Source organism: Scytonema hofmannii PCC 7110 (assembly GCF_000346485.2).
GTDB lineage: Bacteria > Cyanobacteriota > Cyanobacteriia > Cyanobacteriales > Nostocaceae > Scytonema > Scytonema hofmannii.
Genome location: NZ_KQ976354.1, coordinates 7,421,954 through 7,479,624 on the forward strand (window position 1 = coordinate 7,421,954; position 57,671 = coordinate 7,479,624).

The following is a 57,671-nucleotide window of genomic DNA, read 5'->3' on the forward strand; positions in this document are numbered from 1 at the left end:
ACAAAGATTTGAAAGACTACGATCGCGCCATTGCTGACTATAACCAAGCCCTCAAACTTGACCCTAACTATACCAAAGCTTACAACAATCGAGGAATTGCTTACAGCGATTTGAAAGACTACGAACGCGCCATCGCTGACTATAACCAAGCCCTCAAACTTGACCCTAACTATGCCATAGCTTACAACAACCGAGGAATTGCTTACAAAAATTTGAAAGACTACGAACGCGCCATTGCTGACTACAACCAAGCCCTCAAACTTGACCCTAACTACATCGATGCTTACAACAACCGAGGAATTGCTTACAAAAATTTGAAAGACTACGAACGCGCCATTGCTGACTACAACCAAGTCCTCAAACTTGATCCTAACTATGCTATAGCTTACAACAATCGAGGAATTGCTTACAACGATTTGAAAGACTACGAGCGTGCCATTGCTGACTACAACCAAGCCCTCCAATTTGACCCTAACTACACCGATGCTTACAACAACCGAGGGTGGGCTTACAGCAATTTAAAGGACTACGATCGCGCCATTGCTGACTACAACCAAGCCCTCAAACTTGACCCTAACCATACCAAAGCTGACAAAAACCGAAAGATAGCTTATAAAAATAAGGTATCTCCTCAATAATTCACTACGGTATACACTTGACAAAAATTCTCTACTCTGTATCCTCAGCGCCTAGTAAGGTTCAAACAAACCAAACTCTTGGTACACAACCACCACGAGTTAACACAGATTGACGCAACAATTGCCACGCACTCGTAAACCAGTTTCTCACCTCCGTTGTTCCAGAACCACGGTATCGACACAATAGTCCACATGACAGACGAGTCACACCTACTGAGGGAGTGGGGAGTAGGGAGTGGGGAGTGGGGGATAAGAAAAGGGTACGTGCTTTGTGTACCAATTCTTGTGAAACTTCTTGCCCAATATATACCAGACTACCAGTCACTGGTTGCCCTGCCAAGCCATGAGGGCTGTGAAAAACATCTTCACTACCCGGTAACCATTGCCTGTCAATCCATAAAGGAACTCCCATCTGCCAAACTTCCGTATGCGATCGCCACTCTCCAAGGCAAAATTTTTCTCCTCTAGCACTCCTTCCAAATCGCGTGATTTCCCAGCCTATCCAATTAGCTCCCGTAGCTAATTCTACCCGCAAATCTTGTCGATATATTGCACCGTTAAAAACGATTGTTTCTTGAGGTAGCCACTCCAAAGAAGCACCTGCATCCACTTGAATATCAATATTTTGCCTTGCTTGTGCGCCGTTACTGCGATAAATTTTACTAGCTGCTGCTGTTGTGATAAGTGCTTGGGCTTTGGGTTGGAGATGGACTTTGTAAGAGAGGCGATCGCCACCTACAACACCCCCAGCCGTATGTAAGATTACACTGTGACAAATTTCTTGTCCTTCTGGATAAAATGGGCGTTGCACCTTCAGTGGTGCTATGTTTTGATTGTGAATGAGTGTTGTTTTACCTTGACACTGAGCATACACTAAGTCAAGTTTGCCATGCCACCCATTTACAGATTGTGCCATGGTTTGATAATTAGGTTGATTCACCAATGATTTCTGCTTTTTTTGCCAAGATAATATAATCATCTAATACATAATGTGATTCATACTTCTGATCAAAATACTGCCGAAGTAGCGAACTCATATGCATTTGTTTGGGTAATTTTTCTTTAGCATAGAGCCTCTTGGCGTCAATCTCCTCTTTGTAAGCCATAAGATGTCCAAAAGGATACTTACCAATCAAACTGAACTACTTAGTTGTTCATTTGTTATTAGATGCAAAGCCATAGATGCAGCCTCTACAACATTTGTCCATTTAGAAGAATTGATGTACTCTTCGTCTGACATTTCTGTTCCATGTGCCTCAAAAACTTGCTTTATAGCAGTACAAACTGCTGCAATCAAACGAGCTTCTTTGTCGTTTTCAAGTATCACTCCAATTGCTGCATTTGGGTTTTCTGCCAAAATCGTATCATCAAAGAGAAAATGTACTACTTCATCAAAGCTATCGTAAAGAACTCCTGCTGGATAATTATGGTTAATCCAGGCTTTCTGTTGGTATTCCCTACTTGCTAAACTGCGAAGAGTTTCTAATAATTCTCCTCTCATCTTAGGATATTGCACCATAAAAAATCTCCTATTCTACGGTTCATACCAGGTTTTCCATTGTAGCCATTCATTGAGAGGAATATGAGCTTCTGTAGGATTAGTTTTGATACTTCCTGCAATTGGCTGTCCATTTCTCCCGATAACTTGACCATTTCTTCTGACAACTACATGGTCAACTTGTTGTGATAAATGGCTGTTATTTGGATTTCCTTCATCAATTCTGACACCATTCCCTTGATTTGTTGGATCTTGCCAGCGCCATCCTGGTTTCTTTTTATTGGCTTGTCCCGATCCCCAATATTTAGGTATTTTATTACACGCCATCTCTGGCACAGTCCAATCTTCTCCTGAAACCACCCACTCCTCTATTTTCCTTATTATTTAAATATGCTAGTATTATATGAAATTTTTACTCCACAAATGCCTACCCGTGCTCAGTTAGAAAGTTTATATCGGCTTGGCTATTACCTCACATATTTTACATTACAGCCTATTTACTTAATTTGTATTGATAGGCGAACTGGTAATCTTTTCATTTTGGCAGGACACAATGAAGAAATTGAAATTACTCAAGAAGGAGAGGTGTTTTAATGAGCCAAGTTAATTATGCTGCTATGTCCGATCGCGAACTGAAACGGTACTTCCTTGAGCACCGTGAGGATGAAGCTGCATTCCAAGCATATTTAGAGCGGCGTAGAAGGGGTGCTAGGGTTATTGCGAAACTAGGAGATCCTGATTTCGACGCAAAAATTGAGGCTGCTATTCATCAGAAGCTACAAAACAAGCAAGATTAAAGCGCTTTTGGGGATTTAGCGGGACTAAGTACCCTAGCTGAAGCAGAACGATTCGCAGGATTGTTGGCGAAGCGATCGCACGTCGTATGGCAACCAAAGTAAGCTGTGTGGGAGTCTGTTTAGTACTAACTACGATTGACAATGTAAAAGCTTCTAGAACTTAATTTCTTGAGTCCGCGCAGGCGGACGAGCGTTTGTATAGTAGCGAATTCTATTTGCCCCATACTTTTAAAACATCCTCTCCTCTTCCTCTGTGTTCTCTGTGCCTCTGCGGTTCATAAAGAAATAAAAAATGGTGGGCAATGCCCACCCTACAAAAATCTTTATTGGCGAAGACAGCGCAACTACGAACCTTTTTCTTAGTAATCGAAGTCGCCACCGCCCATACCAGCGCCAGCGCCAGCAGGAGCACCATCTTTAGGTTCGGGCTTATCAACTACGATACACTCGGTGGTCAACACCATACCAGCAATAGATGCAGCGTTTTGTAGCGCAGAACGAGTTACCTTAGCTGGGTCAACGATACCAGCATCTAACAAGTTGACAAACTCGTTTCTAGCAGCATCGTAACCGATGTTGAAATCTTTCTCTTTCACTCGCTCAGCAATAACAGCACCATTCTGACCCGCGTTTTCAGCAATGCGCTTTAGAGGAGCTGTCAAAGCACGAGAAACAATTAACGCACCAGTCAACTCTTCACCCTTGAGGTTACCATTTGCCCATTCTTCAAGTTGAGGAGCAAGGTGAGCGAGTGTTGTACCACCGCCAGGAACAATACCTTCTTCAACAGCAGCTTTGGTCGCGTTGATAGCGTCTTCCAAGCGCAGTTTCTTGTCCTTCATTTCGGTTTCGGTAGCAGCGCCTACTTTTATAACGGCAACGCCACCTGCTAACTTAGCTAAACGCTCTTGCAGTTTCTCTTTGTCGTAGGAAGATTCGGTTTCTTCGATTTGACGGCGAATCTGATCGATACGAGCTTTGACTGCAGCTTCGTTACCTTCAGCAACTATGGTGGTGTTGTCTTTGGTGATGGTGATGCGGCGTGCTTTACCTAAAGCATCCAGTTTGGTGTTGTCTAACTTCAAACCAGCGTCTTCGGTAATCACTTGACCATCAGTGAGGATGGCGATATCTTCTAACATGGATTTACGGCGATCGCCAAATCCAGGTGCTTTAACTGCTGCTACGTTGAGTACACCACGCAGGCGGTTAACAACCAAGGTTGCTAATGCTTCTTTCTCAATGTCTTCGGCGATGATGACCAACGGACGACCTGCACGCGCAACTTGCTCTAGAACGGGTACTAGGTCTTGTACTAAAGCAATTTTCTTGTCGGTTAACAGGATGAAAGGCTCATCGAATACTGCTTCCATCCGTTCTGGATCGGTTGCGAAGTAAGGAGAGATGTAGCCTTTGTCAAAGCGCATCCCTTCGGTGATTTCCAATTCGGTGGTCATGGATTTTCCTTCTTCCAAGGAAATCACGCCTTCTTTACCAACTTTGTCCATTGCTGCGGCAATCATCTGACCGACTTCTTCGTCGTTACCAGCAGAGATTGAACCAACTTGAGCAATAGCTTTGGAATCTTCTACGGGACGAGCGTGTTCTTTGATTTTATCGACTAGAAAGCTAGTTGCTTTATCAATACCACGCTTGAGCAGAATGGCGTTTGCACCTGCAGCAACGTTACGCAAGCCTTCTTTAACAATTGCGTGAGCTAGAACGGTCGCAGTCGTTGTGCCGTCACCTGCAGCGTCGTTGGTTTTGGATGCTGCTTGACGAATTAGGGCCACACCAGTGTTTTCTACGTGGTCTTCTAATTCAATTTCTTTGGCAATGGTCACACCGTCATTGATGATTTGTGGTGCGCCAAATTTCTTTTCTAACACTACGTTACGACCTTTAGGACCGAGGGTAACAGCCACTGCCTCAGCCAAAATGTCCATGCCTCTTTCTAATGCACGACGAGCGTTTTCGTTGTATATAATGCGCTTTGCCATAGTTGTGAACGATTCTCTACTTTAGTTAATTGTTAATTGTTAGATCTCCATTAGCCATTAGCCATTAGCCATTAGCTCACGATCGCTAGAATGTCTTTCTCTGAAAGTAGTACGTACTCGTCAGTACCTAGTTTGATGTCGGTACCAGCGTATTTGGAGTAGAGGACTTTGTCTCCTACTTTCACGTCTAATGCCTGACGGCTACCGTCATCTTTGAGTTTGCCATCACCAACTGCAACGACTTCGCCTACTTGGGGCTTTTCTTTTGCAGTGTCGGGCAAGTATAGACCACCAGCGGTCTTTTCTTCCGATGCGCTGACCTTGACGAATACGCGTTCGCCTAGAGGTTTTACTGTAGAAACACTAAGAGATACTGCTGCCATACCGTTTTCCCAATTTATTAGCACTCTCGACTCCTGAGTGCTAATTTACCGAAAGATCGCATGATATGGCAACATTGTCTGTTGTACGGGTTTCCGAACTTTGCTTTTTCAGGTTTGTTTAAGTACTAATACTCAATTATTGATAACTTTCAGGTTTTTTTCGGTAGAGAGCGAATATTGGTATATAGGCAAATTGGTTTGCAAAGCTGGAAAATTGATATAGAACAGTAATCAGGAGCCACGAATTGAGTAACAATACAGTGATTGAATCCAGCGATCGAACACCACAAACCAATAAGCCACCACCAGCGACAAAAACCACTAGGTAATTCTGTAGAAACATTAAGACTGTCAAAAATCACAGCGATACATTTTAAGATTGGCGATCGGACAGTTACTGAATGCCGCTATAGACCAAAAACCAAGCTTCTTGCAAGTTTTTTGGTTTAGACTGATAATAGAGGATTACTCGGATAAGCTGTGGTATAACACAGCGAAACCTGACGTAATTATGCGGAGGAGTACGTGAACTGGAGTAGTCCAGAGTAAAACGAAGTCATTCGTCTTACTGACTCCGCCATGACTCAACTTTGAATCAGTTTCAAAGTTACCCGTCAGGGTTTCAGTCCGCTTAGGAGTGATGACTTAATGAGATTAGCCAGTCTCAAGCGTCGGAGAAGGAACATGGCTACGTCACGATAGCGCAACACCGTAATCCACTAACAAGCTCTTAAGCCGTGTCGAGGCAAACAATACCCCGCAAGGGAGCGCTCAAATCGAGCAAATGTGTAGTTTGGGGTGGCGGTTAAGTCCGATTAACCCCAAATTACTCCAAATTACTCCAAATAATTCCGAAATAATGAAACTTGGTAGCATGACTATACAAGAAAGCAAAATAAAGTAAAAAAATATGCTTTTTTGACCTATCCTTTGCCTGATACTTCTCTAATAGTTCTGGTGAACTTATCGTAAGAGCTTAATATCCTCAAGGGTATGACAAAGTAGTACATAAGATTGAAAGTGCGGTTGCTTATTTTCAAAGGAGCATCGAATGAGTAACACTTCCTTGGTTATTCTGAACAATTATTATCTATTAGGTGTTTTTCCGCCCGCACCATTCAAAGCGATATATAATAACGCATTATGATTACTACTGCTCTAAGTATCCTCACGCTTACTTTGCCAGTTGGTACCGCAGTTCTTCAAAAGTCATTTTCCACTTTTGAAACTTCCACAAAACTCGAGCAAGCTAAGTAGGAAAAAGTACAACACCAACCTATTACACTGGAGAGGATTATTATTCAAGACCTTGATGGATCAAGCGCGACAAGTGCCACTGCTATGAAAGAACCCAGCATGAAAGATCACAAACGACTTCTATTAATTGATGATGACCCCAACCTCATTTTGCTGGTGAAGGATTATTTGGAATTCCGGGGTTATGAAGTCATCACTGCCGAAAATGGTCGCGAAGCACTGGAAATTTTGGAGCAGGATATTCCAGACATGATCATTTGTGACGTGATGATGCCGGAAATGGACGGGTACACTTTTGTAGAACAAGTCCGGCAAAACGAACGCACCAGTTGGATTCCCGTTCTCTTCCTTTCAGCTAAGGGACAAAGCGCAGACCGAGTAAAAGGTCTGAATAAAGGTGCTGATGTATACATGGTCAAGCCTTTTGAGCCAGAGGAACTGGTAGCACAGGTAGAATCTTCTCTGAAGCAGACCATTCGCTGGAAAGAACACCAAGCAAAAGGAGGGGAAAATGGTTCTCGCATCCAAGTCCCCTTTGATGTACAGCTGACCCCAACTGAACTGAAAGTTGTTCAATTTGTGGCTCGAGGCTTAGCTAACCGCGAAATCGCTGAAGAATTAAATGTCAGCCAGCGCACAGTCGAAAGCCATGTGTCCAATATGTTGGGCAAAACTAATCTCCACAATCGCACCGAATTAGCACGGTGGGCGATCGAAAACCAAATGGCGTAACAGGATTTTAGATTTTAGATTTTGGATTTTAGATTAAGAATCCAAAATCCAAAATCCAAAATATGTTACAATTACCAACCGTCTTGACCGACAACTGGTTGATGCTTAATTTCTAAATTCAGTTCATCTAGATAGGTCAAGGCACTGGCAATTTGGAAAACTGTTCCTCGTAGTTCCAAATCAAAACAGCCTTTTTGCGGTACATCCCCAAGGAGTTGTGCGGTAGCGATATTGACCGTAACTCCACTGTGAGCGATCAGCTTGGAAATAACGGGCTGTTCGTGCATATCCTTGGGAACATAAACCGTAACGCGAGTTTCAGTGCGTCTGTTGTCTCGGAAATTATTGGTAGATTTACCCTGTTTGATCAAAAGAGCCATAGTAGATTCCCCTTGAAATTAGTAGATTTCCCTTGAAAATGATCTGATAGGAGTTTGGCGATAAGAACCTTTTTACTCCTAATCAAATACAGCAATATTACTCTTTTTAACACAATCCAAGGCTCTAGTTAACGATTGTTTCAAAAAGTATTGTTTATTTGTCAGTATCGGGTTTTTTAGGAAAATTAATTTTCAAGAGAGAAGACTTTAACTTGGTACCAATACTACAAGGGATAGCGAAAATTAGAACCCCGGTTTCTTCAAAAAACCGAGGTTCTGACACCTCAATTATCGTTAACCAAGCGGTATTGTAACTTGTGCTATCTGACAGTTGTGAGAAAAGCAATTTTCTCTTTTGGTTTTATTTTTTATAGAGGTTTAGATTCCTTACTTCTTAAAGAAGTCGGGAATCTTGACCTACATAATTTCTCACTGGTCACTGGTCACTGGTCACTGACTCCTGGTCTTGTAAAACTGGAATTTCAATGACAAATTCTGTACCATTGCCAACGTCGGAACTTACATCCAGATTTCCATGATGTTTTTGAATAATTTGGTAGCTGATTGCTAATCCCAATCCAGTTCCCTGATTGACGGGCTTAGTTGTGAAAAAAGGTTCAAAAATTTTATTTTGTATTGTAGAGTCTATTCCCGGTCTATTATCATTAATAATGACTCGAATTAAATTATTATTGACTATTTTGGTTTGAATTCTGATTTGTTTTTGTGCTTGCTCTTTTCTCTCTTGCAATGCATCAATAGCATTACTAATAATATTCATAAACATCCAATGGTTGCCTGTCATAAGCAAGAGTCATTTGGTTTTCCCTCTAGTGCCAATAAACAATGACTCATGACGGCAACTTGAGCCTTGACTTCCATGCAAAATAAGTCTAGCAAGGAAAAATGATTAACATCGGGGTCATCTTTCATGACATTACCTTTTTGCTGAGAGTATGGAACAGCAGTTCCTCATTCAAATAGCTGACACTGCGATCGCGCATCAACTGGCATAGGTCAAGCACTGATACAATACGCCCTCGGTAATTAAAAACACCAGCAACGTATTTGGGTGTATGAGGTAAGGTTTTTAGAATCACCAAGGGAAGGACTTCTACAACCTGCTGACTTGCTATGGCATAAAGTTGATTATCAATAGTAAGTAATAAAAACAACATCTATAGACCTTGTAATATGGATTGAGTCAACGCAGTTTAACTCAATCTTGCAAGGTTGATAAATAGAGAAAATACTTGAACCAGGCATCCCGCGTATTTTAGGTGTGTTGTGTATTGTCCCGTTAACCGTCATACTATATAATTTCAAGATCGTCGCACGTTTAAACAACACCATTCTTTGCGCTTCCAAAGAGTAGCTACAACCCAACCATGTTTCTCTAACGCATCAGCAACAGCTTTAGATTGCTCGAGTAAAATTCCACTGAAAACTCCCCAAGTAGTGGGTTTGACGATCGCATTAAACTCTGGTGCCAATCGAATAATAACGTCTGCCAGAATATTGCAAACAATACCATCCACTGGTTGCGGAACTAGTTTTGTTAAAACATCTACACTCCCTTCCGCTACGATTAAACTTTCTGGGCGGACACCATTCATGGCGATATTTTCTAAAGTCGATCTGACTGCTAGGGGATCGGTATCCACTGCGTAGGCTTTCTTTGCTCCCAGTAACAACGCTGCTATAGAAAGGATACCAGAACCACAGCCAACATCCGCAATAACCACATCTTCCTTTACCCGCTCTTCAGTTGTGAAAGACTCAGGTAAACTGCTCAGACGCATTTCTAAAGATTCTAAACACAACTGAGTTGTAGCATGGTTTCCAGTACCAAATGCTACACCAGGATCTAAAAGAATAATCAGACGTTCGGAATTTTCCGGTACTGGTAGCCATGCAGGATTGATTAAAATGCGATCGCCAATTTCCTGTGGTTGCCAATATTGCTTCCAGCTACTTGCCCAATCTTCCTCATCAATCAACTCCAAATGCACCACAGGTATGGGAAGTTCCATACACAGAGCATCTTGCCGCAACCACAAGGACAATGCAGCCAAATCCAGAAGATGCGCTTGGAACTGAGGCAAATAACTGCGTACAAAAGAATGACTGCCTTTCTTTTCACTAGCCGTTCCACGACAACCAAAACTTTCCAAACGCCAAAATATAGACTCTTCTAGCGCCGGTTCACATTGAATTTGTACTTCCCACCAGGTGTTTGCCATAGGATTGTAGATTTTAGATTTTGGATTTTAGATTGGGAGGATTAAATTTGTGCTATTGACTATATAACTGTAAATTGTTGACTCTTGATTCAATTTAGAATCCACAATCCACAATCCACAATCCACAATCCACAATCTAGAATCCAAAATCTAAAATCCAAAATCCAAAATTAATTACAGTGTTACTGTATACGCATCCCGAATTCCAGGGACTTTGGTAATTTCAGACAAAATCCCATCAGGTAGAGGATCGTCAAGGCTGAGAACCATGACTGCATCACCGCGAACGATTTTGCGACCTACCTGCATACTGGCAATATTGACATTAAAACTCCCCAATAGGGAACCTAGTTTGCCAATAATCCCTGGCATATCTCGGTGCAAGGTGAATAACATATGTTGACTGGGGGGGACGTTAATTGGGAAACCATCCAAGTTAGTGAGTCTGATTTCTCCATCACCCAACAAAGCACCAGTTACAGCATGAGTACCCAGAGAACCAGTCGCTTCTAAATGCAAAGAGCCAGCGTAGTCTTGTATTGCTGCATCTCGCGTTTCAATCACCCGGATTCCACGCTCTTTTGCCTCAATACTTGCATTTACGTAATTTACCCGTTCCCGTAGGGCTTTGTAAAGCAATCCTTTTAAAGATGCCACAACCAAGGGCTGACTCCTGTTTGTTGCAAGTTCTCCTTGAAGTCGGATATTAAGCAACTCCACCCGTCCACCAGCTAACTGTCCCACTAGGTTACCCAAGGTTTCTGCTAGCTGCATATAGGGTTTGAGTTCTTCTATGACATCAGGATTAAGTCCGGGGATATTCACTGCTGAACGTGCAGGTAGCCCTAACAACACATCCCGAATTTGTTCGGCAACGTCTATTGCCACATTCACTTGTGCTTCTGTTGTAGAAGCGCCCAAATGAGGGGTGAGAACAATTTCTTTGCCCAACGCTTTTAAGAATGATTCACCCAAGGGTTCCTTCTCAAATACATCTAATGCAGCACCGGAGATTTTACCCTCTTTAATGGCAACAGCCAAAGCTTGTTCATCAATGATGCCACCACGAGCGCAGTTAATAATACGAGCGCTGGGTTTCATCTTTGACAATCTTTCAGTGTTGATTAGGTGCGTAGTTTCTGGTGTTTTAGGTATGTGCAGGGTGATGTAATCTGCTTGCTGTAATAACAAGTCTAGATCCACCAATTGACAGCCGATTTGTTCTGCCCTGTCTGCAGATATGAAGGGATCGTAAGCTAGCAGTTTCATTCCCATTGCTTTGGCAACAGCCGCAACATGGGAGCCAATTTTGCCCAAGCCTACAATACCTAAAGTTTTCTTGTAAACTTCAGCACCCACAAAAGTTTTGCGATCCCACTCGCCGCGCTTTACGGAAGCATTGGCATCGGGAATGTGGCGGGACAAGGATAACATCATCGCCAGTGCGTGTTCTGCAGCAGCGATAGTATTTCCCTCAGGAGAATTGACAACCACAATTCCTTTGCGCGTAGCTGCAGGAACATCAACATTATCAACACCAACACCAGCGCGACCAATGATTTTTAACTGCGTGCCAGCTTCAATAATTTCTTGCGTGACACGGGTTCCAGAGCGAATCATGAGTGCATCGTACTCACCAATGATTTCTATGAGTTCCTCAGGCTTTAACCCGGTTTTAACATCTACTGTAGCAACTTGGGATAAGATATCAACCCCAACTTGATCGATTGGATCGGAGACAAGAACCTTAGACATGATTGCTTATTGTAAAGCTATAGGTATTCCTGGAAGACGGACTTTCAGTTTAAACTGAAAAGAAGAGTGCTTTTGCTGTAATAATTAAGGTTTCCATGCTCCCGGAGGTTTTCAGATGATATTACTAGAAGGTCAGTTGTCCTCATAGCCGTGGAGCATTTCCTCCCGCATTGAAATGTGGCTGACTTTTTTGCCACTCACTCGGTACTATAAACGATCAATAGTGCGAAAACCTATATCTAAAACCTATAAATTTATGAAAATTTCTTAGCGATGAACTCTTGAGCCTTGACAAATGACTAATAATGAAGTTAAGACTATTTTTGACCGTATTGCTCCCGTTTACGATCGCCTAAATGATTGGTTGAGTTTGGGACAGCATCGCATTTGGAAAGAAATGACGGTGAAATGGAGCGGAGCTAAACCTGGTGATACAAGTCTTGATTTGTGCTGTGGGAGTGGAGATTTATCTTTTGTGCTAGCAAGGCGCGTGGGACTCACAGGACAGGTCTTTGGAGTGGACTTTTCTCCACAGTTGCTAGAAGTTGCAAAATCTCGCACTCAAAGTCAGTATCCTCGCTCTCCCATCACTTGGATAGAAGCTGATATTTTGAATTTACCCTTTGACGATGACCGCTTTGATGCCGCAACAATGGGTTATGGTTTAAGAAATGTCACAAGTATTCCTCAGAGTTTAAAAGAATTACATCGCGTCCTTAAAAAAGGTGCTAGAGCAGCAATTTTGGATTTTCACCGTCCCAGCAATCCTCAAATGCGTGTTTTTCAGCAATGGTATTTGGACAATCTCGTGGTTCCCATAGCAAGCCACATGGGTGTCAAGGAGGAATACGCGTATATTAGTCCCAGCCTTGAGCGATTTCCCACAGGAGTGGAACAAGTCGAGATTGGTCGTCAAGTTGGTTTTACTTCTGTCACACACTACCCTCTCATGAACGGTATGATGGGAGTGCTAGTGCTTACAAAATTTTAGATTTTAGATTTGCGATTTTAGATTAGGGAGTGCTAACTAGTAGTTGCGATTTGTACCATTAATTGTTAGCCAAAACCCAAAATCCAAAATCCAAAATCCAAAATCCAAAATCTAAAATCCTCTTAACTCAATGGATTGGTCTCATCTTTGGCTTTATGTTTCTCCCCCTGTAGCGGGTGGAATTATCGGCTATTTTACTAACGACATAGCCATCAAAATGTTATTTCGTCCCTACCGAGCAATTTATATCGGTGGGCGAAGAGTTCCATTTACCCCTGGATTAATTCCCCGCAACCAAGAACGGCTTGCTAAGAATATCTCCAACACAATCATGGGGTCGCTGCTCACTCCAGAAGAATTGCAAAATCTGGCGCGACGATTGTTGCAAACCGAACGCGTACAAGGAGCAATTCTTTGGCTGCTGCGTTTGGCAATTGACCAAGTCAAATCCGATCGCGAGCAGAAAACAGCTAAGATTTTGTCAGGAATATTGCGGGATTTGTTAGGGGAGTCTTTACCACGCCTCCTCAAGGTACTGGCTCGGCGAGAAGACTTTTTGGAAGTACAAGTTAATCAAATTTTTGACCAGATATTACTGGAATTTCAATTAACTGACGAACAAGCAACTCGTCTCGCTGATTGGCTGCTACAAGTGGTTATTCCTCCAGATGTATTGCGACAGGCTGTGATTGACTTTTTGACAGATCGCACCATCCAAGCTATTGATGAAAGCTTTCGGGAAAAAACCAGCGGTACATATTGGGTGGTAGCAAATCTCTTTGGCTTGCGAAATACTCTCAGCCGTTTGCGTACTTACTGCTTGGATGAAAAAGATGCGACCAATGCTCGTCTACAGGAATTGATTCGAGAACTACAAGTACGCGATCGCCTCAAGCGATTTTTACAAAACTTATCATTACAAAACTTACCAATAGGTACGGTGCGACAATTGCGAAAAACGACACGCGATAGTGTCCGACATTATTTACAAACAAGGGGTAGCGATTTACTCCAAGGATTAAGTGGCTCTGTGGACTGGGAGCATATAGCTATGTTACTCGTTAACCGCCTTAGCACTTCATCTGTTGTGAGTGCTTCCTTAGAAGTTGTTAGTAAGGAACTAGCTCTGATTTTAGAGAGGTATTTGGAACGAGATTTAGAAGCTATCGTGGCTCAAACAATCCCCATTTTGTCAATTGACCAAGTGATTGTTGACCGAGTGAAATCCACCTCTCCTGCTGACTTGGAAGCAGCAATTGAAGGAATTGTCAAAAATGAATTGCAGGCAATTGTCAATTTAGGCGGTATTTTAGGTTTTGTTGTCGGGTTATTTCAAACAGCACTTTTATTATTTAGTCAATCGGTGTAAATGGGGAGTAGGGAGTGGGGAGTAGGGAGTAGGGGGAAGAAATTTTTGTTCCCTCGTTGTGGGCTATGGCTCGTGGGGGTTTAGCTTGTAGCTGCGCTCTTATGAGAAGATAGTGCAACTACAAACAGATTGAATTCATCTCAAAGCTTGTCTCTTTCTAAGATTAATTCAATTGCGACCGCAAAGACTGTACCTCTTCAAGAGATAATCCTGTAAACTTCACCACATCTTCAGGTGTGATGCCATTTTTTAGTAAGTTAACAGCAACTTGCTGAATCCCTTCTTCGAGACCTTCGGCACGACCTTCGGCACGACCTTCGGCACGACCTTCGGCACGACCTTCGGCACGACCTTCGGCACGACCTTCGATTCTAGCTTCATCCCAGATATCTTGATAAATGACAGATTCTTTCATTATTTCCTTTTTCAGTACTTTTTTAATCAACCCCTTATCCAATACTAAACCCGCTAAGATGGCTGTTGCTGCAGCCACATTGCTTTGTTGTCGCCGGTCATCAATTCTGTCTATTTCTCTTGCCACTTGCTTGAGTGTCGCTTCGCGCCCACCTTCGTCTGCTTGGCATAATACTGCAAATGGTAATAGACCTACATATTGTGACAACACTTCTTTTGGCTGTTCCCAAAGACGAATGACGTTGAATTCATGAAGAGTGCCAGGAATTGAAAAGGTATTTTTATACACCTCTTCTGAGTCTGTCTGTTTCAAGTAAATGACCACTTGATACATCCGCTTTTCGGGAAAGCGACGATAACCTCGCACGCGGTAATCTATCATGCGAAATGGGATGTCTTTATCCGGGTTGGTTTGGAACTCCAAATGAAGTATCACCTCTGGGGACTCTAATAGAATTAGTGCGTCGGCACGAATTGGTTCGAGAGATAGTTCGCTTGGACTTAACTCGGTTAAAGCAATTGGTTCTCCAATGAGCCAAGAAGCAAAGTCAGTGGAGAAAGTTTCTGCTAGGAATTTACAAACGTTATCAAACATTACAACATGTTACCATCTTCAATACCAATTGCTACTTCTTTATAATCTTTTGTTGAAGTAAATTTGGCATTAAGGTTTGACCTCTTTCCCAATCCATTTATCTAGATGTTGATGTTGATAATCTGCTAGCATATCTAGTAATTTTGGTTCTTCAGTACTTGTTATGCTAAAATAACAAGTACTGAAGAGGGAACAGGGAACAGGGAACAGGGAACAGTGAAGAAAGGAAAAAGGAAAAAGGAAAAAAGGGAAGAGAGCGTTATTCTAGCTTCTTAATGAGGGCAATAATCATTCGACTCTCTTCTCGTAGCAAAGAAATAATTGGTTCTATATCTTCTTGTTTAGATAGACCTACCCGATGCGATAGAATAACGTGTGTTTCTAATTCATTAACCGAGCCTTGAGCAATATTCAGAAATCTAATGTATTCAAGTGTCAATCTTCTTCCATATCCCTCGGCTATATTGGCTGGAATAGAGACAGCGGATTTCCTAATTTGTTGTACCATGCCATATAACTCGTCTTTGGGAAAAGGTTTAGTCAAAAAATAGCACTTTTCGGCTATATCCATACCTTTTTGCCAGATTTTTAAGTCTTTAAAATCATTAATCTCTGCCATGAAAACCCTCAAGATTATCAAAATTCATCAATGTTTAGTTAGCAATTGAAATGCCAAGTTAATAGGCACCGAATTCGAAAGTTGTCAAAATTTCTAAAACCATAAGCAGCGCGTTTGATGAGCTTGAGTTTGTTATTAATACCTTCTACAACTCCGCTTGTTGTCCTATTATCAAAGTAAGCAACGATCTCATCTAGCCAACGAAGTATTGTGTTATAGCTCTTAGGAAAATGTTTTTTCGCTTTAAATAACCATGTTCCTAGTTTAAATAATCCGGCTTCCCAATTACTTATTGTTTCAAAAATTTGTCGAATTTCCTCTTTTAATTCATGCATGATTTTTAGACTAGGAGAAACTTGTTTGACTTCAATTAATTTCTCTTGTTGGACTTGATTTAGATCTTCTTCATTCTTAAGTAAAATATATTTACTTTTTGTAAGTCCTTGTAAAATTTTTTCACTGTCTGCTTTATCTTGAGGAGATTCCGCTTTTTTTATAACTGATTCTATTTGACTTTTTTCTCTCTTTCTTTGTGTATCTAGTTCCTTGTTTATCTGTACCATTACATGAAATCTGTCAGCCACTACTTGTGCATGAGGCATTAATTCTTTCACTAAACTTTTATAACCTTGCCATAAATCTATACTCACTTCTTCTATTTTATCTAAAACATCATTCCCCCATTCAATTAAGATTTCTCTTATGACTTCTTGTGTGCGCCCATGTAAAATTGTAATTGGTTTAGATGTATCCAAATCTGTTAAGACTGCACAGTAATTTCCATGACCTTTCACCAAAGCTATTTCGTCAATTCCCAGTCTTTTTAATCCGTCATGTTTTGATGAAGATAATCCTGTAGATGCATCTTTTAACATTCTTTCTATTTCTTCTGTCGTCACAATTCCTTTGGATGCAACACTGTGAATATCGTTTTCTAAAACGTCTTGTATTATTTTTTGAGCTAATCTTTTTGTATATGTCCTTTTTCGGCTTACGAAATCTAATTCTTCACTAAAAGGTTTTTTACACACCTCACATTTGAATTGTATAAAAGTTTATTTCTAAAAAAACTGGTTTTTCTCCAAATGGTAAGTCTTTTACTATGTATCGATGATTTTGATGTAATCTATGACTTACGGTTCCACAACGTAGGCAAATACTATAATCAGAAATTGATTCGGTTTGTAGTATAAGTCCAATTCCAGCATGAAGCCGATGGGATATGACTTTTACCCCTTCTATATCCAGAATTTCCGTTAAAGCTTTAATACCTTTTTTCCTTACCATAACTGTTAGATTTACAAAAATGTTATCAGGCAAGGCAAACAGAAAACTTCGTTTCTTTCTTCACTGTTCCCCGTTCCCTGTTCCCTGTTCCCTCTTCAGTACTTGTTATTTTAGCATAACAAGTACTGAAGAGCCGTAATTTTTCTGGTTCTGATGCTTCTAAAACTAAGGAACGATGGGTAGGCCGTAAAAATTCTTCAGTCACGGCTTTATCAAAAAATGCTAGCAAAGAATCGTAATAACCATTTATATTGAGTACGCCACAAGGCTTTTTATGCAATCCCAATTGTGACCATGTTAAGATTTCGCAAAACTCTTCGAGGGTTCCAAGACCTCCAGGAAGTGCCACGAAAGCATCGGCAATTTGCGACATCATGGTTTTACGTTCGTGCATGGAATTAACAATATGAAGCTGTGTAATTCCATTGTGAGCAATTTCTTTGGCAACCATAAATTCTGGAATAACACCGATAACTTCTCCTCCTGCTGCAAGAGTAGCATCAGCGAGCGCACCCATTAGCCCTACTTTGGCACCCCCGTAAACTAAACCTAGCTGTCGTGTTGCTAGCACTTCACCTAACTGTTTGGCTGCTTGTTTGTAAGCTGGTTGTGCTCCTCTTCTAGAAGCACAAAATACACAAATATATTTCACGTTTTACTTTGCCTCTTTTAAATGAAATAATGTTATGGAACCGCAGATGAACGCAGACGAACGCAGATAAATTTGTACTTCGATCAGATGCAAACCGCTATAATCCCCAATCCCTCAATCCAAAATCCAAAATCTAAAATCCCAAATCCAAAATGAGATTATTTCGATTTGGGATAAGCGATGCGCTTGTGATGAAATTGTTGCCAAACTTGTAGGAAAATTTCTGCAATTTGAGACATTTCCTCTCGTGTTAATCCCGATGCATCTAATTGATTGTCTTGCCACTTAGCTCGGAGTATATTATTGAGCATGACTAAAGCTTGTTCTGGGGAAACCTCTTTGAGCGATCGCAAAGCGGCTTCGCAGGAATCTGCTAACATGACAATACCTGTTTCCCTTGATTGAGGGACGGGACCTTCATAACGAAAATCAGCTTCATCTACTTTTAAATTCGGGTCTGCTTGCGCCATTTGTTGCGCTTGATGGTAGAAATAAGCAATTTGCATTGTTCCCTGATGTTCTGGAATAAATGCTTGAATTAGTGAAGGTAAACTGTGTTTTCTTGCCATCACCAACCCTTCACTAACGTGCTTTTTAATGATTTGTGCGCTTTTCCAAGGGTCTTGAATTTCTGTATCGTGTTTATTGGGTCTCCCCATTTGATTTTCAATAAATGCCATGGGGTCGTGCATTTTACCAATATCGTGATATAAGGCACCCGCTCGTACAAGTTCGACATTACACTTCAAAGACTTGGCAGCTGCCTCAGCAAGGGTGGCAACAAGTAGCGTGTGTTGAAAAGTACCTGGAGTTTCAGTAGCAAGTTTTTTTAACAAAGGACGGTTGGGGTTAGCTAATTCTGATAAACGGATTGAAGTCACCAGATCGAAGAGTTTTTCTAAATATGGGCTTAACCCCAATGCCACTATACTCCAAGCTAAACTGGACAGCGCAAACAATACAGCATTTTGGATAACTGTATAATATGGGAAAACACCCAATGCGGCGCTCAGTAGCAGTCGGAGAACTAGATAAACACCGCCCTGAGTTAAAGCGATCGCAACACTTAAAAGCGCTAGTTCCTCACGGGAGTGCAGTTTTTGTGCCATACAACTCCCTAAAATTCCTGCTGCTGTCCCAGCTAAAAGAGTGACTTTACTAACATCTAAACTTATTGGTAGCACTATCGACAGTAGCCCTATAACTGTAATTCCCAAACGGGGTCCATAGAAGCTACCCAACAACAAACCAACAGCACTCCAAGTTGTGTGTGGCGTACCCAGAGTGATCGCTAATGGTGTACTGAGTGTTAGCAGTAATATGAGCAGGCGATCGCTTTGTCTTAATTTACATTGACTTCGCCGTTCCAAAATAGCAAAAAAGCCAACCGCCCCAGTCACCGTTATTCCGAGTTGTATCAATCCTTGCCAGTTAATCTCGCGACGAATGAGGTGATAATACTCCAGAACTTCAAAATCAAACGCAGTGATTTTTTCTCCCCTGCGAACAATCAACTCACCTTTTCGCACAGTCACCATCACCGGTTTGACACCAGCCGCCGCTTTTGCTGCCATAAGTTGCGTTCGTAATTTATCAGTTTGAAGATTGGGTTGTAGCACCGCTAACAGCAGTTTGATGGCCAAACGCTCAGCAACATTTGGCACTAATGTATGTACGTGTAAAGTGACTGCATCTGTAATAATGTGGGGAGGAAGTCCAGGCGGTATACCTTGGGTGAGAATTCTTTGTGCAGTTTGCTGAATTCCCACTTGTGTCTTCGCCCAGTCATCATCTGAGATGTCAAGAAGGGAAGTTGCATCATAAACTGTTTCGGGTTTAGCCCCTATCAGATCTGAAAGTTTCGTACTCGCGATCGCATACCCTTGACGGACTTTGATAATTTGAGCGATAAGTGAGGAGAAGTTTTGCTCGTTTGCGGATAAACGGTAGGTTTCTAATTCCTGCACGGCTTGGGCAAAGTCAGCATTGCGAAACAAATCGTTTGCTTTTAAATCCTTTGTACCCAGGTTTTCTTTATTTGATAGCCCTTGCTTGTACTTTCCAGTGTTGTCTACAGCAAGTAGCAACGCTTGCCATTCCCAATGAGAACACGATCGCACGTAACGCTGGGTTGAGACGGATAAAATAAAAGTATCAAAAAATGGAAAAGCTCCCAAAGACGAGCGAATGTTGTTCCCTTCACTCAAAATTTGTTGTAAATTTTGTTGAATTTCTTCATTAATTTGTGGATTGACCATTAAAACTGGCGTGGAGCTTGTACTAGCAGCTTTGCGCTGTTCTTCTGTTTGTTTCTTATTCTCAATACTGGCTTCTTCGGGTGCTTTAATGGTCTGTGGCGCAATAGCTCCGATTTGCAACTGCGGCTGATTGTACAATTTTTGTCCTAGAACTCCTGTAAGAGATAGGACTGCGATCGTAAACACAACAGGGGAATGCTTGCCGTTCAAACAACTAAGAACAACTGTATAAACTCCATTTCTACGTTTAACTGTCTTCGTAGTTGAACTTGCCGAGCTTAATGTTTGATGTTTGTCTATCTCACTTTTGTCTAATACGTAGGACTGATGGCGTAACTCTTTGTACTGTCGCCGCCATTCAATCAATTTCTGGGTCACGGACACAAAAAATTGCTGCGTTTTCATTACCTATGACCGCAGTTCCTTACGTTATTAGCTTAAAACAACACCATCCGGAGCGGAAACACACTTTTAGCAGATTTGTCACAATTGCTCCCTGGGAATTACGATTTTGGATTTTGGATTTTGGATTAGGGGATTTTGGATTGAGTAAAGCTTTTTCTAGGATTACTTTCACCTAACTTGCTGTCGCATTCTTGTTACAAATTGATACAACTTCCTTAAGATTAGTATGAAAATATACTACATTTTATAAATATTTATTGATTTGCGTGTATTGGTATGCACCTCACAGCATAAAAATGATGGGAATAGCATTAGCGCAGCCGAATGACGCGAGGAGCTGCTATTGCCTGTGAGGGCGACCAGAAACTCGACCCCAACAAACTCTTTTCTTCGCCAAACTCATTTGAATCACGAGCAATATCATACACTCCTGACCACACTGCCATTAGTGTCTTTATTAATCTTAACATATTATAAGAGCTAGCTATTTGCCACTTTTGAGCTAAATTTGAACGATCAAGTGAGATTTGCCAAGTCAGGGGAATACCTGCTGTGCTGTTATATGCTCCTGATAAAGCACCCGTCAATGTAGCGATCGTTTTTGAGTAACGACCCAACCTATCTGCTCGTAATACTGCAAGACTAAAATCTTCTAGCGTACTAAGAAAACAGTAAAATGCCATAGCTATGACGTTTCCTGGCTTTTCTTCTCTGGTTAACTCAGCTTGTGCGCTGTCTAACCCCGCGCCACTTTCTAATAAATTCTTAACTTTTAATAGCTGTTTTGGCAAACTTGTTGGTGTTTCTCCAATAAAGGAAATGGTTTGGGGGATGAGGGTGGCTGGGGTCAGTTTTTCCGTTAGAGATTGAGCGATCGCATAACTTACTGCTAGCATTCCGTCTCTTATCATTGGATCGCTCTGCCAAAATTCTGCGATCGCGATCGAGTTTTGGCGCAACTTAATTAAATTTTCATGAAAAAATAGTACCACTGGTACAGATGCGGGAATAACTGACAACCCATCTTCTAGTTGTATTCCTTGCTCTTGCTGCTGCTTGCACCAACGAGCGCTAGTCTCAATCGGCGAAAGTGCAATCAAACTTTCAGTATAAGAAGTTGCTATTTGGCTCCAATGCATAGCTTCTTCTGATAGCACTTGTGCATTCTCAGAAACATCTTTATTCCTTAAAGCTGTGTTTTCCCCAATAATTGCCCCTAGTAAGACTCCATGACAGCGATTTAAAAGTGAATAACGCATAAAATAAATATGAATTGATGAATTATGAATGCTAAATGATTCACAATTCATAATTCATTTATAATTCATAATCTTCTTAAGTGATGCACTAACGCCTGTAAGCCCAACGTATAGCTTTGTGCACCAAATCCGCTAATTTGCCCAATCACTACTGGAGCTATGTACGAGTGATGGCGAAAATCTTCCCTGCGGTAGATGTTACTTAAATGCACTTCTACTGTCGGTAAATTCACAGCAGCGATCGCATCTCGTAATGCCACACTTGTATGGGTGTACGCGCCAGCGTTAATCAAAATACCATTATGTTGCCCCAGTGAGTCATGAATAGCGTCTACTAAAGCACCTTCATGGTTTGATTGTATTGGATAAATTTTTGCTTGCACTTTTGCACCTTCATCTTCCAAAATCCGATTGATTTCGGCTAGTGTCAGCGAGCCATAAATTCCTGGCTCTCGCTGTCCGAGGAGATTAAGGTTAGGTCCGTGCAATACTAGAATACTTAGGGACGCTGATGACAAGCCTTGCACCTTGTGTTACTCTTATCTACGGCGCGAGCGGTCTTCTACTGGAATTGGAATCAATTCCGGCTCTGGCTCTGAAGCTGGTCCTAGAATGGCTTCTATCAACTTTTGTGCCAGTTCCCTAAGTTTTTCTAGCAGGTTTTCTATATAATCCATTGAACTGAACGCTCCTAAGCTACTCATTCAATATGTTTATTATTACACGGAGAAACTGCAGTATCTTTGCACTTTTGGCTGATAGATAGGTTTCTCCCATACCTTTCTAATTGGGTATGTGCCATCTATAGGATGTAGCCTGTATTTTACGTACTCGACGTCCCAATTTTTGGCTGTGTTGCTATTTTATCAGAAAAATTGGTTAGTGGTTAGTGGTTAGTGGTTAGTGGTTAGTGGTTAACCAATGCCCAATGCTCATTTTCATCAACCCGCACAGTTTACTCAAAACAACTAACAACTAACAACTAACCACTAACTAGCTTTTTTCGTTTTTTTGCCCGTTGTGGTTGAGGACTTGGTAGAAGATTTAGAACTGGAGGTTGTTGATTTACTCGTTGTTTTGCGTGTAGATTTTCCAGATTTTCCAGTTGAGGCTTTGGTTGCCAATAGTTCTAACGCGGAAGCTAGGGACATATCTTCTACCGATTGCTCATCTGGAATTCGCACGTTGGTTTTACCGTGCTTAATATATGGTCCGTAGGGACCTTTGTAGATGTTTACTGGTTCACCATCCTCTGGGTGAGGACCTAATTCCTTTTCAGCTGCTTTAGATTTGCTACTGGAGGAGTTACGCCCTTTTTTGGGTTCCGACAATAATTCCAATGCACGTTCTAGTGTTATTGTCAAGATGTCATCGCCAGATTTTAGGGAGCGATATTCCTTTTCTCCACTTTGGTTGTGAACAACATAAGGTCCAAAGCGTCCCAGGTTTGCTTGGATTTCAGCACCAGTTGCTGGATGAGGGCCTAATTTCCGAGGTAGAGCCAATAAACCAATTGCGATTTCCAGGGTAATATTTTCGGATGTAACGCCTTTGGGCAAGGATGCTTGTTTTGGTTTGGGGTTTTCTTCCGATTTGTCGCCCAACTGAACGTAAAGTCCGTAAGGTCCAATTTTAAGGTAAATGGGTTCGCCTGTTTCTGGATGAGTTCCAATTTCGTCCGGACCGACAATTTTTTGTCGCAAGATTGTTTCTACTTTTTGCGGATCGAGGTCGGCTGGAGTGAGGTCTTTGGGAATTGAGGCAGTAACAACCTGTTCTCCATTTTCTTTTTCTATATAAGCGCCGTACTTTCCGATCCGAACTTTGACATCTAAATTTTCCAGTTCTACTGTCCGGGCTGAACTGGCATCAATTTGGTTTTCTTTTTCCTTAACCTGGGTTTCTAAGCCTTTGTCTCCTGAGTAGAACGCTCGCAGGTAAGGAAGCCACAGCGCCTCACCAGTAGCGATGTCATCCAATGTTTGCTCCATTTTGGAAGTAAAGCTTGGATCGACGACATCGGGGAAGTACTTTTCCAACAACTCAGTGACAGCGAAGGCTGTGAAAGTTGGGATAAGCGCATTACTCATCAATTGAGCGTACCCTTTATCAATAATTGTGCCAATAATGCTGGCATAAGTACTGGGACGCCCGATACCTTCACTTTCCAAAGTTTTTACCAAGGTTGCTTCAGTATATCTAGCTGGTGGTTGAGTTTCGTGACCAACGGCTTCTAATTCTTGGCAGTTGGGGCTATCTCCGACTTTTAAATTCGGTAAAATAACTTCCTGATCTTCTAGAGCTGCTTCCGGATCGTCAGAACCTTCAACGTAAGCACGGAGGTAACCTGGAAAATCAATGCGTTTGCCAGAAGAACGGAAACCAGCATCTTCGACTTGCAACTGCACGCTCACTTGAGTTTGGCGGGAGTCTGCCATTTGGGAAGCAACAGTCCGCTTCCAAATCAAGTCATACAACTGCAATTCCCGCCCGCCCAGACCGGTTTCTTGGGGTGTGCGGAAGGTGCTACCTGCGGGACGAATGGCTTCGTGCGCTTCTTGTGCTCCTTTGGATTTGGTCGTGTACTGTCGTGGTTGGGGGCTGAGGTATTCCTTTCCGTAACGGTTTTCCACGCACTCGCGAGCAGCAACAATGGCTTGATCTGACAAATGTACTGAGTCTGTACGCATATAGGTGATATAACCCTGCTCGTACAAACTTTGGGCAGTCCGCATGGTATCTCGTGCTCCCATGCGGTATTTGCGGTTGGCTTCTTGCTGTAGGGTAGAAGTGGTGAACGGTGGCGAAGGTTTGCGCGTTACGGGGCGTTCTTCAACCTCTATGACTTTCCAGGTTTTTCCTAAGAGTTGTTCTCTGAGGGCTTCGGCTTGGTCTTGATTGAGCAGGACGACATTGCGATCACTTGGAATGGTTCCTGTCGCCGCATCGAAGTCACTACCATTGGCTACCCTCATCCCTTTTAATGTAATGAGTTGAGAAGCAAATGCTGCTCCTTTGGTTGAATCGGGCGGAATCAACGTGGCTTTCAAATCCCAGTAGGAACCTTGACGGAAAGCACGGCGCTGACGTTCTTTTTTAACCAAAAGCCGCACGGCTACAGATTGTACGCGTCCTGCTGACAGTCCCCAAGCAATTTTTTTCCACAGCAAAGGAGACAGGGTATAACCCACCAACCTGTCCAAAATTCGCCGCGTTTCTTGGGCGCGAACTAGCTGTTCATCAATATTGCGGCAGTTTTTTAAAGCTTTTTTAATGGCTTCTTGAGTAATCTCGTGAAACACCATCCGCTTTGTCGGAACCTTTGGCTTGAGCAACTGGTATAAGTGCCAACTAATGCTTTCACCTTCCCGGTCTTCGTCTGTAGCCAGAATCAGTTCATCTACTTCTTTGAGAGCGTCTTTCAGTTGAGTTACAACTTTCTTCTTATCTTTAGGGATAATATAGAGCGGCTCAAAGTCGGCGTCTACATTTACCCCAAGTTGCGCCCATGCTTCTCCCTTGACGTTAGCGGGAATATCACTAGCTGATTGGGGTAGGTCACGCACGTGTCCCATCGACGCTTCTACCCGGTAACCGGCTGGGAGGTAGTTGCGAATGGTACGAGCTTTGGTCGGAGATTCGACGATGACGAGAGTTGACATGGAAATTACAAAAAAATAATAGCTGTTCGGCTAAATAATCAATTGAAAGAAATGATAAAGAGCGTATCGGTCTAGTTCAACCATTAGCTCTGGGATTATGCGATCTAATCCTTACACAAACCGTCTTTGGGGGTGAAATTTCCGACCTGCTTGTTGGCAAAGCCTATCCCAAAGGGAGAGGCGGGTTTATCAGGGGTGGGAATTTCCAGTTATTTTAATCTTTAACTTAAAATCGGCGTTTTTGACGAGTGCTATTTTCAAAATCCCCCTCAAGGTTTTATCTTAAGCCTATTGTCATTATTCAAATTTAGTACCCCACTTTGAGGGATAAAAGCAATTTCACTCTAGCACCACCAGAGCGGATACCGGGCATCAGCATCGCCTCATAGAGGAACAAGCACAAATTGTACGAGAAAGATAGCACATTTTATCTGCCTGTTTAAACTTAAACATAATTTAACTTAAGGGGAGCGCTCGTTTAATTCACAAAGGCTAACAACTGTTGGTGCAGCGATCGCAATGATTCAATAGAATGAAACAGTAGGATCTGAACGCCTAATAACCAAAACCTACATAGCTTATGGATTTTGCTAATCTTGCTTCCCAGTTAAATGCTGGAACCATATTGCCAGAGGGAATTGTCATTCTTACCCTCTTGGGGGTTTTGATTGTTGACTTGATTGTAGGGCGGACATCCTCACGCTGGATTGGGTATCTAGCGATCGCGGGTTTGTTGACTGCTATTGTCGCCCTGTATTTCCAATGGGATAACACAGATCCCATTTCCTTTCTTGGTGCCTTTAATAGTGACGACCTCAGCATCGTCTTTCGCGGTATCATCGCTTTGTCTGCTGCCGTGACGATTTTGATGTCGATTCGCTATGTCGAACAAAGCGGCACTGCTTTAGCCGAGTTTATAGCGATTTTGCTTACCGCTACCCTAGGAGGAATGTTTTTATCAGGGGCTAGCGAGCTAGTGATGATCTTCATCTCTCTAGAAACCCTCAGTATTTCCTCTTACTTGCTCACAGGTTATACAAAGCGCGACCCCCGTTCTAATGAAGCAGCACTAAAATACTTGTTGATTGGCGCTTCAAGCACAGCAGTGTTTTTGTATGGGGTTTCGTTGCTTTATGGCTTATCCGGCGGACAAACACAATTGAGTGCGATCGCCAATGGAATTGCCACATCTGGCTTCGGTCAATCTCTGGGCTTAGTCATTTCTTTGGTGTTTGTAATTGCAGGAATTGGCTTCAAAATTTCTGCCGCCCCCTTTCATCAGTGGACACCGGACGTTTACGAAGGCGCACCCACTCCAGTGATTGCTTTCTTATCCGTTGGTTCTAAAGCTGCTGGATTTGCCCTAGCTATCCGCCTGCTGACAACCGCCTTCCCCCTAGTCGCTGAAGAGTGGAAGTTTGTCTTCACTGCCCTCGCCGTTTTAAGTATGATTTTGGGTAACGTAGTCGCCCTTGCTCAAACCAGCATGAAACGGATGTTGGCTTATTCTTCCATTGCTCAAGCCGGATTTATCATGATTGGCTTGGTAGCAGGTACTGAGGCAGGGTATTCAAGTATGATTTTTTACCTGTTTGTTTACCTGTTCATGAATCTGTGCGGTTTCATCTGCGTAATTCTATTCTCTTTACGGACAGGAACAGACCAAATCACAGAATACTCTGGTTTGTATCAGAAAGACCCACTCCTCACTTTAGGATTGAGTATTGCTTTACTCTCATTAGGTGGTATTCCACCACTAGCCGGATTTTTCGGCAAAATCTACCTGTTCTGGGCTGGTTGGCAAGCCGGAGAGTACGGTTTAGTCTTGCTTGGCTTAATCACTACTGTGGTTTCCATCTACTATTATATCCGTGTTGTCAGGATGATGGTAGTTAAGGAGCCTCATGAGATGTCTGACGTAGTTAAGAATTATCCAGACGTGCGTTGGAATCTACCCGGTTACAGACCCATACAGGTAGGGTTGATTGTAACATTAGTTGCCACTTCCGTAATTGGGATTTTATCAAATCCCATCTTCACGCTGGCTAACAATTCGATAGCGAATACTCCTATTTTGCAGTCGATTACACATTCAACGGTTAAAGCGGAAAGTGTTCCTACCTTGTTAGAGGAAAATTCTGTCAGTCTTAACCCGTAATTTGGTTGACGCTTAAGTAGATCAAGATCCCCGACTTCTTTGAGAAGTCGGGGATCTTGTAGCATTTGCCCACCTACATATGTTTCAAAAATCAATTGAACGAAGGAAGAAGAAAGAAGAAAGAAGGAAGAAGTTTTGTTTTTATATGTGGATTCTGACCCCAACTCAAAACGGGCAACCCTAAGGGGATGGGGTTTTAAACCCCTATAGAAAGAAGTTTGTTCGCGAAGCGTGCCGTCTATGCCGAATACGGCACGCTTCGCGAACGGCATAGAAATTCCAACTTCGGTCCTTCCTTCAAACTTCTTCCTTCGGATAATATTCTTTTCAAATAAAGACCTGCAACAGACGAATCCAGCGATCGCACAATTTCAGTATTGGCAATTGAGCCACTCTCCGCTCGCATATAGACGGAGATTTGAGCAAACTTGGGACTCACTTTTCGCTCTTCTTAACTATCTGATTAGAAACAATGGGGGCGCAGCGGCATTGCACCCCTAAAGTCTAAAACGACCATTATCCATCGATCCATATAATACTCAATTTGTACAGTGCATAGGTCTTATATATTTTGTAGGCTTAGAAAAATTAAGACTTCATGACAATTAAGTAAATATACTAATATAAAATTCATTAAAATAACTAAAAATTTAACAAAATCCTGAAATAAATGTGCGGTTTTAGAGTTGACAACAGAAAACTTACGTAATTTCCACAATTAATAAGCTTTGTCTTCATAATTTCTTTATATAACCTAAGGGAAAATACGCTGTTTTACTGAGTATTCATTAAATTTATAAATATAGGAAGTTGCGGATGTAATAAATATAAAAAAAATCAAAGATTATATAAGAAAGATTTTTTGAAGAAATAGAAATTATCTGAAACACTACAAAATGCAGGCTTAATTTAAAATTAAAGCCTGTATAAAGTGTCCTAGTTCAGCCTTTTTTTCAAAAATGAAAGATTGAAAATCTTGGAAAAATCAGATTTCAACAAATTATTGCATTGATGGATAAGGACTTAACTTTGCTCTATCTTTCTCCGCAAAGTTTAGCAAATTTGCAAGTATCGACTCAAAAGAATAATAACACCCACTGATTTCAGAGCGTGTCAATTTGTTCTAGATTTCTGTAATTGATCAAAGGTTTTATGGCTCAATTAACTTTCCCTAAATTACACTGTCCATTTCCATCTCAAATCAATCAACACGTTGATGTGATGGGCGATTATTCCTTAGAATGGGTGTTGCGCTTCAATTTACTAGCTAAAGAATCAACTTACCGTCGATTTTCTCAATCAAAATTCTTTTTATTAGCTGCACGTGCATATCCAAGCTGCGAGTTGGAAGAATTGAAAATTGGAAATGATTGGTTAAGTTGGGTGTTTATTTGGGACGACCAATGCGATCTATCAGAGTTGAAAAAACAACCTGAAGCCCTGAAGGTTTATCACAAAAGATTTTTGGAAATCTTAAATGGAGCAGAACCTACAAGCAATGATATACCTCTAACTCATGCCTTGTACGATCTGCGACAGAGAACGGTTCAAAGAGCGAGCAAGGAATGGTTTCGTCACTTCCTCCTTTACTTTGAAGAATACTTTCAAGGATGCGTTGAAGAAGCAGCAGTCCGCGCACAAAATATTGTGCCTGACGTTGACACTTATATGATGATACGCCGAGCAAGTGTAGGGGGAAATCTTTTTCTAACAGTCAGTGAATTTTGCAATAACTTCATGCTGAGCAATTTTTTACGAAATCACTATTTTGTAGACAAGCTCAAGCTAATGACAATTAACGTTCTTGCTTGGTGTAATGATGTCTTTTCAGCCTCTAGAGAAATGGCTAGTGGTGATGTACATAACATAGTCTTAGTACTGCATTATCAACAACAGCTTTCTTTAGAAACCTCAATCGAGCGTGCTGTTATCATGCACGATAAAGAAATGGAGTCTCTTGTTAGCTTAGAAGCATCTATGCCCGTTTTTGGAAACGAACTGGATACGGAATTGGCACAATATATCTCCATTATGCATGCTTGGATACGTGGCAATCTAGACTGGTATTCTTATACCGATCGCTATCAAAGTGTAGAAATGTTGGAACCAGTGAAATACTAAGATACGTAACATGACCTTAACTATTAGCCAACAATCTCTACCTTTACCTCCTGGTAGCTTTGGTCTACCTATAATTGGTGAAACGCTTAACTTTCTGTACGATACACATTACGTTGAAAAGCGACAGAAGCAATACGGAGCGATTTTCAAAACCAGCTTATTTGGATATCCTACAGTTATCGCGATTGGAGCAGAAGCCAATCGCCAATTGTTTACCCATGAAAAAATGCATCTTTCTAGTAGATGGCCTGAGTGTACTAAGGCGTTGCTAGGGACGGGGTCTTTACTTATCCAAACAGGTAACGAGCACCAAAATCGACGCAAGATTTTTCATAAAGTCTTCCAACCAAAAATTATAGAACAGTCCTTTTCCAGCATAGAAAGTATCTCCCGCAGTTATTTAGACAAATGGGAACGCATGGGTACATTAAACTGGTTCCCAGAACTGAGCAAATTCTCTCTTGATGTTGCCTGCAAGTTTCTCATAAGTTTGGATACTTCTAACGATGACCATTTCAGTAAATTGTTTGAGAAGTGGGGAGACGGTCTATTCTCTATACCAATAGCTTTACCTTGGACTAAGTTCGGTCGAGCATTACACACTCGCAAGCAACTACTGATACGCATTGAGGAAATTGTCCGAGAGCGTCAGTCGCGATCTCATCCAGGTCAAGATCTTTTGGGGATGCTGTTGCAAGCGCAAGACGAAAATGGGAATAAATTAAGTTTGCAAGAAGTCAAAGAACAAGTCTTATCGTTTCTATTTGGGGGTCACGATACAGCAGCATCAACGCTGACATCAATGTGTATGTTTCTAGCACAGTCTCCGGAAGTTTTCGCAAATGCCCGTGCAGAACAACGACAGTTGGGGTTGGAGGAACCGCTAACAGTAGAAAGCCTAAAGCAGATGAACTATCTGGAGCAAGTTCTTAAAGAGGTTTTGCGAGTAAATCCCCCTGGTGCTTTTGGTTTCCGCAAAGTCACGAAGGAATTTGAAGTCAACGGTTATCGCATTCCCCAAGATTGGACTGTAGTCTACTTGTTTAAAAGAACTCATCAAGACACTTCTGTCTATACACAACCGGAGTGTTTTGACCCACAACGTTTTGCACCAGAAAGGGCTGAGGATAAAGCAAAACCATTTGGTTATTTACCTTTTGGCGGTGGGCTGCGAGAATGCCCCGGTAAGGAGTTTGCCAAGTTGGAAATGAAACTGTTGGCAGCAATGTTGCTACGCGAGTATAAGTGGGAACTGGAACCGGGACAAAATTTAAATTTCGTTCAGTTTCCCACACCATACCCTTATGATGGTCTTAGGGTTAAGTTTCGCCGCCTTGCCTCGTAGTTAATGTAGAGACGCGCCATGGAGCGTCTCTACTTGTCTTAGCGGAATTTGGACTACAAACTCTGTTCCCTCGCCAAGAACAGAATTGTAAGTTAAACTACCCCTGTGTTTATCCACAACAATCTGATAGCTAATTGATAATCCCAACCCCGTACCACTTCCGACTGACTTGGTGGTAAAAAAGGGATCGAAGACTTTCTGACGTACATCCTCAGGTATCCCAGCACCATTGTCAGCAATCCGAACCAAGACCTGATTATTGTTTGCTAGTTCAGTCCGAATGCGAATTGTTGGTTTGTAGCCGTCGCACAAACGTTTAGCTTGAATTTCACTGCAATCGTGTAAAGCATCAATTGCATTGGCAATAATATTCACAAATACTTGATTGAGTTGACTGGGATAGCACTCAACTAGCGGAAGTTGACTGTATTCTTTAATAACTTCTATCTCAGAGCGATAAGCCGACTGCCTACAGGCTTCAGCCGTATCGCTTGGCGTGCTTTTTACCTTAAATCGATGGTGTAGAATCATCAAAGCGTTATCGATTCCCTCATGAACATCTACAGGTTTCATGTCTGCTTCATCCAAACGAGAGAAGTTGCGTAAGCCCAAAACAATATTCCGAATACGTAGGGTTCCTACTTTCATGGAATCTAAAAGCTTGGGCAAATCTTCTTTTATGAAATCCAAATCAATTTCAACCACTTTTTCCCGAACGAGAGAGGAGGACTCTGAAAATTCTTGCTGATATATAGTAATTAAATTTAATAAGGATTCCACGTACTCTGCAGCGTGACTAATATTTCCATGAATAAAATTAATGGGATTATTGATTTCATGAGCAATTCCCGCTACCATTTGCCCTAAGGAAGACATTTTTTCACTTTGGATTAATTGCGTTTGGGTGTTTTGTAACTCTTTTAAAGCTCTCTTCAGATGCTGATTCTTTTCATTGATTTCCCGTGTTCTCTCGGTCACTTTTTCTTCTAACGTGCGGTTGTATTCTTCCAATCGCTCGTTAGCTCGTGCTAAATTCTGGTAGAGTATGGCATTTTCTAGAGAGATTGCTGCTTGAGTAATGATGAGTTTGAGAAGTTCCACGCGAGCGCGTGTAAATGCTTCTGCTGTTAAATTATTTTCTAGGTAAAGAATACCAAGTAATTTACCTTGGTTGATAATCGGCATACACAAGAGACTTTTAGGCTGCTCGCGAACGATGTAGCTATCAGTACCTAAAACTGGTTTAGCTTTTAAATCATCAATGACGAGGATTTCCTGTGTTCGCTTGACGTAGTTAATTAAAGTTACGGGAACGTCACTGCTTGATTCCAGACAGATTGAGGGAAACTCTGTGTCGCTCCGCGCACTTGTTGAATTTGAACTGATTGCAGAAACCGTAAGATGTACGTCCGTTGCTACGCGTTCGCTCTTAGCGCAAGCTCTACCCAGCTTATCGCGAAGCGCAAGCTGTACCCAGCTATAGCCTTCACTTAAAATGAGAGCACACTTTGAAGCACCTGCATTTTCCATCACCACTTCCATTAAAGTAGATAGCAACTGCTCGAGTTCAATTTCTCCAGACAGAGCAATAGAAGCTTTTACAACAGATGCCAAATCTAATGAATCGGAAATACTGGTATTTGAACCAAGAACAGTTTGATTGGAGCTACTGGTGGAGCGGGATGTGCTACTCTCAATAGAGCTATTCGTTCCTGGTTCGGTATTGAGTTGTCCTTGTTGAAGAATTGGAGCAAGGAATTGAGCATAATGCTTTTCTAAATCCTCAACTTTAGCTTTTGCTCCCCAACGAATATAGCCATAATAAGCATCTATTAAGTAAATTTTTGCAATTTTTAGTTTGCCCCACTCCAGATAAAACTTAGCAGTTAGTTCGTTCGCAAGAGCCGCTTCATGTACATACTCATTGTCTTGAGCAAGGGTAATTGCTTGCTCGTAACTATTCATGGCTTCAAGATATTGACCTATAACCCTATACCGCTCTGCTTCTACCAAATAAAATTTATGCAAATAATTCATGGGGGCATGAGTTGCCCATTTCTGAATTTTTTCTTGATTAATAGCTACCTTTTCCAGAAGTTTTGCTTTTTCTAATTTATTCGCTTTAGGATATACTGCCAGACTTACCAGGGAATCGTAGAAATGAAATTCAACAAGAACTAAATGCCCGACTGCAACGTCTATATACTTCTCTAGATTGACAGCATTTTCAACTGCCTTATTGTAATCAGCTAGTAAATAACACAGTTGCAGCTTACATAAATACAAATGTACAAGCCCAAGACTGTCATTAGCTTGCTGATGATATGTTATCATTTCTCTTTCATTATAATACTCACCTATTAAGTCAAATTGATTTTCCCGCTTATTTAATAAATTTAAGACAGTTTGCAGGTAGATATTATTCCAGCCTAACACCATGATTTGATTTGTTTGCTCAATGGCATGGCTGTGATTTTCTATTTGCTGCTTGAGCAGTGAAAGTTCCCCACCCATGAAATATACATAGTAGGAGTAACAATAAAGAGCATAAGCTGCATATTCTAAACTTCCTGTTTCTAAACTAATAGAATAAACTTCTAAAAGAGAAGGCAATATTTCTCGAATATGCTCTTTCCAATGTCTGATAGTTCCATTAAATCCCATAACAACTTGTGGTATGGTATCTTTAACCTGGAATCTAGCCAACAGATCTAAAGATAGTTTGCCTAATCGGTAGCCAAACTCTATGTCTCCCACAACTCCACAGAGTATTATTGCGTAACGAGTATAGACAAGGGCAGACAAAGGAGAAGTTCCATACTTAAGTGAGAGATTGATTTGTTTAAACACGAGCAAAGGAAACAACTCAGGTACAGCTTGATAGGCAAAACTAGCGACATTAGATAGAATACGCATAGCAGCTAGTGAATGAGGTTCGGTCATCTCCGGGTAATCGATTAAGTCCTCAATACGTCTGCCAGCTAAATTTGATGTAAGTTCTGCCATTTCTAAGTGAATATTTGTTTGGTTGGGGCGATCCGGAAACTCAATACCCAAAAGTTTTAAAAACCCCACTGCAACATCGATTGCTTGTCGCGGTTTATTCTGTGCTCCATTAGCCTGAATCTTAATCTCATAAACTTTGACTCGATCTAATAGTGTTTTTGCTTGTACCAATACCACTTCTATCAATTGCTCTACCAGTTCAAAGTTACCACTCAGGTATGCTGCTTCTGCGGCTGTTTCATGCAAAGCAAGAGTAAAATCATAATTGGTTTTCCAGGTATCGCTTGCTAGTAATTGAATACTGGTAGTTAAATATTGAACTGCAGCTATGTAAGCTGTTGATGCTAAAGCTTTGCGACCAGCAATCAAATTCATTTGTGCCAGTTCATTGCGATCGCCTTGATTTACAAGTAGTTTTGATGCTATATTTAACTGGCTAACTAAAACAAAAATATTTTCTTTCCTTTCCTCAACAGAAAGATTGCGAAGCAGCAATTGCCCAATTTTCAAGTGAATGGACTGTTTGCGATCGTTAGGAATGAGAGAATAGGCAGCTTGCTGTACCCGATCGTGTACAAATTTATACTTTTGTAATTCCCCGTTAGGAATTGATGAGAGTTCGCTGTCATCAACAAATAACTGATAACCTGCTTCAGGTAACACAAGACCTTCAAGTAACGATTGCCATAAATCTACTGCTGTATCGACTTCAGATTTTTCATAGATAATAGCAAGAGTTCTTAAATCAAATTCATTACCTATGCATGCAGCCAGTTTTAAGACTGTTTGAGTTTGGCTTGGCAACTTCTCTAGTTGAAGCGCCATAAATTCTACAACATCATCTGTGAAAGCTATGGCTTTAATTTCGTTAATATTGTACTGCCAAAACCGATGAGAATGCTCAAATTTTAAGATGTCTTTATTATGTAAGTATTTAAGAAATTGATGGGTAAAAAATGGATTACCTTTTGTTTTATTAAAAACAATTTTCGTTAGAGGAAGATCTGTAAATTCTTGGCAATTAAGCGCATCATGAATTAAATTAATTAAACTTTTATAACTTAATTCTTTTAAATGAATTTTATTTATTAAAATTCCTGATTTATCTAGTTCATTTATAGTAATATATAGAGGATGCATTTGAGAAACTTCATCATCTCGATATGCACCTATAAATAAAAAAGCTCCCTCAGCTATAGTTTGCTTGTCTTGATTTCCAAAGTAGTTAGACCGCTCTTCCAAAGAAGTATTTTTACTGCTCAATAATTGAATAACTTTTAAAGAAGTTGTATCTGCCCATTGTAAGTCATCCAGAAAGATAACCAAAGGATGTTCTTTTGTGGTAAAGACTTTAATAAACCTCTGAAATAATAAATCAAACCGATTTTGAGCAGCAGTTCCAGAAAGTTCAATCACTGGTGGTTGAGGTCCAAGGATGACTTCGAGTTGGGGAATAACATCAACAATTGCTTGAGCGTGTTCGCCTAAAACTGACAAAATTTTAGATTTCCACTGTTGAAGAACGGCATCAGGTTCACTTAACAACTGTCTAATTAAATCTTGAAAAGCTTGTAAAAATCCTGATAAAGGAATATCGCGTTGAAATTGGTCAAACTTACCTTTAATAAAGTAGCTGCGCTGACGAACAATTGGTTTGTGAACTTCGTTGACAACAGCCGTCTTACCAATACCAGAAGGACCTGCAACCAACACTATTTCAGATGTACCACCTGTGACTCGCTCAAAAGCCGCGAGTAAAGTTTCTACTTCCTGTTGACGACCATAGAGTTTTTCAGGAATCAAAAAACGATCTGAAACATCCTGTTCTCCCAACTGAAATGATATGATGTTTCCAGTTTCTTGCCACTGCTGCCTGCATCTCTCTAAATCGTGTTTTAGCCCGAAAGCACTGTGATAGCGATCTTCAGCATTTTTTGCCATAAGCTTGCTGATGATATTTGATACAATTAAGGGAAGATCAGAATTCAGAGAATTAGCCTGAGGTGGAAGTTTTGCAATATGGCAATGCACCAACTCCATGGGATCTTTTGTTGTGAAGGGTAACTGTCCCGTCAGGAGTTCAAAAAATGTGACGCCAAGAGAATAAAAATCGCTACGATAATCAATCCCTCGGTTCATTCTTCCTGTTTGTTCGGGGGAAATATACGCGAGAGTACCTTCTAAAAAGTTGGGATTTGTCAGTTGTTGAATTTCTTTCGGTAAGAGACTAGCAATACTAAAGTCTGTCAGTTTAACTTCAGATGTTGTGGGATTAATGAGAATATTGGCAGGTTTCATATCCTTATGAATGATGCGATGAGCGTGTAATTCATGAAGGGTAGAGGCAATCTGAATGGCTATGTCAAAAAATTGTTGTAGAAATGCTGTATGCGTAGTCTCTACACTACTGATGTAATCTTTTAAGGAACGACCGCCAAAGTCTTCCAGGATCAAAACATAACTGTTACGATAGCTTTCCAAGCTATACGGTTTGACAATACCTGTAATGTTGAGGTTTTTTGCGATCGCATACTGTTTGCGAAACTGAGCAATTTCATGAAAGGTTGGGTATTCATTCCGCATCAGCTTTAAGATAACCGATTGTTGGTCTTTTTCTCGAATACCTTGATAAACCAGGGTTTTGCTTCCCGAGTAAATTTGTTGAGTTATGCAATAGCCAGGAATAGCAAAAATTGGCTCTAGGTGTATCAACATTTACATTAAGCTCTGGATAATATATTTGTAGTTTAGTATTCCCCAGACCACAGTCTTTCTATCATTTTAAGGACGCAGCATCAGCCCATTGTAAATCATCAAGAAAGAGAACCAACTGATTGCGGAACTGAGCAATTTCAAGCAAAGTTGGGTACTCAGTCCGCATTAATTTAATCACGATTGGTTGTCGATCTTGTTCTCGAACACCTCGATAGACTAGGGTTTTACTTCCAGAGTAAATTTGTTGAGTGATGCGATAACCAGGAACAGCAACAACTGTATTTGATAGTACAAACATTTAAACCAATGCTTGCAATAATATATCCTTTCTTGAGTATTCCCAAAGACATAGAGGTTGTATCATTTTTTAGCAAAATAAAGTTATAAAAATCCTGCGTCTTTCTTGGCGACGAGTGCGACTTTGCGTGAAGTTTTAATGATTCAGTCAGAGATGATATGAAAAATCCAAACGCCGTACCTTATGTTGAGTACAGCGTTGGAGAAATATTATCGCGATACTTTTTTGTTATTTAACTTTTTGTTTAATAAAAGTTACAACCTGATTGAGTTGTTTTTTCAAAGCATCAATTTCTGTCTGCATTTTGGCAATTTTTTCATTCAATGCTTGGATTTCAGCAGCCGAAGACCCGGACTCAGTGGAGGTAACTGCCACTCCATTGGTTACATTGGAAGTTGCGGCTACTCCATTAGAAGTTACAGCGACTCCATTGGAAGTTGCGGCTACTGCTACCTGAGTGGGTTCAGGACGTGGCTGTTTAGCCTTGGTCATGGCGGACTTAATTGCGCCAATCAGTTGCTTTTGGTCAAAAGGTTTTCCCAGAAACTCAAAATATTCAAAGGGTTCTGGAATTTTCTCCGTAACCTCTTCCTTACGACCAGACATAATGACTAAAGGAATCTTTCTTAAGTCACTATGGGCTTGGATCTCTTGAAACACTTCCCATCCAGTTTTTTTGGGTAGTAGGAAATCTAGCATAATCAGGCTCAGTTTTTCCTGACGAATTAAATTTAATCCCTCTACACCATCTTTTGCTTCCAAAACTTGGAAGTTCCCTGGTGGTAACATTTCTCGTACTTTTACCCTGACAACTGTAGTGTCATCGATAACTAAAATTTTGTTACTGGTCACGACTGTTTGCTCTAATAGAAACTTTAGGTTTATATGGTAGTTGCGCCCTTGGGCGTCAAGAATTCTCCCACTATACCCAACAGATCTCCGGATCGGGGGAGAGTAATTTCCGGTAGAAGTGACAATACTTGAAGTGTCATACGCAACAAGTACCGATCTTAAGCTCCGATTGTGGCACAAATATTTCTAACGAATTTTGCTAAATATGACAGATATTTGGTATCTGTTAATAAGTCTTTAAATTAGGAGAGAATGCGATGGCTACTGAAGCTAAGAAAAAAGTAGGCGTAGACGTTATAAAAAACGAAGCCAAAGCACCTTATCCCTTCCGTACAGGTTGGGCGGTACTGCTGTTGGCAATTAACTTCCTTGTTGCTGCCTATTATTTTCAGATTCTAGTGTAAGACATTAATGTAGATGAAAAGGAATTGGAGATTGGAGATTGGGTATTGATTTCCTAATCCTCAGTCCCCAATCCCTTTCATATGGTGCCTTTGAATAACCCTTTGGGACGAACGAGCAGCACCAAAATCATGATGAATAATGCTACACCTTGTTTGTACTGAGAACCTAGTAAAGGCGTACTCACTTCTTGGGCAATACCGATGATAAAAGCAGCTGCGATCGCACCATAAGGATTGCCAATACCTCCTAGAATCACTGATGCAAATAACGGTAAAATTAAGAACCATCCCATATTTGGACGCACGGCTGTGATTAAGCCGTACATACTGCCGCCGAGAGATGTCACACTACCAGCGATCGTCCAAGTCCATAGGATAACCTGGTCAACATTAATACCAGAAACCCTAGCTAAGTCCAAATCATCAGCAACTGCTCGCATTGCTTTACCAATTTTGGTATTTTGTAAAACGTAGTGCAATACGAAAATAACCACCATAGCCAAAACAAAAACCAACAGTTGATTGGGAGGTATTTTTAAACCAGCAATATCTATAGCAGAACTAATAGGCAAATCGTAATTTTTGTTACTTCCACCCCAGATAAAGATAATACCATTGCGGATAAATAACGCTAACCCAATGGAGATAATAATGAATGTTGTAGAAGTGGCACGGATAGAGCGCATTCTTGACCACAGCAACTTTTCCGATAAAAGCATTGCAGCAACTGTGCCGACAGCCGCTATTACCATAGATAACCAAATATTTATCTTAAATACTGTATTCAGTACGAATGTTAAGTAAGCGCCTAAAGTCAAAAAATCACCGTGAGCAAAGTTAGATAACCGTAAAATTCCAAGAGTCAGCGTTAGTCCAACTGCTGCTAAAGCAATAATACTTCCCACAGCAATACCGTTAACAATCAATTGGGCAAATTGTAAATTCATAATTTTGTCACGAACTCCTCCAACTACTTATTCGGTGTTATTTAGAGAATATTACCTGATTTATGTAAAAGCAGTGCTCTGCCACATTAATTTTGAGAGCTGAAGTTGGTCTAGACCCCCGACTTCTTTGAGAAGTCGGGGGTCTGGCAACCTCTCATTCCCTTCATCCCCTTCTACAATGAGATTGATGGGGTGCTACTTTGGGGGAGATTGAATAAATGCTTGCAGAAAAACTTCAGACACTAAAAAGCATATTTCTAGAGATGGAAAAGGCATTGATTGCCTACTCTGGGGGCGTTGATAGTACTTTGGTAGCTAAGGTTGCTTGTGATGTTTTGGGTAAACGTGCTTTAGCAGTCACAGCAGTTTCGCCTTCGCTGCTACCAGAGGAGTTGGAAGACGCTAAAATTCAAGCGGCAACTATTGGGATTTCTCATAAAATTGTTCAAACATACGAAATGGAAAACCCCAATTACACTTCTAACCCCGTCAACCGATGCTATTTTTGTAAGAGCGAACTGCATGATACGCTCAAGCCTCTTGCGACTGCATTAGGATATCCTTATGTGGTGGATGGAGTAAATGCCGATGATTTACGTGATTACCGTCCGGGAATTCAGGCTGCAAAGGAAAGAGGCGCACGTTCTCCATTAGCAGAAGTTGGTATTACGAAATCCCAAGTGCGGCAACTTTCCCAAGAACTTGGTTTACCTTGGTGGGATAAACCCGCACAACCTTGTCTTAGTTCTCGCTTTCCTTACGGGGAAGAGATAACTGTAGCCAAGCTGCAAAGAGTAGGGAGGGCAGAAATATATTTAAGAAAGCTAGGTTACAACAGCCTGCGAGTTCGTTCTGAAGGGGACACAGCACGGATAGAATTGCCACCAGAAGAAATTAAAGAATTTGTCGTGAAGACAGATTTGCAGTCACTGGTTTCTACTTTTCAGGAATTTGGCTTTATATACGTCACTCTTGATTTGGAAGGTTTTCGCAGTGGAAAGCTGAATCAGGTGTTAAATCAAGAGGTTTTACAAAGAACATAAAGCTATGCACGGATTTTGGATTTTGGATTTATCGTTCTGACATATAGCAGATTTCAATTGAGTGAGGTACAAACTGAGAACAGTTCAAATCTTGTGGGATGGGCGTCCTCGCCCGTCTGATACCCAACCAATTTCTTATACCAATTTTAAAAACAATGTGACAGTAGTTGGGCTTTATCTCGCCCAAGCAAAGCTTTCTTAATCCAAAATCCAAAATCTAAAATCCAAAATGGTATTATTCTTTCTCTGCTACTAAACTGCTATCTTTCACGACAATTTCGCCTTTCTTATTAATCTTGACTTGTTGGTTGGGAAAATCTTGACTAATTAAATGACGTAAAAGCCCTACAGTACGGAAGCGTTGATCGATACGAGGAATTCCTTGCCGATCTAAACGAATGGGGATAATCTTACTTCCTACCAAATCTCCTTGAGAGTTGAGCTTGACTTCTAAAATCATTGAGTACCCTGTTTGGGCGACTGTGGATAGCGTTCGATATCCCAAAAAATTTCCTAAGGAGTAGGCGATGAGTTTATCATTATAAATTTCCATTGCTCGCGGAACATGAGGACCGTGTCCGAGGACTAAATCTGCTCCTGCATCAATCATTGTCCGCGCAAAACGGATGGAATTTCCTCGATTCTCGCCGTAGAAATACTCGGTTTTGTTTTTGACGTGTAATGCACTTGTTCCCTCTGCTCCTGCGTGCATTGATACAATCACTATGCTAGCGTTTCTTTTGGCTTCTTCTACGAGTGCTTTGGCTGTGTCTATGTCGTGAATAGAATTGTAATGTTCGTAGGGAGCAAATCCAATCATCGCAACTCGAAGATTATCAAGTTCTAATACAAGAATTTGATTTTTATGCCCTAATGTGTCTATGCCAACAGCTTTAAGATGTTTAGCTGTGTCTCGGAACCCTATTAAACCAAAATCTCGCGCATGATTGTTGGCTATATTCATGACATCAAATCCAACATCAGCAAATAGTTGAGCGTAGGAGGGTGGGGAACGAAAGGCAAAAACTTGTCCCCGGCTGATATCTTTGGCGCTGTAGGGGTGGTTGGTTAAGCTAGTTTCAAAGTTACCAAATAAAATATCTGCCCTTTGCAAATATGCTCGCACTGACTTTGGTAACAGTTGATTGCGATCGCTTGGTAACCTGTAGTTAGGATAATTGGTTCCGGGAATAATGTCTCCAACGGCTTGGATGGTGATAGTATCTGATGTTGGGAACTCTGGCACGGAGAAAGGGACTGGCAATGTATTTGTGGATGTCGTTGCAGCTTGCGATCGCTGTAGTTGTCCAAAGCGAATAAATAATCCTATACCAATACCCAAGCAGAAACACAAACTGATAAAGCCAAAAGACCACAGTTTGCCCAAGCGCTGGCTTACCATAGTTGCACTCCTCAAAATATGGCGCTAGTATATCTCAAAAATCAGCTTTATGAGTGTTAATTCAACTTTTCTTGAGAAGACTCACGAGTTCTTTTTGTTTTTGCTGCTTGCAGTTGAATTTTTCTAAGTTTCTAATTCTTGCCCTCATCCCCAAACCTTCTCCCCGAGGGAGAAGCGGTTAGCAAACTGTGTACAGTCAAGAGAACGGAGAGGAGAGGATTTGAACCTCCGTTAGGTTACCCTAAAACGCATTTCGAGTGCGCCGCAATAAACCGCTCTGCCACCTCTCCAAGTTGTTATTTAAGGCTGTAACTGCAAACCAAACCTCATCAAGGTCTAGCTGAAGCTTCCGAATTTAATTTGGAGGTTGCTTACACACCTTATCTCTAAAATTAGCACGAGATTAAAAATACATCATCTATCTTACACCGATTTGAAAAAAGAATGCGACATTGTTCAAGCATAATTACTCATTCGGCAGTCCGATCGCACCTCACGCCTGACAAGTTTGAAGCCTACGCTGAAAAGTCAAGGTTGGAATATGTCACAAGCCTAAGCGAAAATGAATGCAAAACGAAATCCCCATAGTCCTCACAACTGCATTACAGCATGGAGGTATATGGGGGACAGGTATGTTCTAAAGATATTTTTTCAGTTTATAGGTTATTGGTCACTTTTAGCGAATAATTTGCAGAAAAATTTTGAAAAAAATAAATTAATTTTTTAACAGTATGATGGTTGTTTTCAAACTTACTTTATCTGCATTTGCGGACATGAGTCTTCAAAGATAGTTCTTTAACCTTTGACCTTGCTGTAACTCGATTCTTTCCATGGCGGCGTATATTACCAGGGCAATAAAGCCCATTTTAAAAAATAAAGATTAGTGAAAACCTTTAGCTTTTACACTGGTAGTCTAGTTAATTATTTAGTTATAAGTAAACAATCAAGTAAAAATCAATTTTTATCAATAAATGTTAACTAAAAAAACTACTTTTCAGGTAGATAATGAAAACATTTATGTCTCAAAAATATTTCCATCTGATACGTGAAAAACACATTCATTCAATTTATGCGATCGCTGATTGGCCATGAGTTAATGATTTATATAAAATTGCTCCAGACGAAACCCGCTCTCTTTAAAAAAGCGGGTTTGTAAAGGCTTATTTATTGAAGCTATATTGCCTCAACCTGTGAATGGAACTTGAGTTCAAAACACTTATGCGCCCAAGCCAAGAGATGGTAGCACGCTATAGAGGACAAAATCGCTAGCACTGGAAGCCACACTATAGAGGACAAAATCACTAGCACCGAAAGCCACACTATAATAGTGCAAAATCACTAGCATTTTTTTGACTACTGGACTGGCTCTCTAAGACTGTACTCTTTTTGTTGCTTGACTTGCTCCCCTATTTCTCCTCGCTGGTTTGTGAATCTAAATTGGTATTGTCTGAAATTGACTGCGATCGCAATTGCCACTACCGCAACAATAGCAACTGTCTTTAATAATTCCTGCGTAATAGAGTATTTATGCTTAAGTTGGTTTTTCATGTGAGTTTACATAAAAGGTAGAATGCATAGTGTGCTGTGCTTCTGAGTGACGACTCAGTCAGTCGATCGCCCCCTTGCCGAAGCATCTGAGGCAGGTGCTCCCCCCTCTGCACTGCCAGATGTACAAAAAAAACCCCAACACCTGATAACTGCATTACGGTATGAGGAATATGGGGGATAAGTAATCAGACATAAATAATTACACATTCGATTCTATATTGGACAACGTTTTAGGTCGAACTTTGTGCTGTTAATTTTGTCTTACTACTTAATTGATGTTTGTCTGCATAGTAATCATAATTTAGGTGTTGTATGAAACATTAATGAAAAAATCATGAGAGTTTTCTCATGATGAACAAAAAATTTTGATAGTGTGGAGCGCTCGCTCTTCCGTTGAGCCTGGGCAAAAAACACTTTTGCCTAACGAGGCTCTAAAATGACCTAGATTTTATGCGTGCATTACGCACTTTTTATACTTAAAAATTCATCTTGCTTACTGATTGAGCACTCTCAGTGAGAAAACCGTACTTAACAGGAGTAAATTTCTACCTCCAGAATATGTGTTTGGGTTGATAAAATTAAAATGTGGTTTAAGTAATGCTTTTACTAGCAAGCGTTGTACTTGAAAGTGCAGCATTATAAGGAGGCCAAAACATGAGAAATCAATCAAAAACTGCTGTTTTATTGGCTTTATAAAGGAGGCAAACCAATGACATACAATGCAAACGGTGAGGAAAACGTAGTTGTAGTAGAAGTTAGCCCTCAAACCAATGAAATGGTAGAAACCGAGATGGCTGGCGAAACCGATGAAATTAAGCACGAAACCAAAGCACTGATTGAAGCCCTCAGAAGACGCGCCCAAGCAGAAGCAGAGTCTGCAGGGACTCTGACTAGGGAAACTTTTTTGGATGCAGTACGTCGCGCACGAGAAGCAATTGAAGGTGAAAAACTCATAGAGCGAGATCGCATAGAAAACGCATTTACAATACTTCAGCAGGACGCTGAGAAAAACTGGCATGAGTTTTGGAAACAGTTTGCCGAACTCGGCGATCGCTTCCAAGACGCTACAAAAGCTGCATGGGATGCTTTTAATGCTCCTCGCCCTCGTTCTTAAATGATTTTAGATCTTCACGCAAAGGTGCTAAGCGAAGAGGCTAAGCAGTCTTTGCGTGATTTTTCTTAACGTGGAATTACTAGAATTGCTATAGATGCTAGATAATGGAAAAGCTTTAACATTAATTTTCACTCTTTAGCTCTGTAGACAAGAATTCATTATGCGAACTTACTATTGCGGCGAACTCCGAAAAGAACATATTGGAGAAACTGTTACCTTGTACGGATGGGTGGACCGTCGCCGCGATCACGGGGGCGTGATATTTATAGATTTACGCGATCGCAGTGGTACAGTTCAAATTGTGAGCGATCCTCAGCGCACTCCTGATTCCTACGAAGACGCGAATGCTCTTAGAAATGAGTATGTTGTTGAAATTACAGGTAGGGTGACGCAACGTCCCGAAGAATCTCTAAATTCTCGCATACCCACAGGCGAAGTTGAAATTTATGCCGACAATATTAAACTGCTCAATCCTGTCCGCAAACAGCTTCCATTTCAAGTGTCCACCGCAGATACAGATCCAGTGCGGGAAGAACTCAGGCTGAAGTATCGCTACTTGGATTTGCGACGCGATCGCATGGCAAATAACTTACAATTGCGGCATCAAATTGTGAAAGCCATTCGTCGTTACTTGGAAGATGTGGAAGGTTTTGTAGAAATCGAAACTCCTATACTGACTCGTTCTACACCTGAAGGTGCGCGGGATTATCTTGTACCCAGTCGGGCTAACCCCGGTGAATGGTTTGCTTTGCCACAATCACCCCAACTTTTTAAACAATTATTAATGGTATCTGGATTTGACAGATACTATCAGATTGCTCGTTGTTTCCGAGATGAAGACTTACGTGCTGACAGACAACCGGAATTTACTCAGCTGGACATGGAGATGAGCTTTATGTCCCATGAGGAAATTATCGAACTCAACGAAAAGTTGGTTTGTCACATCTTCAAAACAGTTAAAAACTTGGAGTTACAACGCCCCTTTCCACGTCTGACTTATGCAGAGGCGCAAGAACGCTACGGTAGTGATAAACCAGATACGCGCTATGGTTTAGAACTTGTCAATGTCTCTGCTATTTTGAAAGACTGTAGTTTTAAAGTTTTTAAGGAGGCTGTAGCGAATGGTGGAGTCGTCAAAATTCTGCCTATTCCTAACGGGGATGCTATCTCGAACGTGCGGATTAAACCGGGCGGTGATGTCTTTAAGGAAGCAGCTGATGCAGGCGCTCAAGGTTTAGCTTATATTCGAGTTAGAGAAGATGGTGATATCGACACAATTAACGCCATCAAAACTAACCTGACAGAAGAACAAAAACAGGAAATTTTACGTTGTACAAATGCAAAACCCGGTCATTTGTTGTTATTTGGTGCAGGTGACACTGCTACTGTCAATAAAACCTTAGATAGATTGAGACAAGTTGTTGCTAAAGAATTTGGACTGATAGATCCAGAGAAAGTTAACTTACTTTGGATTACAGAATTCCCCATGTTTGAATGGAATGCTGACGAAAAACGTCTAGAAGCATTACATCACCCATTTACTGCACCACATCCAAACGATCTCAGCGATCTCAAAACTGCACGAGCAGAAGCATACGATTTGGTGTTTAATGGCTTTGAAGTTGGTGGCGGTAGCTTGCGGATCTATCAGCGTGAAGTTCAGGAGCAGGTTTTTGAGGCAATTGGGCTTTCTCCAGAAGAAGCACATAATAAATTTGGCTTCCTGTTGGATGCTTTTGAGTACGGAACTCCACCTCATGGTGGGATTGCTTATGGTTTAGACCGCTTGGTAATGTTACTTTCTAAAGAAGAATCCATTCGAGATGTGATTGCTTTTCCAAAGACTCAACAAGCAAGTTGCTTGTTAACAGATGCACCTTCGACAGTAGATGCAAAGCAGCTTAAAGAATTGCACGTTGCTTCCACTTTCAAACCTAAATCGTAATAAGTTTTAATAAACTGCCAGAAACCAGACTTCTTCAAGAAGTCTGGTTTCTGTTAATGAGATTCAAGTTAGCAAGGTATTCTCAATCCAATACCGCAAGGGATACGATCGTTGAGGTGTCAGAACCCCGGTTTCTTTGAGAAACCGGGGTTTTAATTTCCGCTTATCCGAGCCACATTGATTATCAATATTATCATAAGATAATATTTCTCATCTTTGAATTAGTATAAGCATATAAGGAGAACAAAAAAAGTAAAAATTGTGCGAACTGAACTCCATTAAATAAGAAGAATCATCAAAGAATAAGTATTTTTTGGCATGAGTTTTATCTAAAAAATAATACCAAAACCCTTGTGTTTTTCTTTCTTTAAAGAATAAAAAATTAGTTATTTTACTTAAAAATATACGGCAACTTAAATAGTTTGTTATTCATGATATGATATTGTAATTCTTTGAGAGAAGACGTCAAAACTTGTCTCCTATTTGGAGGTAAGTAGACGGCTAAAACATAGAAAGGTGATATCACTACGCACTTTGCATGCAGACGTAGTGAACTAAACGACCTGATAATAGTAAGATATTAAGCGCTCAATGTCTTAATAAGAGTCGTCACCTTAAAACACAGGGTGTCATGTTAAGTCCGGTTGAATGGTGCTTATTAAACTAAGTGTGTGTTTACCAGTTTATGATGCTAATGCTAAAACGTATAACAATTCAACCTCGCGTGAGGTTTAAAGAACTCGAACAACTTGCTCGTCAGTATTTGGAAGTAGTTGAAAGCCCCCACCATCAAAGAATTTGGCCATTAGCCCAGGGAAAGAAAATGGCAAGAAAGTGATGGAGAGAACAGGCTACAGTCGGGGGTAGATTCGTCGTTTGGCACAAAGTTAAAATCAACAAGAAGTATATGCAGTGTGCAATCGCCGACATAAAACCCAAGCTCTAAAACTTTATTGAATGACAAGCTTTGCAACAAACCGCCCCCGATGGAAGATTGTAAAACAGTCGGTAAATGGCGGATTGGATGAGATAAGCATAACCTTTTGTAGGCTTTGCAATTAGGTAGCACTATTGTATATGAATCCATTTCTTTGGTTTAAAAATCCTGAAAACATAGTAGGCGCGGGATACTCAAATTCTTCAGATATCCAAACGCGATCGCGCAATCTAAATAAAATCAGGACGAATTCCTTGTTGATGATTGTTGCTGTTAATGGAGTTGTGTGGGGAGCCGCTCTATTTTATTTAATAACAGCAAAAAAAACTTATGTCAGCGATTGGTCTATCAATATCCCCATCTCAAACACGAATGCTAATATTAACCTGCCTAATATTGGTCAAGCTACATCTCAAGATAGCTCTGCTTACTCTGGAACGACCTTCGATCCTAGAGAAAATTATAAAGCTGTTGCCAATAGCGAAGAGGTATTGAAATTAGCAGCTCGAGATGCGAATATGCCATTAAAGAAATATGGCAAACCTAGAATTAAGATAGTCAACAATACAACGTTTATAGAATTTGAGCTTAAAGGGTCTACACCACAAGAAGCTCAGCAAAAATCTACAGCTCTGTATAATGCTTTGGAAACAAAGCTTAATCAGTTAAGACAAGAAGAAATTTCTCAACAAAACCGTCTTTTACAAACAGGAATTGATGAATTAAGAGAAAAACTGAAAGCTTCTCAAGAGAGGCTTTCTATGTACAAGGTTGCTTCAGGTTTGAGTTCAGACGAGCAGCTGAGTAATCTAGCAATTAATATTGAAACACTGCGGAGACAACGGGCTGAATTAATCGCTCAAGAACAAGAATCTCAAGCTGGTTTAGTAGAGTTATCAGCTAATCTGGGTTTATCTTCTCAAGAAGCATCATATGCATTTATTCTTCAAGGAGATACACTATTTCAAAAATATTTGCAGAGTTATAACGAAGCAAAAAGTCAGTTGATTACTTTGAGCGCCAAGTTTTTGTTCAATCATCCGATAGTGGTTACGCAAAAAGCAGAGTTAAGATCGGCTGAAACATCTCTGATAAGTAGAGCCAGGTTACTTTTAAAGCGTCCAGTTAGTATGGCAGCTATCAATAAAATCAATTTTGGCAATACTGATGCCAGTGGAGCAAAGCGGACGGATTTGTCAGAAAAACTTGTGACAGCGAGTGTAGAGACTCGGGGTTTACAAGCACAAGTCAAAACATTAGACAAAGAAATTACTGCTCTAGAAGCAAGGCTGAAAATGCTATCACAACGACAATCAGTGATAGAAGATTTGAAGCGAGACGTTCAAGTTTATGAAGCAGTCTTTTCATCAACGATCGCACGATTGGATTTAACAAAAGCAAGGGTTTCTGCTTCTTATCCTCAAATTCAAGTTATGTCAAAGCCGAGTTTACCAGAAAACCCTACTGCACCCAAAAAAGAATTTGTTGTTCTAGGTGCATTGTTAGGTTCGGTGCTTTTAACAGGTGGGATGGTTCGTGTGTCGCAACAACATACTTTTAAGGAAGAAAATAGCAAATCCTTGAAACGCTCGGATGCTATGAATTAAAGTATGAAACCTCAAAATTTTGAAGAAAGTTTAATCTGGTATTTCATCATAGGAGCTTACGCAATTTATGCTCTGGGTATTTTGTTACCCGTGTACTCATTGTTAGCATGGATTCTGTTTGTCTGTTTGTGTTGGCGAATTTACAAGCAACCCAAGCAGGAAATATATATACCCAAAGTTACTTGGATATGGTGTATGTGTATGCTCCTGACTCTAGTTGCTACTTATCTGGGTATAAAGGACTATAATCTAGGCAACAATGACCTAATTAGAGGTGTGGTGGGCTGGCTGACAAGCTCTGCAGTACTGGCACTCTTCCTTTTAAGTGGTTGCTTAAATATTAGACCAAACATAATTTACAGAGCAGTTTGCATATTATGCTTGCAAAGTTTGATAGTCATCCCAATTGCTTACGTTGCTTCTCAAGTCAATATACCTAGCGATCTATATACGTCTCCAATAGAAAGGCTTATCCAGAATGGTCCAATTTTTTATAAGGTAAGTCTCTACATTATCGATGTTGAATCCAAGAGTCCCCGTTTAGCTCTATTCGCTCCTTGGGCTCCTGCTCTAGGTTTAGTCAGCAATATCTACTTTTTCCTAGCACTGCAAGAACCAAAAAAAGTGTGGCGATACATTGGTGTAGTGGGTGCGATCGCCATGAACGTTGTATCCGTTTCACGCTTGGCTTTGATTTCTCTGCCACTAGTTTTGATAATTACATGGTTGTTGAATAACTTGACTCGACCTAGCACTCAAATTGCAGCAGGAGTCATGAGTGCTTTGTCAGGTATTTTCAGTACGCCACTTGTCAATGCTGCTAGAGATTTGGCAGATTTATTTTACAATTCACGAGCTAGTTCTTCAGAAGTCCGAGCCGCATTAGCTGAAATCGTACTCGAACGTTGGGAAGAAGCACCTCTATGGGGTCATGGAATTCAAGAACCAGGACCGTTAGCAGTAGCAAAGATGCCTATTGGTTCTCATCATACTTGGTTCGGTCTGTTATTTGTGAAGGGAATGGTTGGTCTCATTGCCTTGATAGTACCCATGTTATGGAGTTTTGTAGACCTAGTTATCAAGGCACGAGAAAGCACCACAGCAAAAGTATCCCTCAGTATTTTGTTAACATTGTTCTTCTTTTCGTTTGGCGAGCAAATCGATGTTTTGGCTTACCTTTGCTGGCCCGGATTGATTGTTATAGGCATTGCATTCAAAGAGAGACAACCAAGTTTGATATCTGTTCAAAGAGAAAACATAACCACATCATATTTTTATGGGAGAAAATCTAGTGATTAATTTCATAAAAATAATCAACCAGAAATTATCAAATCAATTTCTTCGTAATATTGGCTGGCTTGGTGGTGCAGAATTAGTCAATCGTATTTTTCGTTTGGGAACAACAGTGATACTGGCTCGCAACTTAAGTTCTCAAGACTACGGATTGGCAGCAGTCGTTATAACTCTCAATGAATTCGCTAGTGTTTTAACTCTGAGATCGGGGATTGGCGGAAAAATAGTACAAGCGAGGGAAGAGGATTTAAAAGTTTTCTGCGACACAGCCTATTGGCTCAATTGGATTTTATGTATCTTTCTTTTCATAATTCAATGTATTTTAGCTTTTCCCATTGCTTGGTTTTATAAAGATAGTAGGCTGATAGCACCAATTTGTGTTGCTGCTCTAGTCTATTTAATGTTGCCACACTTTTCCGTTCATAATGCATTAATAGACAGAGAAAACAGGTTCAAAATAACAGCTTTAAGCACTTCTATTCAGGCAATGCTAAGCAATGTACTGAGTATGGTACTTGCCATTATGGGCATGGGTATGTGGGCTTTTGTCCTACCCTTTGTCCTAACAACTCCAGTGTGGATAGTAGTGACTCATTTAAATCAACCTTGGCGACCTACCAAGTCTTTCACTCTTCATCGGTGGCAAGAAATAATAAGCTTTGGTAAAGATGTGCTGGGTTATGAATTATTAGATAAAATGAGAGCCAATTTAGACTATATTTTAATTGGACGTTTTTTAGGAGTTGAAGCGTTAGGACTTTATTTTTTTGCTTTTAACGCTGGTTTGGGGATTAGCCTAAACGTTATTAATGTAATGGTATGGCCTTTATATCCTCATCTTTGTGCTGTTCGTAATAATATGGAGGAGCTTAAAGAAAAATACTTTCACAGTCTGAAAATTCTTGCCTTCATTATTGTTCCACTTGTTCTTCTACAATCTACTTTAGCCCCATTTTATGTACCAATTATTTTTGGTAAGAAATGGGAAGTCGCAATTCCAATAGTCGTCCTGATTTGTTTGTCTGCTTTACCACGTCCTTTTGCTACCGCAGCAGCCTTGCTCCTTCAGTCCTTAGATAGAGCTTGGATTAATCTTCGTTACAGTGCAATTTTTACGATAGTCTTTACAATTGCCTTAATTATAGCAATGAAGTGGGGAACTTTAGGAGTCGCTATAGCCGTACTCATTTCTCACGCTTTAGCATTGCCCGTCTTCTCTATTTGGGCAACTCAATATGTATTTATTAAAAATTCCACTTTACTATTCACTGAAAAAAGATTATGAAACCTTTGATGACAATAGTCATGCCTGCTTACAACGCATCTCGATATTTATCAGAAAGTATTGAATCTGTGTTGAATCAAACTTTCAAAGATTTTCAATTACTCATTATTGATGATGGTTCAACAGACAATACTAGTGATATTGCTCGTCGTTATTGTCAACAAGACAGTAGAGTCAAGCTGGTTTCACAGACAAATCAAGGAGTCTCTCTAACCCGGAATCAAGGAATATGTCTGACTGACTCAAAACTCATTGCTTTTCTAGACGCAGATGACAAATGGTTCCCTGATAAACTAGCTAGCCATATCGCTCATTTTCATGAAAATCTTAACTTAGGTATTAGTTTTACAAAAGTAGAGTTTTTAACTCCTGATGGTAAACACACAGGACACATATCTAGCGCTTCTTTAAACAAACTTCAACCCGAGCATTTTCTCTATGAGAACCCAACCATTACAGTATCCAACCTTGTAGTACGGCGTGAAGTCTTCCAAGAAATAGCTCCCTTCGATCGCAATATGAATTACGCAGAAGACTTAGATTTTCTTCTACGTGTTAGCTGTAGCGATCGCTGGCAAATAGAAGGTATTAACAAAGTTTTGATGGGATATCGAACCTCAGAAAGCGGTCTTTCTTCAAATCTAGAGCGTATGGAAGAAGGCTGGGAGGCTGTGATTTCTAAAGCTAGAAAATACAACCCAGACTTAGTCAATCGACATTATTTAAAAGCACGGAGTACTCATCTACGCTATCTCGCTCGCAGAGCCTTTCGTTTGCATCTTCCTTCACAAGTTGCAGCCAATTATATGACTCGTGCGCTCCTTTCCGATTGGAAATTAATACTCAGAGAACCCCGGAGAACCTTACTCACAATCTTAGCTGTCTACAGCAAACACTTATTCACAATCTTAACTTTCACACCATTCTCAACAAAACCAAAACAACCTAGTCTCCAAACAAAAACTCAAGAGTAACAAATTTTTACAATCTCTCTCTTCTCTCTGTGTCCTCTGCACCTCTGCGGTTTAATAATCTTCTGTAAATTTAGCTAGGGTAAACTACCATGAAAATCTGTTATCTTATTCAGACTCACAAAAATCCTGAACAAATATACAGGCTTGTTAAAGTTATTAAACAATTAAGTCCTGATTCTTACGTACTTATTAGCCATAATTATTATACTTGTGATTTGGATAGAATACCTATACAAAATTTACCAAATGTTGAAGTAATTATTAGTAATAAAATTCAAAGGTACGATTTTTCAATTTTACAAGCATATTTTAATGCTATTGACTGGCTTTTTCAACATAACATTAAATTTGATTGGTTAGTAAATTTGACTGGTCAAGATTATCCAACTCAACCACTGCCTAAAATAGAAAATTTTTTGGCACAGACTAAATATGATGGTTTTTTAGAGTATTTTGATGTTTTTAGTCCCCAAAGCCCTTGGGGACTAAAAACAGGATGCGATCGCTACTGTTATCAATACTTACTCTCGCACGTACAGCTATCACGCGAACAAAAAATTCTATTTAAATTAGTTAAAAATTTTATAAATTATTTTCAAAATATTGTAAAAATAGATGTTTCTCCTGTCCTAATGATAGCTTGTCAAAGCGAAATCTCACCATTTAACGAGCAATTTAAATGTTATGGAGGTTCGTATTTCACAACTCTTTCCTGGAAATGTATAAGGTATTTACATGATTTATTTATTAAGTCATCAAAGATTATCAGTTACTATAAAAATACACTATTGCCTGAAGAATCTTTAATTCAAACTTTACTAGTTAATAGTAATAAATTTAATTTGTGCGATCGCAACTGCCGATACATCAATTTTAAAAAAAGTCGTCACGGACATCCTCATTTACTAACTCTTCAAGATTATCCCTTTCTGATTCAAGAAGATATGCATTTTGCCAGAAAATTTGATATTGCTAAAAACAGCCAAATTCTAGATCTGCTAGACAAAAGAATCTTTTCATAAACTACCAATAACAAATGACCAATAACCAATGACCAAGAGTAAAACTTTATGTCAATTGTATCTGTTATAGTTCCCGCATACAATGCAGAGCGCACAATCCTACAAACAGTTCTTTCCATTCAAAAACAATCCCTCTCTGATTTAGAAATCATCATTATCAACGATGGTTCAACAGATAAAACTGTAGAGTTACTCAATACAGTTCAAGACCCTCGCTTAAAAATTTTCAATTATGAAAATGGTGGGTTACCAGTTGCTCGCAATCGCGGTATTTCTCACGCCACTGGCGAGTATGTAGCATTTATTGATGCTGATGATTTATGGACACCTGACAAATTAGAAAGTCAACTAGCCGCTTTAGAAAAGCATCCAGACGCTGGAGTCGCTTACAGTTGGACAAGGTTTATGGATGAAAAAGCAGAAACTTACCATTTAAGTACTCCTATATATTTTGAAGGTGATGTTTATGCAAATTTATTAGTTTGGAATTTCATTGCGAGTGGCTCCAATCCTTTAGTGCGTCGAGAAGCAATTAAAGATGTAGGAGAATTTGATGCGACACTTCGCTCTGCTGAAGATTGGGATTATTGGCTGCGACTAGCACGGCGTTGGCATTTTGCTGTTGTACCTAAAGCTCAAGTTTTATATCGGAAGTCTTCCGGTGCGATGTCATCAAAAATAGATGTTATGGAGAAATATAACTTAATTGTCATTGACAAAGCATTTGAGAGAGCACCTTCACATTTACAGTATTTGAAAAAGCAGAGCCAAGCAGGTATATATCAATACATGGCACAGTTAGCTTTGATGTATGCTCCACCTCAAGAAAAATTTAAGCTCTCTTTTGAAAAGATACAAAATGCAATTAAATTATACCCAAAGTTGCTGGTACAAAAAAAGACTCAAATTTTAATGATCAAGTTACTACTCATCAAAATCTTCTCAGATCATCTGGCAACATTCCTAATGCAATCAATGAGTAAAATTCGTGCTACTCGACTCATAGATTAGGAGCAAAGCAAATTGAAAAAAACACCAAACAATGTCAATCTTCTTTTCTTCTTTCTTTGTGCTCTTTGCGTCTTTGCGGTTCATTTAAATAAGTAGTAATCTGGCAAAAATATTAACAACTAAAAATCAGGGGAATAACATGAAAAAAGTATCTGTCATTATTCCAGTTTACAAAGCAGAAAACTATATCGAAGGAACACTGCGATCGGTACTGAATCAAAGTCATCAAAATTTACAAATTTTAATTATTGATGATGATTCTCCAGACCGAAGTGTAAAGATTTGTCAGCAATTTACTGACCCTAGAATTAAAATTATTCATCAAAAAAATCGGGGATTAGCTGGTGCGAGAAATACAGGCATTCGTCATGCTCAAGGAGAGTATTTGGCTTTTCTTGATGCTGATGATTTGTGGTTAGCAGACAAGATAGAAAAACATATTGCTCATTTAGAATCATCTCCTGACGTAGGCATAAGTTTTAGCCGCTCTGCATTTATTGACGAAAAAAGCAATCCGTGGGGTCTGTATCAAATGTCCAAATTAAAAGATATTACCCCATTAGACTTATTCTGTCGTACCCCCATTGGTAACGGTTCAGCAGCAGTGTTTCGACGAGAAGTCTTTGAGAACATCAAATTTTTAGATAATCTTTACGGTTCAACAGAAGATTTTTATTTTGATGAAAACTTCCGTGAGTCTGAAGATGTTGAATGTTGGTTGCGGATAGCTATTCAAACAAATTGGAAAATTGCAGGAATTCCTCAAGCTTTAACACTTTACCGAGTCAATTCTAGCGGCTTGTCAGCTAACCTTAATAAAAAGTTAGAGTCTTGGAAGAAGCTGATTGAAAAAGTTCGTTCTTATGCACCAGAGCAAATAGGACAGTGGGAAAAGCCTGCTATGGCTTACCATCTCAGATACCTAGCTCGTAGAGCCGTGACTTTACAAGCAGGTGCTACATCTGTACAGATGTGGTATCAAGCGATATTTACTTACTGGCGCATTTTGATAGAAGAACCGCGACGTACATTAATTACTGGTATAGCTGCTTATTTAATTTGGCTTTTGCCTATACCTTTGTATACACAGATGGAAGGCTTGGCTCGAAAGGTAGCAGGAGTTATACAAAAGCAGCGCATTCTTCAAGAAGTGACCAGTGACCAGTAACCAGTGACCAGTGACAAATGACAAAAGCAATTGCTCTTATCGGGATTACTATTATGATTACACTGGGGCTTCAACAACTTAAGTCTCATCATGCTATTCTCAACTTCGTATCTTCAAAAGCCAGTGTCGCCAATCTCAAAGATTATAAAAAAGAGACTCTTTTAGGGACACAAAATGTGTCTTTAGGAGGTGGTGGTTATGTAACTGGTATTTATATTCATCCGAAAGAAAGAGATTTGGTTTATATTAAAACAGATGTTGGTGGTTTTTATCGCTGGAACCCAGCATCTAAAAGTTGGATACCACTTACTGAACATTTTCCACTGGCTCAAAGCAATTACTACGGAGGTGAGGCTTTAGCCCTCGATCCAAACAATCGGGATATTATTTATATTGCCGTTGGTAAATATACTGCTGACTGGTGGCAGTATAAAGGAACTATCTTCAAATCTACAGATAAGGGAAAAACCTGGACAAAGCTGAATCTAGACTTGAAGATGGGCGGAAATGAGGATATCAGATGGGCGGGAGAAAGACTGGTTGTAAATCCGTTTAATTCTCAAGTCCTTTTCTTTGGTTCGCGACAAGATGGGCTGTGGAAGTCTTTGAATGGTGGTAACACTTGGGAAAAAGTACAATCCTTCCCTGGAAAGCTCAAAAAGAATATTGGTATTACAGCCATTGCCTTTAACAGATATGAGTCTGGTATAGTTTACGCTGTTGCCTATGAAGACGGAATCTACAAGTCTACTGATACTGGTGTCACTTGGACTAAAGTCGCAGCTAGTCCTTCAAAGGTACATCGGATTGCGATCGCCAGTTCAGATGTTTTGTTAGTGACTCATAGTTCTGGTGTTAGTCAATTAACGAACAGTCGTTGGATTGACATTACACCTTTTAACAACAAACTTCCTTTTAATGCCATCAGTATCAATCCCAATAATTCCCAAGAAGTACTGGTGTCTACGTTTGTTGAAAAAGAAACTAAAATTTATCATTCATTAGATGGAGGAATGACATGGAAAGAGCAACAACGTAAAGCCAACAACACTGTTCCTTGGTGGTCTAACTATATAACCTCCAATCCTTCGGTGGCTGCTATTGAATTCGATCCTAAAGTTGCAAGTAAAGTTTGGCTGACTGATTGGTATGGTATTTGGCAGGCAGAAAATATCAATGCTAAACCAGTCGTCTGGACAAACTATCAGAAAGGACATGAAGAGGTTGTCACCTTTACATTGGTGTCACCCCCCAATGGAGCTTTACTCTTGAGTGGAGTGGCAGATGTAGATGGTTTTTACCACAATCAAGGGTTAGATGTTTACCCATCAAAAACTTTTGGCGAAACCGGACCTGCATTTCAGGATACTTACAGCATCGCCTATTCTGAAGCCAATCCAAAAAGAATGGCACGTGTTGGTGGCAATCGATTTAACAACACTTATTCAGGTGCAACTTCAGATGATGGTGGTTTGACGTGGAAGCAGTTTGGCTCTTTTCCAGAAAAGACTTTGCCAACACGGATAGCTATGTCTGCAAGCAATCCAAATCTCATGATTGTCACAGTGAGCGATGGTCAAGCACTGCGTACCATTGACGGAGGGAATTCTTGGAAACAAGTTTCTGGATTACCAAATGGTTTTTCTGGACCTTGGAACTGGGTGCAACCTCTTGTTGCCGATCCAGTCGATAGCGTGACGTTTTACTACTACGCTAACGGCAAACTTTACCGCAGTACTAATGGGGGTACATCTTTTGATGTTATTTCTACATCTATTCCTCATGCAGATTGGCATTCTTTAAAAGTATCTCCTGGAGTCAAAGGTGAATTGTGGCTTGGTATGGACGAGCAAGGACTTTTGCACTCAATGAATGGTGGTCAAACTTTTTCTCGAATCCCAGCAGTGAAAAGAACACATCTGTTTGCTCTGGGTAAACCTCAACCGAAAAGTAAAATTTCAACACTCTACTTGTATGGGGAAATTCATCAGATGGGTCAAGGAATATTCCGCTCTTTAGACAGAGGAAAAACATGGAAGAGAATTGGCGATCGCACCAAACCTATTGGCAATAATCCGAATATTATGGAAGCCAGCCGCCAGCAGTTTGGTTTAGTTTTTATTGGTACCAATGGTAGAGGAATCTATTATGGAACTCAGTGAGCAGTGACCAGTGACCAGTTAAATTTGCATTTTTTTACTACTAGATTGCAATTCTGTTTAACACTTAAAACCAATGATTACCCTATTTCAGTGTGCTCCCGTGCAACAAAAACAAATTCA

51 protein-coding genes, 1 tRNA gene and 1 pseudogene (2 of these 53 running past the window's edge) are annotated in these 57,671 nt (G+C 40.5%); 24 read left to right on the forward strand and 29 right to left on the reverse strand.

What is annotated here, in order from left to right; translation table 11 throughout:
• On the forward strand, window positions 1–638 hold the 3' portion of the coding sequence (locus WA1_RS31075) for a tetratricopeptide repeat protein (protein ID WP_017740407.1). 688 nt of this gene lie to the left of the window's left edge; 638 of the gene's 1,326 nt are visible here — the last part of the coding sequence; its start codon lies beyond the left edge, outside the window; the stop codon is at window positions 636–638.
• Window positions 639–699: 61 nt separating this feature from the next.
• Here WA1_RS31075 and WA1_RS31080 read toward each other — a convergent pair whose 3' ends face one another.
• The 4 genes from WA1_RS31080 to WA1_RS31095 are packed head-to-tail and all read right to left on the reverse strand — an operon-like array spanning window position 700 to window position 2,496.
• The gene (locus WA1_RS31080; protein WP_026134354.1) at window positions 700–1,554 is read right to left on the reverse strand and encodes an urease accessory protein UreD; all 855 of its coding nucleotides are present in this window, start codon (window positions 1,552–1,554) and stop codon (window positions 700–702) included.
• Between the two features lie 10 nt (window positions 1,555–1,564).
• Window positions 1,565–1,744, reverse strand: a complete 180-nt coding sequence (locus WA1_RS31085; RefSeq protein ID WP_148662798.1) for a hypothetical protein — start codon at window positions 1,742–1,744, stop codon at window positions 1,565–1,567.
• Window positions 1,745–1,770: 26 nt separating this feature from the next.
• On the reverse strand, window positions 1,771–2,157 hold the full coding sequence (locus WA1_RS31090; RefSeq protein ID WP_017740404.1) for an SCO4402 family protein: 387 nt from the start codon (window positions 2,155–2,157) through the stop codon (window positions 1,771–1,773).
• Window positions 2,158–2,172: 15 nt separating this feature from the next.
• A complete protein-coding gene (locus tag WA1_RS31095; RefSeq protein WP_017740403.1) occupies window positions 2,173–2,496 on the reverse strand; it encodes a hypothetical protein in 324 nt (107 codons plus the stop codon).
• A 30-nt stretch (window positions 2,497–2,526) separates the two neighbouring features.
• Between WA1_RS31095 and WA1_RS31100 the strand changes: the two genes are divergently transcribed.
• Window positions 2,527–2,730: a DUF6888 family protein gene (locus WA1_RS31100; RefSeq protein WP_017740402.1), complete on the forward strand. Its 204-nt coding sequence runs from the start codon at window positions 2,527–2,529 to the stop codon at window positions 2,728–2,730.
• Entirely contained in the window at window positions 2,730–2,933 is a 204-nt protein-coding gene (locus WA1_RS31105; protein WP_017740401.1) for a DUF6887 family protein, read from the forward strand. Before WA1_RS31100 ends, WA1_RS31105 begins: the two co-directional genes overlap by 1 nt.
• 359 nt (window positions 2,934–3,292) lie before the next feature.
• Here WA1_RS31105 and groL read toward each other — a convergent pair whose 3' ends face one another.
• Together groL and groES are read right to left on the reverse strand one after the other, a co-directional pair.
• The gene (gene groL / locus WA1_RS31110; RefSeq protein WP_017740400.1) at window positions 3,293–4,933 is read right to left on the reverse strand and encodes a chaperonin GroEL; all 1,641 of its coding nucleotides are present in this window, start codon (window positions 4,931–4,933) and stop codon (window positions 3,293–3,295) included.
• Between the two features lie 71 nt (window positions 4,934–5,004).
• Window positions 5,005–5,316, reverse strand: a complete 312-nt coding sequence (gene groES / locus WA1_RS31115; protein WP_026134353.1) for a co-chaperone GroES — start codon at window positions 5,314–5,316, stop codon at window positions 5,005–5,007.
• A gap of 1,341 nt (window positions 5,317–6,657) precedes the next feature.
• On the opposite strand from groES, the gene WA1_RS31125 reads away from it, so the two are divergent.
• Window positions 6,658–7,305, forward strand: a complete 648-nt coding sequence (locus WA1_RS31125) for a response regulator transcription factor (RefSeq protein ID WP_017740397.1) — start codon at window positions 6,658–6,660, stop codon at window positions 7,303–7,305.
• Window positions 7,306–7,376: 71 nt separating this feature from the next.
• Here the strand turns inward: WA1_RS31125 and WA1_RS31130 are convergent, their stop codons facing one another.
• From WA1_RS31130 to serA, 6 genes are all read right to left on the reverse strand, one after another.
• The gene (locus tag WA1_RS31130; RefSeq protein WP_017740396.1) at window positions 7,377–7,685 is read right to left on the reverse strand and encodes an NIL domain-containing protein; all 309 of its coding nucleotides are present in this window, start codon (window positions 7,683–7,685) and stop codon (window positions 7,377–7,379) included.
• Window positions 7,686–8,121: 436 nt separating this feature from the next.
• Window positions 8,122–8,490, reverse strand: a complete 369-nt coding sequence (locus tag WA1_RS31135; RefSeq protein ID WP_017740395.1) for a sensor histidine kinase — start codon at window positions 8,488–8,490, stop codon at window positions 8,122–8,124.
• Window positions 8,487–8,618, reverse strand: a complete 132-nt coding sequence (locus WA1_RS60440; RefSeq protein WP_017740394.1) for a hypothetical protein — start codon at window positions 8,616–8,618, stop codon at window positions 8,487–8,489. The genes WA1_RS31135 and WA1_RS60440 overlap by 4 nt, the downstream gene beginning before the upstream one ends.
• A complete protein-coding gene (locus WA1_RS31140) occupies window positions 8,615–8,863 on the reverse strand; it encodes a chemotaxis protein CheW (protein WP_017740393.1) in 249 nt (82 codons plus the stop codon). The genes WA1_RS60440 and WA1_RS31140 overlap by 4 nt, the downstream gene beginning before the upstream one ends.
• A 144-nt stretch (window positions 8,864–9,007) precedes the next feature.
• Window positions 9,008–9,928 (reverse strand): 50S ribosomal protein L11 methyltransferase, encoded by a 921-nt coding sequence (gene prmA / locus WA1_RS31145; protein ID WP_017740392.1) that lies wholly within the window; start codon window positions 9,926–9,928, stop codon window positions 9,008–9,010.
• Between the two features lie 174 nt (window positions 9,929–10,102).
• Entirely contained in the window at window positions 10,103–11,683 is a 1,581-nt protein-coding gene (gene serA, locus WA1_RS31150; RefSeq protein WP_017740391.1) for a phosphoglycerate dehydrogenase, read from the reverse strand.
• Between the two features lie 295 nt (window positions 11,684–11,978).
• On the opposite strand from serA, the gene ubiE reads away from it, so the two are divergent.
• Both ubiE and WA1_RS31160 read left to right on the forward strand, forming a co-directional pair.
• The gene (gene ubiE / locus WA1_RS31155; protein ID WP_017740390.1) at window positions 11,979–12,674 is read left to right on the forward strand and encodes a bifunctional demethylmenaquinone methyltransferase/2-methoxy-6-polyprenyl-1,4-benzoquinol methylase UbiE; all 696 of its coding nucleotides are present in this window, start codon (window positions 11,979–11,981) and stop codon (window positions 12,672–12,674) included.
• A gap of 130 nt (window positions 12,675–12,804) precedes the next feature.
• Complete coding sequence (locus WA1_RS31160; protein ID WP_017740389.1) at window positions 12,805–14,043, forward strand: DUF445 domain-containing protein; 1,239 nt, start codon at window positions 12,805–12,807, stop codon at window positions 14,041–14,043.
• 163 nt (window positions 14,044–14,206) lie between these two features.
• Here the strand turns inward: WA1_RS31160 and WA1_RS31165 are convergent, their stop codons facing one another.
• The 9 genes and pseudogenes from WA1_RS31165 to topA form a co-directional block, all read right to left on the reverse strand.
• Window positions 14,207–15,052, reverse strand: a complete 846-nt coding sequence (locus WA1_RS31165; RefSeq protein WP_017740388.1) for an Rpn family recombination-promoting nuclease/putative transposase — start codon at window positions 15,050–15,052, stop codon at window positions 14,207–14,209.
• A 259-nt stretch (window positions 15,053–15,311) separates the two neighbouring features.
• Window positions 15,312–15,671, reverse strand: coding sequence for a four helix bundle protein (locus tag WA1_RS31170; RefSeq protein ID WP_066613067.1), 360 nt, complete (start codon window positions 15,669–15,671; stop codon window positions 15,312–15,314).
• Between the two features lie 38 nt (window positions 15,672–15,709).
• Window positions 15,710–16,958: pseudogene (locus tag WA1_RS31175) on the reverse strand (ISL3 family transposase).
• 25 nt (window positions 16,959–16,983) lie between these two features.
• A complete protein-coding gene (locus tag WA1_RS31180; protein WP_081402973.1) occupies window positions 16,984–17,610 on the reverse strand; it encodes an LOG family protein in 627 nt (208 codons plus the stop codon).
• 158 nt (window positions 17,611–17,768) lie between these two features.
• Window positions 17,769–20,273: an HD family phosphohydrolase gene (locus tag WA1_RS31185; protein ID WP_017740386.1), complete on the reverse strand. Its 2,505-nt coding sequence runs from the start codon at window positions 20,271–20,273 to the stop codon at window positions 17,769–17,771.
• Between the two features lie 311 nt (window positions 20,274–20,584).
• The gene (locus WA1_RS31190; RefSeq protein ID WP_026134351.1) at window positions 20,585–21,532 is read right to left on the reverse strand and encodes an ADP-ribosylglycohydrolase family protein; all 948 of its coding nucleotides are present in this window, start codon (window positions 21,530–21,532) and stop codon (window positions 20,585–20,587) included.
• Between the two features lie 65 nt (window positions 21,533–21,597).
• Complete coding sequence (gene aroQ / locus WA1_RS31195; protein ID WP_017740383.1) at window positions 21,598–22,059, reverse strand: type II 3-dehydroquinate dehydratase; 462 nt, start codon at window positions 22,057–22,059, stop codon at window positions 21,598–21,600.
• A 12-nt stretch (window positions 22,060–22,071) separates the two neighbouring features.
• Window positions 22,072–22,209, reverse strand: a complete 138-nt coding sequence (locus tag WA1_RS58280; protein WP_017740382.1) for a hypothetical protein — start codon at window positions 22,207–22,209, stop codon at window positions 22,072–22,074.
• Window positions 22,210–22,521: 312 nt separating this feature from the next.
• Window positions 22,522–25,194, reverse strand: a complete 2,673-nt coding sequence (topA, locus tag WA1_RS31200; protein ID WP_017740381.1) for a type I DNA topoisomerase — start codon at window positions 25,192–25,194, stop codon at window positions 22,522–22,524.
• A gap of 580 nt (window positions 25,195–25,774) precedes the next feature.
• On the opposite strand from topA, the gene WA1_RS31205 reads away from it, so the two are divergent.
• Entirely contained in the window at window positions 25,775–27,352 is a 1,578-nt protein-coding gene (locus WA1_RS31205) for an NAD(P)H-quinone oxidoreductase subunit N (protein ID WP_017740380.1), read from the forward strand.
• 238 nt (window positions 27,353–27,590) lie between these two features.
• Here the strand turns inward: WA1_RS31205 and WA1_RS55620 are convergent, their stop codons facing one another.
• Window positions 27,591–27,791: a hypothetical protein gene (locus tag WA1_RS55620; protein ID WP_148662799.1), complete on the reverse strand. Its 201-nt coding sequence runs from the start codon at window positions 27,789–27,791 to the stop codon at window positions 27,591–27,593.
• A 713-nt stretch (window positions 27,792–28,504) separates the two neighbouring features.
• Between WA1_RS55620 and WA1_RS31215 the strand changes: the two genes are divergently transcribed.
• Together WA1_RS31215 and WA1_RS31220 are read left to right on the forward strand one after the other, a co-directional pair.
• Entirely contained in the window at window positions 28,505–29,473 is a 969-nt protein-coding gene (locus WA1_RS31215; protein WP_017740378.1) for a terpene synthase family protein, read from the forward strand.
• Window positions 29,474–29,483: 10 nt separating this feature from the next.
• Window positions 29,484–30,818, forward strand: a complete 1,335-nt coding sequence (locus WA1_RS31220) for a cytochrome P450 (protein ID WP_017740377.1) — start codon at window positions 29,484–29,486, stop codon at window positions 30,816–30,818.
• Here WA1_RS31220 and WA1_RS31225 read toward each other — a convergent pair whose 3' ends face one another.
• The 3 genes from WA1_RS31225 to WA1_RS31235 all read right to left on the reverse strand — a co-directional run bounded on the left by WA1_RS31225 (window position 30,819) and on the right by WA1_RS31235 (window position 37,689).
• Window positions 30,819–36,539: a trifunctional serine/threonine-protein kinase/ATP-binding protein/sensor histidine kinase gene (locus tag WA1_RS31225; RefSeq protein ID WP_017740376.1), complete on the reverse strand. Its 5,721-nt coding sequence runs from the start codon at window positions 36,537–36,539 to the stop codon at window positions 30,819–30,821. It abuts the gene before it with no gap.
• A 61-nt stretch (window positions 36,540–36,600) separates the two neighbouring features.
• Window positions 36,601–36,837: a hypothetical protein gene (locus WA1_RS31230; protein WP_017740375.1), complete on the reverse strand. Its 237-nt coding sequence runs from the start codon at window positions 36,835–36,837 to the stop codon at window positions 36,601–36,603.
• 228 nt (window positions 36,838–37,065) lie between these two features.
• Entirely contained in the window at window positions 37,066–37,689 is a 624-nt protein-coding gene (locus tag WA1_RS31235; RefSeq protein WP_017740374.1) for a response regulator, read from the reverse strand.
• Window positions 37,690–37,946: 257 nt separating this feature from the next.
• Here WA1_RS31235 and psaX point away from each other — a divergent pair, with 257 nt between their 5' ends.
• On the forward strand, window positions 37,947–38,093 hold the full coding sequence (gene psaX, locus WA1_RS31240) for a photosystem I protein PsaX (RefSeq protein ID WP_017740373.1): 147 nt from the start codon (window positions 37,947–37,949) through the stop codon (window positions 38,091–38,093).
• A gap of 77 nt (window positions 38,094–38,170) precedes the next feature.
• On the opposite strand, the gene WA1_RS31245 is transcribed toward psaX, so the two are convergent.
• A complete protein-coding gene (locus WA1_RS31245) occupies window positions 38,171–39,040 on the reverse strand; it encodes a branched-chain amino acid ABC transporter permease (protein ID WP_017740372.1) in 870 nt (289 codons plus the stop codon).
• A gap of 218 nt (window positions 39,041–39,258) precedes the next feature.
• On the opposite strand from WA1_RS31245, the gene larE reads away from it, so the two are divergent.
• Window positions 39,259–40,083, forward strand: a complete 825-nt coding sequence (gene larE / locus WA1_RS31250) for an ATP-dependent sacrificial sulfur transferase LarE (protein ID WP_017740371.1) — start codon at window positions 39,259–39,261, stop codon at window positions 40,081–40,083.
• A 235-nt stretch (window positions 40,084–40,318) separates the two neighbouring features.
• Here larE and WA1_RS31255 read toward each other — a convergent pair whose 3' ends face one another.
• The 3 genes from WA1_RS31255 to WA1_RS31265 all read right to left on the reverse strand — a co-directional run bounded on the left by WA1_RS31255 (window position 40,319) and on the right by WA1_RS31265 (window position 43,033).
• Window positions 40,319–41,485 (reverse strand): CapA family protein, encoded by a 1,167-nt coding sequence (locus tag WA1_RS31255; RefSeq protein WP_017740370.1) that lies wholly within the window; start codon window positions 41,483–41,485, stop codon window positions 40,319–40,321.
• A gap of 205 nt (window positions 41,486–41,690) precedes the next feature.
• Window positions 41,691–41,775: transfer RNA gene (locus WA1_RS31260), tRNA-Ser, on the reverse strand.
• A 1,063-nt stretch (window positions 41,776–42,838) separates the two neighbouring features.
• Window positions 42,839–43,033, reverse strand: coding sequence for a hypothetical protein (locus WA1_RS31265; RefSeq protein ID WP_017740369.1), 195 nt, complete (start codon window positions 43,031–43,033; stop codon window positions 42,839–42,841).
• 46 nt (window positions 43,034–43,079) lie between these two features.
• Between WA1_RS31265 and WA1_RS60445 the strand changes: the two genes are divergently transcribed.
• From WA1_RS60445 to WA1_RS31320, 13 genes are all read left to right on the forward strand, one after another.
• Entirely contained in the window at window positions 43,080–43,214 is a 135-nt protein-coding gene (locus WA1_RS60445) for a hypothetical protein (RefSeq protein ID WP_017740368.1), read from the forward strand.
• Between the two features lie 528 nt (window positions 43,215–43,742).
• Window positions 43,743–44,147, forward strand: a complete 405-nt coding sequence (locus WA1_RS31270; protein ID WP_017740367.1) for a hypothetical protein — start codon at window positions 43,743–43,745, stop codon at window positions 44,145–44,147.
• Window positions 44,148–44,307: 160 nt separating this feature from the next.
• A complete protein-coding gene (gene aspS / locus WA1_RS31275; RefSeq protein WP_017740366.1) occupies window positions 44,308–46,092 on the forward strand; it encodes an aspartate--tRNA ligase in 1,785 nt (594 codons plus the stop codon).
• Window positions 46,093–46,786: 694 nt separating this feature from the next.
• Window positions 46,787–46,930 (forward strand): hypothetical protein, encoded by a 144-nt coding sequence (locus WA1_RS57415; RefSeq protein WP_158516720.1) that lies wholly within the window; start codon window positions 46,787–46,789, stop codon window positions 46,928–46,930.
• A 239-nt stretch (window positions 46,931–47,169) separates the two neighbouring features.
• A complete protein-coding gene (locus WA1_RS31280; protein WP_017740364.1) occupies window positions 47,170–48,636 on the forward strand; it encodes a GumC family protein in 1,467 nt (488 codons plus the stop codon).
• A gap of 3 nt (window positions 48,637–48,639) precedes the next feature.
• Entirely contained in the window at window positions 48,640–49,935 is a 1,296-nt protein-coding gene (locus tag WA1_RS31285) for an O-antigen ligase family protein (protein ID WP_017740363.1), read from the forward strand.
• Window positions 49,913–51,214: a lipopolysaccharide biosynthesis protein gene (locus tag WA1_RS31290; protein ID WP_017740362.1), complete on the forward strand. Its 1,302-nt coding sequence runs from the start codon at window positions 49,913–49,915 to the stop codon at window positions 51,212–51,214. Before WA1_RS31285 ends, WA1_RS31290 begins: the two co-directional genes overlap by 23 nt.
• On the forward strand, window positions 51,211–52,188 hold the full coding sequence (locus tag WA1_RS31295; protein WP_017740361.1) for a glycosyltransferase family 2 protein: 978 nt from the start codon (window positions 51,211–51,213) through the stop codon (window positions 52,186–52,188). The genes WA1_RS31290 and WA1_RS31295 overlap by 4 nt, the downstream gene beginning before the upstream one ends.
• An 89-nt stretch (window positions 52,189–52,277) precedes the next feature.
• Entirely contained in the window at window positions 52,278–53,210 is a 933-nt protein-coding gene (locus WA1_RS31300) for a beta-1,6-N-acetylglucosaminyltransferase (RefSeq protein WP_017740360.1), read from the forward strand.
• Window positions 53,211–53,258: 48 nt separating this feature from the next.
• Window positions 53,259–54,221: a glycosyltransferase family 2 protein gene (locus WA1_RS31305; protein WP_017740359.1), complete on the forward strand. Its 963-nt coding sequence runs from the start codon at window positions 53,259–53,261 to the stop codon at window positions 54,219–54,221.
• Between the two features lie 139 nt (window positions 54,222–54,360).
• On the forward strand, window positions 54,361–55,389 hold the full coding sequence (locus WA1_RS31310) for a glycosyltransferase family 2 protein (protein ID WP_017740358.1): 1,029 nt from the start codon (window positions 54,361–54,363) through the stop codon (window positions 55,387–55,389).
• 17 nt (window positions 55,390–55,406) lie between these two features.
• Complete coding sequence (locus WA1_RS31315) at window positions 55,407–57,551, forward strand: VPS10 domain-containing protein (protein WP_017740357.1); 2,145 nt, start codon at window positions 55,407–55,409, stop codon at window positions 57,549–57,551.
• 73 nt (window positions 57,552–57,624) lie between these two features.
• Window positions 57,625–57,671 carry the 5' portion of a WecB/TagA/CpsF family glycosyltransferase gene (locus WA1_RS31320; RefSeq protein ID WP_017740356.1) on the forward strand. The gene runs 796 nt beyond the window's last position, so only the first 47 of its 843 coding nucleotides appear in the window; its start codon is at window positions 57,625–57,627; its stop codon lies off the right edge, out of view.

What these genes read in the sequence shown, in the direction of transcription:
- WA1_RS31080 (WP_026134354.1), bottom strand. Translation starts at nt 1,554, where the DNA reads ATGGCACAATCTGTAAATGGGTGGCATGGCAAACTTGACTTAGTGTAT.
- WA1_RS31085 (WP_148662798.1), bottom strand. Translation starts at nt 1,744, where the DNA reads ATGGCTTACAAAGAGGAGATTGACGCCAAGAGGCTCTATGCTAAAGAA.
- WA1_RS31090 (WP_017740404.1), bottom strand. Translation starts at nt 2,157, where the DNA reads ATGGTGCAATATCCTAAGATGAGAGGAGAATTATTAGAAACTCTTCGC.
- WA1_RS31100 (WP_017740402.1), top strand. Translation starts at nt 2,527, where the DNA reads ATGCTAGTATTATATGAAATTTTTACTCCACAAATGCCTACCCGTGCT.
- WA1_RS31105 (WP_017740401.1), top strand. Translation starts at nt 2,730, where the DNA reads ATGAGCCAAGTTAATTATGCTGCTATGTCCGATCGCGAACTGAAACGG.
- groL (WP_017740400.1), bottom strand. Translation starts at nt 4,933, where the DNA reads ATGGCAAAGCGCATTATATACAACGAAAACGCTCGTCGTGCATTAGAA.
- groES (WP_026134353.1), bottom strand. Translation starts at nt 5,316, where the DNA reads ATGGCAGCAGTATCTCTTAGTGTTTCTACAGTAAAACCTCTAGGCGAA.
- WA1_RS31125 (WP_017740397.1), top strand. Translation starts at nt 6,658, where the DNA reads ATGAAAGAACCCAGCATGAAAGATCACAAACGACTTCTATTAATTGAT.
- WA1_RS31130 (WP_017740396.1), bottom strand. Translation starts at nt 7,685, where the DNA reads ATGGCTCTTTTGATCAAACAGGGTAAATCTACCAATAATTTCCGAGAC.
- WA1_RS31135 (WP_017740395.1), bottom strand. Translation starts at nt 8,490, where the DNA reads ATGACAGGCAACCATTGGATGTTTATGAATATTATTAGTAATGCTATT.
- WA1_RS60440 (WP_017740394.1), bottom strand. Translation starts at nt 8,618, where the DNA reads ATGAAAGATGACCCCGATGTTAATCATTTTTCCTTGCTAGACTTATTT.
- WA1_RS31140 (WP_017740393.1), bottom strand. Translation starts at nt 8,863, where the DNA reads ATGTTGTTTTTATTACTTACTATTGATAATCAACTTTATGCCATAGCA.
- prmA (WP_017740392.1), bottom strand. Translation starts at nt 9,928, where the DNA reads ATGGCAAACACCTGGTGGGAAGTACAAATTCAATGTGAACCGGCGCTA.
- serA (WP_017740391.1), bottom strand. Translation starts at nt 11,683, where the DNA reads ATGTCTAAGGTTCTTGTCTCCGATCCAATCGATCAAGTTGGGGTTGAT.
- ubiE (WP_017740390.1), top strand. Translation starts at nt 11,979, where the DNA reads ATGACTAATAATGAAGTTAAGACTATTTTTGACCGTATTGCTCCCGTT.
- WA1_RS31160 (WP_017740389.1), top strand. Translation starts at nt 12,805, where the DNA reads ATGGATTGGTCTCATCTTTGGCTTTATGTTTCTCCCCCTGTAGCGGGT.
- WA1_RS31165 (WP_017740388.1), bottom strand. Translation starts at nt 15,052, where the DNA reads ATGTTTGATAACGTTTGTAAATTCCTAGCAGAAACTTTCTCCACTGAC.
- WA1_RS31170 (WP_066613067.1), bottom strand. Translation starts at nt 15,671, where the DNA reads ATGGCAGAGATTAATGATTTTAAAGACTTAAAAATCTGGCAAAAAGGT.
- WA1_RS31185 (WP_017740386.1), bottom strand. Translation starts at nt 20,273, where the DNA reads ATGAAAACGCAGCAATTTTTTGTGTCCGTGACCCAGAAATTGATTGAA.
- WA1_RS31190 (WP_026134351.1), bottom strand. Translation starts at nt 21,532, where the DNA reads ATGCGTTATTCACTTTTAAATCGCTGTCATGGAGTCTTACTAGGGGCA.
- WA1_RS58280 (WP_017740382.1), bottom strand. Translation starts at nt 22,209, where the DNA reads ATGGATTATATAGAAAACCTGCTAGAAAAACTTAGGGAACTGGCACAA.
- topA (WP_017740381.1), bottom strand. Translation starts at nt 25,194, where the DNA reads ATGTCAACTCTCGTCATCGTCGAATCTCCGACCAAAGCTCGTACCATT.
- WA1_RS31205 (WP_017740380.1), top strand. Translation starts at nt 25,775, where the DNA reads ATGGATTTTGCTAATCTTGCTTCCCAGTTAAATGCTGGAACCATATTG.
- WA1_RS31215 (WP_017740378.1), top strand. Translation starts at nt 28,505, where the DNA reads ATGGCTCAATTAACTTTCCCTAAATTACACTGTCCATTTCCATCTCAA.
- WA1_RS31220 (WP_017740377.1), top strand. Translation starts at nt 29,484, where the DNA reads ATGACCTTAACTATTAGCCAACAATCTCTACCTTTACCTCCTGGTAGC.
- WA1_RS31225 (WP_017740376.1), bottom strand. Translation starts at nt 36,539, where the DNA reads ATGTTGATACACCTAGAGCCAATTTTTGCTATTCCTGGCTATTGCATA.
- WA1_RS31230 (WP_017740375.1), bottom strand. Translation starts at nt 36,837, where the DNA reads ATGTTTGTACTATCAAATACAGTTGTTGCTGTTCCTGGTTATCGCATC.
- psaX (WP_017740373.1), top strand. Translation starts at nt 37,947, where the DNA reads ATGGCTACTGAAGCTAAGAAAAAAGTAGGCGTAGACGTTATAAAAAAC.
- WA1_RS31245 (WP_017740372.1), bottom strand. Translation starts at nt 39,040, where the DNA reads ATGAATTTACAATTTGCCCAATTGATTGTTAACGGTATTGCTGTGGGA.
- larE (WP_017740371.1), top strand. Translation starts at nt 39,259, where the DNA reads ATGCTTGCAGAAAAACTTCAGACACTAAAAAGCATATTTCTAGAGATG.
- WA1_RS31255 (WP_017740370.1), bottom strand. Translation starts at nt 41,485, where the DNA reads ATGGTAAGCCAGCGCTTGGGCAAACTGTGGTCTTTTGGCTTTATCAGT.
- WA1_RS31265 (WP_017740369.1), bottom strand. Translation starts at nt 43,033, where the DNA reads ATGAAAAACCAACTTAAGCATAAATACTCTATTACGCAGGAATTATTA.
- WA1_RS31270 (WP_017740367.1), top strand. Translation starts at nt 43,743, where the DNA reads ATGACATACAATGCAAACGGTGAGGAAAACGTAGTTGTAGTAGAAGTT.
- aspS (WP_017740366.1), top strand. Translation starts at nt 44,308, where the DNA reads ATGCGAACTTACTATTGCGGCGAACTCCGAAAAGAACATATTGGAGAA.
- WA1_RS57415 (WP_158516720.1), top strand. Translation starts at nt 46,787, where the DNA reads ATGCTAAAACGTATAACAATTCAACCTCGCGTGAGGTTTAAAGAACTC.
- WA1_RS31280 (WP_017740364.1), top strand. Translation starts at nt 47,170, where the DNA reads ATGAATCCATTTCTTTGGTTTAAAAATCCTGAAAACATAGTAGGCGCG.
- WA1_RS31285 (WP_017740363.1), top strand. Translation starts at nt 48,640, where the DNA reads ATGAAACCTCAAAATTTTGAAGAAAGTTTAATCTGGTATTTCATCATA.
- WA1_RS31290 (WP_017740362.1), top strand. Translation starts at nt 49,913, where the DNA reads ATGGGAGAAAATCTAGTGATTAATTTCATAAAAATAATCAACCAGAAA.
- WA1_RS31295 (WP_017740361.1), top strand. Translation starts at nt 51,211, where the DNA reads ATGAAACCTTTGATGACAATAGTCATGCCTGCTTACAACGCATCTCGA.
- WA1_RS31300 (WP_017740360.1), top strand. Translation starts at nt 52,278, where the DNA reads ATGAAAATCTGTTATCTTATTCAGACTCACAAAAATCCTGAACAAATA.
- WA1_RS31305 (WP_017740359.1), top strand. Translation starts at nt 53,259, where the DNA reads ATGTCAATTGTATCTGTTATAGTTCCCGCATACAATGCAGAGCGCACA.
- WA1_RS31310 (WP_017740358.1), top strand. Translation starts at nt 54,361, where the DNA reads ATGAAAAAAGTATCTGTCATTATTCCAGTTTACAAAGCAGAAAACTAT.
- WA1_RS31315 (WP_017740357.1), top strand. Translation starts at nt 55,407, where the DNA reads ATGACAAAAGCAATTGCTCTTATCGGGATTACTATTATGATTACACTG.